The following is a 57,671-nucleotide window of genomic DNA, read 5'->3' as shown; positions in this document are numbered from 1 at the left end:
TCGCGGGTTGCGAGGCTCAGCTTGCGCTGCGCAAATCTGGCGACCGCTGGCTCGCCGAAGTCGACGGCCTTCTTTCGACAATGAGCTGGGACATCACCCAGGCTCGAATGGCCGCGCTGATCGACGAGGTCATCGCCAAGGACATCGCCGCGGACACGCGCCCCGCGATCGCCATGGCCCCCTCGGCAATTGGCCACATCGCCGCCACCCGCAAATATGACTATCTCATCGTCGGCTGCGGATTTGCCGGATCGGTCTTGGCCGAACGCCTCGCAAACCAGCATGGCGCGCGCATTCTGATGATCGACAAGCGCGATCATATCGCCGGCAATGCCTTCGACGAAAAGGACGCAGCTGGCATCCTCATGCACCGCTACGGCCCGCACATCTTCCACACCAACTCGGACGAGGTGTTCGCCTATCTCTCCAGCTTCACCAATTGGCGCGCTTACGAGCATCGCGTACTCGCCAGCGTCCGCGACAAGCTCGTTCCCATCCCGATCAACCGCACCACCCTCAACGAATTGTTCGACCTTGACCTCAAGACCGACGCCGAGGCCGCCGAATACCTCGCCTCGCGTGCCGAAACCGTCGACGAGATCCAGACCAGCGAGGACGTCGTCATCAACGCCGTCGGTCGCGAACTCTACGAATTATTCTTCCGCGGCTACACCCGCAAGCAGTGGGGCCTCGATCCGTCCGAACTCGACAAGCTGGTCACCGCCCGCATCCCGACGCGAACCAACACCGACGACCGTTATTTCACCGACAAGCATCAGGCGATGCCGGCCGACGGCTACACCGCCATGTTCAAGGCGATGCTCGACCATCCCAACATCGATATCGCGCTCGGTGCCGACTTCAACGACCTCAAGGACGAGGTCGAGGCGGACCACATCATCTATACGGGCCCGATTGACGAATATTTCGATTTCCGCTTCGGCAAGCTGCCGTACCGCAGCCTGAAATTCGAGCACAGGACCCTCGACCAAACCCAATATCAGTCGGTCGGGACGGTCAACTATCCGTCCGAGGACATCCCCTACACCCGTATCAGCGAATATAAGCACCTTACCGGCCAGTCGTCGGACAAGACCAGCATCACGCTGGAATATCCCTCGGCTGAGGGCGACCCCTATTACCCCATCCCCCGGCCCGAGAATCAGGCCCTGTTCAAGCGGTACGAAGCGCTCGCTGACGCGACCACCGGCGTCACCTTCGTCGGTCGTCTCGCCACCTATCGCTACTATAATATGGACCAGATCGTCGGACAGGCGCTCGCCACCTTCCGCCGCATTGACACTGCCCGCAAGGCGAAGCTGGGAGCCACCACGGCGCCGGCTTCATCGAGCGAGTATCGCATCGTGGCCTGAGGCCGCGCGCCCGTCACAGGGAGCCGATATGCCTTCCGCGATTGTCGAAGGTGCAGCATCGTCGCCGCTCCAGCTGTGGGGTGGCGTCGAATGCAGTGTCGTGCGTGTAGGTGACGAGGTCCGCGACGAACTTCGCGAAATGCGGCAGCTTGACCGGCTCGAGGATATCGACGCCATCGCTGCGCTCGGCATCAAGGCGATCCGTTTCCCGATATTGTGGGAGCATGTCGCCGCCACCGGCCCCAATTCGCTCGATTTCAGCTGGCACGACCCCCGCCTCGCTCGCCTGCGCAGTCACGGCATTCGCGTCGTCGCCGGGCTGGTTCACCACGGCTCGGGCCCGGCATGGTCGAACCCCGACGACCCCTTATGGCCGACCCAGCTCGCCGCCTATGCGGCCGCCGTCGCCCGCCGCTATTCGTGGATCGAGGATTGGGTGCCGGTCAACGAGCCTGTCACCACCGCACGCTTCACCAATCTTTACGGCCACTGGTACCCCCATCGCCGCCGCATGTCGGCAATGCTTCTTGCCCTCACTACCGAATGCGAAGCCATTGCCGCCGCGATGCGCGCCGTCCGCACGGTCAATCCCGCCGCTCGCCTGATCGTTACCGACGACTATGGCCATGTCTTCTCTACCGACATCATGGCCTACCAGGCCGCGCACGAGAACGAGCGTCGCTGGCTTGGACTCGATCTCCTCACCGGGCGCGTCCGCAAAGGTCACCCCTTCTGGGAATGGATGATCCAGGACGGGGTCGCTCAAGCCCGCCTCGAAGCCTTTCACGATGGAGCTGCCGCTCCCAACCTGATCGGTCTCGACCATTATCTCACCAGCGAACGCTTCCTCGACCACCGCACGTCGCTCTATCCAGACATCATCCCCGGCGATAACGGCCGCCACCGCTACGCCGACCTCGAAGCCGTCCGTATCCCCGAAATGGCGGACCAGCCGCTCGGCACCGCCGACCGCCTTGCCGAAATCTGGGCCCGTTACGGCATTCCGCTGGTCGTTGGCGAAGTCCACCACGGCTGCACCCGCGAAGAACAGGCGCGCTGGTTCGCGGAAGTCTGGCGCGAATGCCACAAAGCCCGCGCAGGCGGCGTCGACGTCCGCGCCGTCACCTTATGGGCGATGTTCGGCGCGATCGACTGGCGCTCGCTCCTCTTGCGCAAGGAAGGTCATTACGACGCCGGCGCCTTTGACCAGCGCGGCCCCGAACCCCGCCTGACGCTGGTCGGCGACATCGCTGCCCGCCTCGGGCGCGGCGAGCAGGTCGATCACCCGGTCCTCGCCCAGCCCGGCTGGTGGCACCGCCCCGCGCGCTTCCTGCTTCCCCCGCAAGGCCATGCGCTCAACGATCCGCTCCCCGGCCGCGAACTGCTGGTCACCGGCGCCACCGGCACGCTCGGCCACGCCTTCGCCCGCATCTGCCACCATCGCGGGCTTCCCGCCCGCCTCACGACTCGCGCCGAACTCGACGTGACCGATCCGACTTCGATCGCCGCCGCGCTCGAACGCCTGCGCCCGTGGGCCGTCATCAACACCGCTGGCTTCGTCCGCACCTGGGAAGCCGATGCCCGCGCCGACGAATGCTTCTCGATCAACAGCCTCGGCGCCGCACAGCTGGCAAAGGCCTGCCGCATCGCGGGCATTCCGTTCGTCACCTTCTCGAGCGATCTCGTCTTCGACGGACAATTGGGGCGCGCGTATGTCGAGGGCGACGCCACCTCCCCCCAGGGCGCCTATGGCCGCAGCAAGGCCGAGGCCGAGGCGCGGGTGCTCGCCGCCGACCCGGACGCCCTCATCATCCGCACCAGCGCCTTCTTCGGCCCATGGGATCGCCATAATTTCGCGTTCGACATCATCGCCCGGCTCAGGCGGGGTGACCCGATCGACAATGTCGCCGACGCCGCGGTCATCACCCCGACCTATGTCCCCGACCTCGTCCACGCCACGCTCGACCTGCTGCTCGACCGCGAAACCGGCATTCGCCACCTCGCCAACGAAGGCGCGCTCAGCTGGCACGAGCTCGCTCGCGAACTCGCCGCGCGCTCGGGCCATGATCCCCGCCGCATCAACGCGGCCCCCGCCGCGCCGTCGAACACCAGCCTCGACAGCCGCCACGGGGTCGCCCTTCGCCCCCTCGATTCGGCGCTCGACGATTTCGTCCGCCACTCGCGCCCGCTTGCCGAACTCGCCTGACGGAGCCAAGGAGAGCCGATGGAACGGCAGCATTGGCCCGCCCAGCTGTGGCTGGTGCGGCACGGACAAAGCCAGGGCAATCTCGCCCGTGACGAGGCGCATGAGGGCGGCAAGCTCGTCATCGACCTGAAATGGCGCGACGTCGATGTCCCCCTGTCCGACCTTGGTGAGCAACAGGCCGCCGCCGCCGGCCGCTGGTTCGCCAAGCGTCCCGAGGCCGAACGCCCACAAATCCTGCTCTCCTCGCCCTATGTCCGCGCCCGCCAGACCGCAGACGCCATCTGCAAGGCGGGCGGGCTCGCCGGGGGCGCCAAATCCACCGTCCTCGACGAGCGCCTGCGCGAACGCGAATTCGGCGTGTTCGACGGCCTCACCACCGCCGGCATCCGCGCCAGATATCCCGACGAGGCCGCGCACCGCGCCAAGATGGGCAAATTCTACCATCGCCCCCCCGGCGGCGAGAGCTGGGCCGACGTCATCCTGCGCCTCCGCTCGTCGCTCAACTCGATCGCCCTTCAATATGAAGGCAAGCGCGTGCTCATCGTCTGCCATCAGGTGGTCGTGCTGTGCATGCGCTATATCCTCGAGGAACTGACCGAGGCCCAGATCCTCGACATCGACCGGCAGGCCGAAATTCTCAATTGCGGGATCGCCGCCTACGACTTCTCCGCCGACCACAAGGGCCTGTGCGTCCCTCAATTGGCGCTATGGAACCACGGCGCCCCAATCGAGGCCGAAGGGGCGTCTCGGACCAGCGCGCCCGACATCATGGCCGGATCGCGCTAACGCTTTCCTCCGACAGATACCCTACTCGGACAGATAATTGTCCAACTCGTCCCCCGCCAGCCGGACGACATGAAGCACATTGGTCGATCCTGCGGTCTTGAACGGCACCCCGGCCAAAATCACCAGCCGCTCGGGTGCCTTCGCCAGCCCGTGGCGTAGCGCCATCCGCTTGGCTTTGGCGACCATCTCCTCGAAGCTCGCCACGTCGCGCGTGTGGACCGCGTAGACGCCCCACTGAAGCCCCAGCCGCCGCGCCACTTCCAGGCTCGCGGTCATTGCTAATATCTTCACCGGCGGGCGTTCGCGCGCAATCCGCCGCGCGGTCGATCCGCTCGACGTATAGCAAACCATCGGCCCGGTCTTAAGGTTGGTCGCGATCGTGCGCGATGCATCGGCCAGCGCATCGGCCGCGGTCTCCTCGGGGATAGTCTCGGTGAAATGGATCCGCGCCTCATAGACTGGGTCCAGTTCGACGTTGCGCGCGATGCGATCCATCATCGTCACCGCTTCGATCGGATATTGCCCGGCAGCGCTCTCCGCCGACAGCATGACCGCATCGGCACCGTCATAGATCGCCGTCGCCACGTCACTCACTTCGGCCCGCGTCGGGGTCGGCGAGACGATCATCGATTCCAGCATCTGGGTCGCGACTACCACCGGCTTGCCCATCTGGCGTGCCCGCGCGACGATCTTGTTCTGCAGCGGGGGGAGGCTCTCGGGCGGCAATTCCACTCCAAGATCGCCGCGCGCCACCATCACCGCGTCCGACAGCTTCAAAATCTCGTCGAGCCGCTCGATCGCCTGGGGCTTTTCGATCTTGGACAGGATCCCCGCCCGGTCGCCGATCAGGGCGCGCGCCTCGGCGACATCCTCGGGCCGCTGGACGAACGACAGCGCGATATAATCCGCCCCCATTTCCAGCGCGAACTGCAGGTCCGACCGGTCTTTTTCGGTCAGTGCCGGAATCGGCACCAGCACGTCGGGGACATTGACCCCCTTGTGATTCGACACCCGCCCGCCGACCTCGACCACCGCGCCGATCTTGCCCGGCTCGACAGCGGCAATCTTCAACCGCACCTTGCCGTCATCGATTAGCAACCGGTCGCCCTTGCGCGCCGCGGCGAACAGTTCGGGATGGGGCAATTCGACCCTGTTCTCGTCGCCCAGCGCAGGATTATCGTCGAGGACGAACATCGTGCCTTCGCGAAGCATCGCCGACCCGCCCTCGAAATCGCCGACGCGCAGCTTGGGCCCCTGAAGGTCGAACACGATCGTCGTCGCGCGCATGATCTTCTTCTCGAGCGCCCGAATCGCCTCGACCAACTTGACCTTGTCGGCTTGCTCGCCGTGGCTCATGTTGATGCGGAAGGCATCGGCCCCGGCGCGCATCAGCGCCTCGATCATCTCGGGGGTGTTGCTCGCCGGGCCCAGCGTCGCCAAAATCTTCACCTTGCGTTCGCGCGGCTGCATCATCTGGCTCACTGGTCGTTCCTTCGTCTGGGCGGCGCGGCAGCCATAGCCTGCCCGCGCGTCAGATCAACCGGCTTGAGCCCGGCCCGATGCTGGCCTAACGCGCCCCCGAAGCAACCCAGAAGCAACCCAATCGAGGACTGATCAGACATGAGTGACGGCAATGTCGCAGCCGAGCAGCTGCGGCTGTTCATCGAACGCATCGAGCGGCTCGAGGAAGAGAAAAAGGGCATGGCCGATGATGTGAAGGACGTCTACGCCGAGGCCAAGTCCAACGGCTATGACACCAAGACGATGCGCAAGATCGTCGCCCTGCGCCGGCTCGAAACGCATGTCCGCCAGGAAGCTGACGCGCTACTCGAAACCTATCGCACCGCGCTCGGCCTTGCCTGAGCTGATGGCCAGCTCCCCTGCCACTGCGGCCGAGCTGGCCAGCCAGCTGCTCGAACAGTCGGGCAGCGACCTCGGTATCGAGGAACGCCGCGTCCTTGAAAACATCGCCGCGGGCAACCTCACCAGCCGCGATGCCGCCGACGTTGCCGACGCCCAGGCCACCTTCGGCGAGCGACTGTCCGACCGGGTCGCCGCGGTCGGCGGCTCATGGGGCTTCATCATCGCCTTCTCGCTCGTCCTGCTCGGCTGGATGCTGCTCAACAGCGAGATACTCGGCAAATTTGGAAAGGCCTTCGACCCCTTTCCCTACATCTTTCTCAACCTGCTGCTGTCGACCGTTGCCGCGATCCAGGCCCCCGTCATCATGATGAGCCAGAATCGCCAGGCCTCGAAGGACCGCCTCGCCGCGCGGCTCGATTATGAAACCAACCTGCGCGCCGAGCTCGACATTCTCCGGCTCCATCAGAAGATCGATTCGCTCCTCGCCGGCCGGATCGATGCGCTTGGCGAAAAGCTCGATGAGATCGAACGCGAAGTTAGGCCCGATTAATCACATTCCGGCGATCGTCAGCCCCAAGAACAGCGCGTTGCTCAACCCATGCAGCGCGATATTAGCCCACATCCCGTAGCGCACCCGGGCAAAACCGAAGATTAGCCCGGCGGTCGCCTGCGGCAGCACGAACGGCAACAGCACCCACGGCCGGCTCATGTCGTAATTGCTGATATGCGCCAGCCCGAATAACAGCGCCGATGCGAAATAAAGCACCGGGAACACCCGTGCGAACCATAGCGGCGTGCTGCCCTTCGTCTTCCAGATCAGCACCGGCCCCACCACCAGCCACGCCAGCAGCAGCACCGCCATCGTCTTGAACGGCGCGGGCCCGACGGTCAGCCGCGCCATCGCCAGCGACGCGATGAACCCAACCAGCACCGCCACGGCCACCAGCATCCGCCGCCGCCCGCTCAGCCAGCCGCGAAACACGATCTCCTCGACGATCGGCAGCGCCAGCGCACCGACCAGCAGCGTCAACACCGGCCCGAATTTGCGCAATTCCTCAAAATCGGGCGTCTTCACGCCAAGCTTGGTCGACAGCCAGCTCAATCCCACCACCAGCGCAAAATCGAAAGCGATTACCAGCGCCAGCAGCTGCCCGACCTCTGCCATCGCCCGCCCGCCGAACGCCTCGCGCGCCGCCGGCAACCGTGGCCGCCGCACGAACCGCACCCACTCGATCCACATCTGCGGCACGAACCGCAAAACGCCGCCGGGCGCGGCCCCGCTTGTCGTTGCGCCATCCATCCGGTTAAGAGCCCCTTCTATTCCAAAGCACACGCAGGAGCCCCCGCCACCATGGCCGGCCATTCCAAGTTCAAGAATATCATGCACCGCAAGGGCGCGCAGGACAAGAAACGCTCGTCCATGTTCTCCAAGCTTTCCCGCGAAATCACCGTCGCGGCCAAGATGGGCCTGCCCGACGTCGACATGAACCCGCGCCTCCGCGCTGCGGTCAATGCCGCCAAGGCCCAGTCGCTGCCCAAGGACAATATCCAGCGGTCGATCGACAAGGCCGCGCGCGGCGACGCCGAAACCTATGAGGAAATCCGCTACGAAGGCTTCGGCCCCGGCGGCGTCAGTCTCATCATCGAGGCGCTGACCGACAACCGCAACCGCACCGCCACCAACGTCCGCACCGCAGTCTCGAAGAACGGCGGCAATCTCGGCGCCAGCGGCAGCGTCAGCCACGCCTTCGACCGCATGGGGCTGATCACCTACCCGGCCAAGGTCGGCGATCCCGACGCTGTATTCGAAGCCGCGCTCGATGCCGGCGCTCAGGACGTCTCCTCGTCCGACGACGGCCACGAGATCTGGACCGAAATCGCCGACCTTCACGAAGTCGCCAAGGCGCTCGAACCAAAGCTTGGCGAATATGAAGGCGCCAAACTCGCCTGGCGCCCGCAAGTCATGGTCGAGGTCAACGAGTCCGACGCCGGCACCCTGCTCAAACTGATCGACACGCTCGACGAAGACGATGACGTCCAGACCGTCTGGGGCAATTATGACGTCTCGGACGAGATCATGGAAAGACTGGCGTGAGCCATACCTCCTCTCCCCCTGGGAGAGGAAGGGGCCCATGCGCAGCATGGGAAGGTGAGGGTGACGACCGTTGCTCGGTCACCCTCACCCTTCCGCGGCTGCGCCACTCCCTCCCTCCCCCAAGGGGGGAGGTATCTTGATCATCCTCGGCCTCGACCCGTCGCTGTCGTGCACCGGCTACGGCCTCATTCGTGCCGAGGGTAATCGCCTGACCCACATCGCCAACGGCCAGCTCAAGACCGATCCCAAGGAATCCCTCCCCCAGCGCCTGTCCCACCTCGCGAGCCAACTCGAAGCCCTCCTCGCCGACCATCACCCCGCCACCGCCGCCGCCGAGGAAATCTTCCTCAACAAGAATCCCCAGTCGACCCTCAAGCTCGCCCAGGCGCGCGGGGTAGTCATCATGCTCGCCGCGCGCTCCGGCATCGACGTCGCCGAATATGCCGCGCGCCTGGTCAAGAAAGCCGTGGTCGGCACCGGCGCCGCTGAAAAAGTGCAGGTTCACGCCATGGTCCAGCGCCTCCTACCGGGCATCAGGATCGCCGGCCCTGACGCCGCCGACGCCCTGGCCGTCGCCATCACCCACGCCCATCATCTGGCGTCGGCGCGGCGGATCGCCTAGCCTCACCAGATGATCGCCCGCCTCACCGGTACTCTCGCCGAAACCACCGTCGACCATGCCGTCATCGACGTCGCAGGGGTCGGCTATGCCGTCCTCGCCAGCACCCGCACGCTCGACGCGATCGGCCCTGTTGGCGGCACGGTCCTGCTCCTCACCGAACTCCAGGTGCGCGAAGACAGCCTGACCCTGTTCGCCTTCGCCAACCCCGCCGAGCGCGAAAGCTTTCGCTATTTGACCAGCGTCCAGGGCGTCGGCGGTCGCGTCGCGCTCGCTATCCTGTCGGTGCTCGACCCGACCGATCTCGCCACCGCCGTCGCCCACGGCGACAAGGCGATGGTCGCCCGCGCGAACGGTGTCGGCCCCAAGCTTGCCCAGCGCATCGTCAACGAACTTGCCGGCAAGCTGGGAACCCCCGCCCTCGCCGCGGCCGCCGGATCACCTGCCCCTCGCGGCACCACCGCGCAGGACGCCCTTTCGGCCCTCGCTAACCTCGGCTTCAAACCCGCCGAAGCCACCGCCGCCGTCACCGCCGCCGCCACCGAACTCGGCGACGGCGCCACCCTCGACGCCCTCGTCCGGCTGGCGCTCCGCAAGGCCGCGAAGTAACGCTGTCCTACACCCGTCAGAGCTGGGCCCTGACGAGCACTGCCTGATATTCGAACCGCCGACTCATCACATTGGCGCTGCAGCTCCCCGGTCGGGTATACAAGCACACCCGATCTTCCCCCGCGCCGGCGCAGTCGCGGCGTGATCCAAAGCCGGCCGGAGGCGCTACGCCGTCATTGATCAGCATCGCGTTAAAGCCTTCCGCGGTCGCCCCCGGCTGGGACAGCGACGGCAGCGCTACCTTGGCCAGCAGGATGAGCGGGATCGGGCGGTGGACGAAGCCATAGCCGAAATCGATATTCTGTTCGCGATTGACCGCCAGCCCGCACACCCGCGCATCCCGCACCGCGCGCGCGGCCAGCCGCGACGGTCCCCCGTCCCTGCGCCATTCATGCCGAAAAAAAGGCCCCGCTGCGATCGCCATCGACGCCCCGCCGAACAGGGCCAGCAACACCCCGGTCGTCACCCATCCGCGCGGCCGCCTGAGCCGCTGCCCGAAAAGCGACATCCGCGTAAGGTTCACCGCCCCGATCGCCGCCAGGATCAACAAGATCTGGATCGACAACCACAGGAACCGCCATTCCTTGTGGCCGATCATCTGATGGACCAGAATATTGACCCACGCCGCGACCAGCAACGGCCAAAAACGCCTGCCCGCAAACAGCGACGCCGTCGCGATCAGCGCCGAGACGACGGGCAAATGCCTGCCCATCTCGGCCATATAAACCCACGGTCCCATACCCCCGAACCGCGCCATCCACCCCGAATCAATGTTCATCCGGTAATTGTTGAGGATCCATTGGTAAGGAACTTGCCCCATCACCAGGTCGATTGCACCGCCGACGATGATCACCGGGATCGCGCCGATCAGCAGCCCCTGCCACATCCGTCGGTCGCGCCCCGCGGTCAGCGCCGCAAACACCCCGATCGCGGGCACAAAGGGAAAGCGCAGCAGCCCGGCGAGCGCCAGCAACATTCCCGCCAGCACGATCGTCCGCATCCGCGCGCCTTGGCGAAGCGCGCCCGTCCGAAGCATCGCCGCCGCGGGCAGGAAACAGGCAACGGCCATGCTCTCGCTCAGCAGCTGGACCGAAAAATACACGCTCTCGACCCACAGCGCAGTTACCGCCATCGCCACGATCGCATGCTGCCGCGATACCCGCGCGCCCAGATACCAGGCCGCGATCACCGGGGAGAAATTCGCCATCGCGATGATCACCCGCGGAACGATCAGATAGCCCGCGCCGTGGGGATCGATCCACGCGCCAAGCTGCATCGGCCCGGCGACCAGCAACGGGATCAGCCAGCTTCGGATATCATAGCGAAATTCCCACGGCACTACGCCATAGCCGAACACCAGCCGGTGGGCCTGCTCGCCATATTGCAGTGCCTCGTCGGGATGATGCGTCGCATACAGATCGAAAGCTGCGATCCGAAGCCCCGCCGCCACCGCCAGCACCAACCAGAATGACGCCGGCAGCGCGCGCCATCCGCTCCCGATCTGCAAATGCGCGATCTGCCGATGCGGCACCTGCCCCATGCTGCCCGATGCTCCCCCGCCGGCCCCCCGCCGACGTGCGCCGGACATAATTCGTGTTTCCCGCAACTGCGACAAAAATCATCCCCGCGCTGATTATCTGTCTCACGGCAACGCCTTTCTGCATCGTCGCGGCGAAGTAACGCTGTCCTACACTGCCCCTTTTGTGCTTGAAGCAGTCCGCATCATGTTCCCGACCAGATCCCCTTCGCGATTGCAAAAAATCGGCTGCGCGAAAATGCGTCGTCAGCGCGAACATGTGTGAACATTCGCCGTCATGACCCCCGATCCCGCCCGCATCACTACCCCCGAACGCACCCCCGAGGATGCCGACGCTGCACTTCGCCCCAAATCGCTCGACGAGTTCATCGGTCAGCAGGGTGCCCGCGAGAATCTGCGCATTTTCGTCAACGCGGCCAAATCGCGCGGCGAAGCGCTCGACCATGTCCTGTTCTTTGGACCCCCGGGGCTCGGCAAGACCACCCTCGCCGCGATCCTCGCCCGCGAAATGGGGGTCGGTTTCCGCGCCACGTCGGGCCCGGTCATCGCCAAGTCGGGCGATCTTGCCGCACTGCTGACCAATCTCGAAGACGGCGACGTGCTGTTCATCGACGAGATCCACCGCCTGTCCCCCGCGGTCGAGGAAGTCCTTTATCCCGCCATGGAGGACCGCGCGCTCGATTTGATGATCGGCGAAGGTCCCTCGGCCCGCTCGGTCCGCATCGACCTGCCCCGCTTCACACTCGTCGGCGCGACCACCCGGCAGGGCTTGCTCACCACCCCACTGCGCGATCGTTTCGGCATCCCCATCCGCCTCAACTTCTACACCGTCGCCGAGCTTGAGCAGGTCGTCACCCGCGCCGCGCGGCTGCTCAACGCCCCCGTCACGGAAGACGGCGCTCACGAAGTCGCCCGTCGCAGCCGGGGCACCCCGCGGATCGCCGGCCGCCTGCTCCGCCGGGTGCGTGATTTCGCCCATGCCGCCGGTGCGACCAGCATCGACGCCCCCGCCGCCGACCGCGCCCTGACCCGGCTCGAGATCGACGGCCTCGGGCTCGACGCGATGGACCGCCGCTACCTGATCATGATCGCCGACCTCTACAATGGCGGCCCGGTCGGGATCGAGACCCTCGCGGCCGGCCTCAGCGAACCGCGCGACACGATCGAGGACGTGATCGAGCCTTATCTCATCCAGCTTGGCCTCATCGCCCGCACTGCTCGCGGTCGCTGCCTCAACGGGCGCGGCTGGACCCACCTCGGCCTCGCCCCGCCCCCCAGCGCGCAAAGCGGATTGTTCGACGCCAACCTGCCAGACGAAGGAAAGTAATGCGTATTTTGATACTTGCCGCCGTTGCGACGCTTGCGACGTCCGTCCCCGCTCAGGCCCAGACCCCCGCCTCCGTCGACTACACCAGCAACGCTAACTGGCTCTGCCTCCCCGGAGCCCGCGATATTTGCGCTGTCCCCCTCGCCACCACCGATCTTCCCGCGTCAGGCTACGCCGCGCGCTCCACCGCCTCCCCCGCCGCAGCCCCGCCGGTCGATTGCTTCTACGTCTATCCCACGGTCAGCCACGACCCCGGGCTCAACAGCGACCTCGTCGTATCCGACAGCGAAGAACGCCTCGCCGCGCAGAATCAGCTCGCCCGTTTCGCCAGCGTCTGCCGTCCGTTCGCGCCCATCTATCGCCAAATGACCGTCGGCGCGATCACCGCCGTCATGACCGGCGGCGACGTCTCTGCGGCGGCGAAAATCGCGTACGGCGACGTCTCTGCCGCGTGGCGCCAGTTCCTCAAGTCCCGCAACGCCGCCCGCCCGTTCGTCCTCATCGGCCACAGCCAGGGCTCGCTCCTCCTGCAGCAGCTCATCGCCAACGAGATCGAGGGCCGGCCCGTGGCAAAACGCATGCTTCTCGCCATCATCCCCGGCTACAACACGCTGGTCCCACAAGGAAAACTGGTTGGCGGCAGCTTCAAGTCGACCCCCCTGTGCAGCCGCCCCGCACAATCAGGCTGCGTCCTCGCCTGGTCGAGCTACCGCGAACACAATCCGCCGCCGGAAGGCGCGCTGTTCGGCTATGCCAGTGCTCCCGGAATGACCGTCGCCTGCACCAACCCCGCATCGCCCGGCGCCAGCAGCTGGACCAAATTCGACAGCTACTGGACCCGTAGCGGCTGGCCCTCGGTTCCCGGCGGCGCGATCAGCTGGTCGTCGCAAGGCCCGCCCCCAACCCCCTTCCTCCACACCAGCGACCTCGTCTCGGGCCGCTGCATCAACGACGGCCCGCGCGGCTACCTCTCGATCCGCACCAACGTCGTCCCCGGCGGCAGGCGCACCGACCGCATCGGCGGCGAAGTCGGCCTCATGGGCTTCTTCCTCCCCGGCTGGGGAATGCACCTCAACGACATCGCCGAAGTCCAGGGAGACCTGATCAAACGCATCAGAGAGGTCAGTCGCGCGGGGTTGCCGCGATGAGTCGCGGGCGGCTAAAGCCTGCGTCATGGCGTCACATCCCCTCGACCAGCCCTATCGCGGCGGCTTCATCGGGCCTGAGCACCACTTCGCGCTGACCGTCTATTTCGAGGATACCGACACCGCCGGGATCGTCTATTACGCCAATTATCTCAAATATATGGAGCGCGCCCGTTCCGACATGCTGCGCGCCGCAGGGATCGACCAGGCAGCCGCGCTTGACGCCGGGACCGGGGTCTATGCGGTCGCCGAGGCGACGATCAAATATCTCAGGCCCGCCCGGCTCGGCGATGATCTTCAGCTCGTCTCGACCCTCGCCCTCGTCCGCGCGGCCAGCGTCGACATTCATCAGACGGTCATGCGCCTGGGGCAAACCTTGGCCAAAGCCCGGATTACCGCCGCTTTCCTCACCCCCGAAGGTCGGCCGACCCGCCAGCCGCGGGAGTGGATCGACCGGTTCAACGCCATCATGACCCAAGGAAACTAATGCCACCCGTCATTGCCAGCACCGACCTCATGTCGCCCCTGTCGCTTTTCCTCCACGCCGACATCGTCGTGAAGCTGGTCATGCTCGGCCTCCTCGCCGCCAGCGTGTGGACCTGGGCGATCATCTTCACCCATTCGATCCGCCTGCGCCGACTGGGCCGCGCCGGCGCTGCCTTCGAACGGGACTTTTGGGCCAGCGACGACGTCGACGGGTTCGCCGCCAAACGCGGGTCCGACAAACTGCCCAACGCCGCCATCGTCACCGCCGGGCTGGACGAATGGCGCCGCTCGGCCCGCCTCCGCAACGCCGACCATGGCGGTACGCGCGAACGCCTGTCGGGCGCCATGAACAGCGCCATCGCGACCGAACTCGACCGCTTGTCCGACCGGCTCAACATCCTTGCCACGGTCGGGTCGGTCGCCCCGTTCGTCGGATTGTTCGGCACCGTGTGGGGGATCATGCGCAGTTTCACGGCCATTGCCGGCGCCAACAACACTTCGCTCGCGGTCGTTGCCCCCGGGATCGCCGAAGCCCTCTTCGCCACCGCCATCGGCCTGTTCGCCGCCATCCCCGCGGTCATCGCCTACAATCGCCTGACCCACGGCCTCGACCGATTGGAAGCTAGCCTTGGCCGCTTTGCCGACCGCTTCCACGCCACCCTGACCCGCGAGCTCGAGGCCGCCTGATGGCGATGGGAGTTCACAGCCGCCGCGGAAGAAGCGGGCGAAGGGCCCCGATGGCCGAGATCAACGTCACGCCGCTGGTCGACGTGATGCTCGTCCTCCTCATCATCTTCATGGTCACCGCCCCGCTGCTTGCGGCGGGCGTCCCCGTCGACCTGCCGCAGAACCGCGCCGCGCCGCTCGACCAGCAGGTCAAGCCTGTCCAGCTCTCCATCGACCGGCAAGGCGCGATCTTCATCGACGATGCCCCGGTCACTGCCGATGCCCTCCCCGCGAAACTCGCCGCCATCGCTGCCCAGCCCGCCCCGGCCGAGGGTCGCCGCATCTACCTGCGCGCCGACCGTGCCCTCGATTATGGCCGCGTGATGAAGGTCATGGGCGAACTCAACCACGCCGGGCTCAACCGCGTCGCGCTCGTCTCGGTCGGCGAAGATTCTCCTTCGGCAGCCCCCGCGCAATGACCGTCGACCGCGCCGAACTCGCCGGGACCGGCGCCGCGCTGACCTTCCATGCCGCGCTGATCGCCGCGCTGTCGTTCAGCCTGGCGCATGTTACCAATCCGCCCGAGCCCCCGCCGATGGAGGTCGAGATGGTCGACGAAGTCGGGCTTGCTCCCTCGGCCCCCGCCGCGACTCCCGCGCCGCCGCCCCAGGCCCAAGCGCCCGAGCTGGCGGAAACCCCGCCCCCGCCCCAGCCCGAGGCGGCGCCAACTCCAGTCGTCCAGCCGACCCCGCAGCCTCGGGTCGCACCCGCCAATACCCTCGCCGCGCAAGTCGCCCAGCTCCGCCCATCCCCGCCGCGCCCGCAACCCGCGAAGACAGCTACAGCCAAGCCCGCCCCCGCACGCCCCGCCCCGCCCCGCGCCTCGCGCATCGGCGCCGATTTCCTCAAGGGGATCGCCGACCCCGCTGCCCATGCCGCGACCGCCCCGGCCCGCGCTTCCGCGCCGACCGTCAGCGCCTCGGCCATGGCCGGGATCCAGCAGGCCATTGTTAGACAAGTGCAGCCTTGCGCCAATCGCCAGGTCAACCCCGGCCCGGGCGCCTCGCGCATCAAGGTAAAGCTGCATCTTCTGCTTGACCGGCAGGGCCGCCTCACTAGCCCCCCACAGGTGATCGGCACGAGTGGCGTCGACGACGACAATACGCGCTACGAGGAGCGGGTTAAAGACCTCGCTGTGACCATCATTTCAGGTTGCTCTCCCATCACTGGCCTACCCCAAGAACTATACAAAACCGCGAACGGCCAAGGTTGGGGCAACTTCATAATGAAATATAATCTGCCATGAGGAAGCTTATGACCAAGATCGCTCTCGTCCCACTCCGTCATTGCGAGCGCAGCGAAGCAACCCAGCGCGCTGGGTTGCGTCGTCGGCTGCGCCTGCTCGCGATGACGGCGTTGTTTTTTCCGGCCGTCGCGATCGCACAGGACGCCCCTCCGCTCGAGGTCAATGTCGTCGGCGGCACCAATGCCGTCACCGCCATCGCCGTCCCCGCGATGCCGACCGCCCCCGGAGTCCAGCCCGGCCTCGGTCGCCAGATTGCAGAGGTCATCGCCTCCGACCTTCGCTCGACCGGCCTGTTCACCCCGCTCGGCCCCGACGGCCTCGGCTCCTATTCGCAGGACGCCGCCTCCGCCCCCGCCTACGCCACCTGGCGCTCGGCCGGCGCGGCGCAGCTCGTGGCGGGCTATGTCGAGGCCAACGGCGCCGACCGCATCACCCTTGCCTGCTACATCCATGACGTCAGCGCCGCGCGCGAATTGACCCACCAGGGCTTCGTCGTCGCTGCTTCCGACTGGCGCCGCGCCGCGCACAAATGCGCCGACACCGTCTATTCGCGCCTCTCGGGTGAGACCGGCTTCCTCGACACCCGCATCGTCTACGTCGCCGAGACCGGGCCCAAGAACAACCGCACCAAGCGCCTCGCGATCATGGATTCTGACGGCTCCGACCACCGTTACCTGACGCTCGGCGACAGCACCGTCACCACCCCGCGCTTCTCTCCCACCGGGGACCGGCTGGTCTACATGACGACCATGGGCCGCCGCCCGCGCGTCATGCTCATGGACGTCGCTAGCGGCACGAAGCGAAGCCTGGTCCCCGGCCTCGTCCTGACCTTCGCGCCGCGCTTCTCCCCCGATGGCCGCAACGTCGTCTTCTCGATGGCGAAGAATGGCCGCACCGGCATTTATGTCGTGCCCGTCGCCGGTGGCCCGCCGCGCCGACTGACCGACAGTGTCGGCGCCGACACCTCGCCCAGCTACAGCCCCGACGGCAGCCGAATCGTGTTCGAAAGCGATCGCGGCGGCACGCAGCAACTCTATGTAATGAACGCCGATGGCACCGGCCAGAAGCGCATCAGCTTCGGCGGCGGTCGCTATGCCTCTCCGGTGTGGAGCCCGAGAGGCGACCACATAGCCTTCACCAAAATCGCCGGAAACTTCCGCATCGGCATCACGTCCCCCTCGGGCGGGGGCGAGAAGATCCTCACCGAAGCGTGGCAGGACGAGGAGCCGAGCTGGGCGCCCAATGGCCGCTTCGTCATGTTCAACCGCATCCGCCAAGGCAGCTCGGGCCAGACCAACCTCTACGCGGTCGACATCAACGGTGGCGATCCGCGCCGCCTTCCCACCCCCCAGGACGGCAGCGACCCCAGCTGGTCGCCGCTCCAGCGCTAACCCCAGGAGAATATCCCATGCGCCACACGCTCAACCTCGCCCTCATCGCCGCGCTGCTCGCGACCGGTGCTTGTGCCCGCCGCGAAAAAGCGGTCACCACCACGCCTCCGCCAGTGACGGCGACCACGCCCGTCGCCACCAACGAGGATGACGTCGGCCTCGTCGAACTACCCGGATCGCAGGCCGATCTCGTCGCCAAGGCCGGAACCGACACGATCCACTTCGGCACCGACAAGTCCGACATCGACCCCGAATCGCGCACCATCCTCACCGCTCAGGCGAAGTGGATGATGGCCAACCCCGCGGTCCGCGCCTCCCTTGAAGGTCATGCCGACGAACGCGGCACTCGCGAATATAATATGGCGCTGGGGGAGCGGCGGGCCAACGCCGCGCGCGACTATCTGGTATCGCTGGGCGTGCCCACGGCACGGCTGCTTGTCACCAGCTGGGGCAAGGAAAAGCCTGTTGCGACGGGCTCGGACGAGGCCGCCTGGGCCCAGAACCGCCGCGCGGTAACGGTCGTCGTCAAATAGGGCTCAGGCAGCCCGGCTATGCGTCGCGTTGACCCCAAGCCACGACCGCGCCTGGCGCTGGGCCTCGGCAATCTCGCGGGCACTCATTTCCTGGGCGATTTCGGCGCGGCACTGTTGCGACCGAGTGTCGCCCGACAGCGCGCCGAGGTTGAACCATTTATGCGCCTCGATCAGGTCGACATCGACCCCGCCGCGGCCGGTCGAAAAGCTTACGCCCAGTTCGAACAATGCCTCGATATCGCCCCGCTCGGCATCGGCCAAACGGCTGCGGAGGAGGAAGTCTGCGCTCTTCTGTGACATCGCGTTCATCGGTCGAACCCCTGTTCTGATGAACCCAGCTTCGGCCCCCAGTTGCGAACAAATGGTTAACGCGAAAATCACCCTGCTCGAACTAGTCCGGTCAAAGCGCGATATTGTCGATCAGCCTGGTCTTGCCCAGGCTCGCCGCCGCCGCCAGCCGCGCTTCACGGTCAAGCGTGTCGATCGGCTCCAGCGTCGCCGCGTCGACCAGCGCGACATAGTCGATCCGCTCAAACCCCGCCGCGACCAGCCGTGCACGCGCTGCCGCCAGGATCGTCGCCACCGGCTCGTGCCCCGTCCGGATCGCCGCGCGCGCTTCCTCCAGCGCCTGTGGCAAGGCCACCGCCCGGCGCCGCTCGTCGGCCGACAGATACGCATTGCGCGACGACAGCGCGAGCCCGTCGGCATCGCGCACGATTGGCACCCCGACCACCGCCACCGGCAGGCCCAGGTCGCGCACCAGTTGGCGGATCACCGCCAGCTGCTGGAAATCCTTTTCCCCGAACAGGGCAACCTCGGGCATTGTCGCGATCAGCAGCTTCAGCACCACCGTCGCGACGCCGTCGAAATGCCCCGGCCGCGCCGCTCCGTCCCACCGCTCGCTGATCCCGGCAACACTGACGTTGGTAGCAAATCCGCGCGGATAAAGCTGTGTCGCGGTCGGCATCCAGACCAGATCACATCCGCCCGCCGCCAGCATCGCCGCATCCTCCGCCTCGCGCCGCGGATAGCGATCGAGGTCCTCGCCGGCCGCGAACTGCAGCGGATTGACGAAGATCGTCGCCACCACCCGGTCCGCCCGGCGCCCGGCTTCCTCGATCAGCGCCATGTGCCCGGCATGAAGCGCGCCCATCGTCGGCACCAGCGCCACCGTCGCGCCCTGCCCGCGCAAAGCGATCCCACGCCCACGCAGCTCGGCCAGCGCCGGGCCCAATGCTTCCAACTCACGGATAGTTTGCAAGGATATACCCCCTCCGGTAGGACCTCGGCAGCGTGTAGTTTCAGGGGGCAGCCGCGGCAATGAGCCAAGTGCATTTCATCGTTTTCGCCAATGAAAAAGGCGGCACTGGCAAGTCGACGACCGCAGTCCACACCGCCATCGCGCTGGCCGCATCGGGCCACCGCGTCGGCGTGCTCGACCTCGACAGCCGCCAGCGCACGACCACCCGCTACCTCGAAAATCGCGACGCCACCATGGCCCGGCTCGCCGAACAGCTTCCCCAGGCCCGCTACGAAGTGCTCGACGACCAGACCGAAGCTGGCCTCACTGCTGCGATCGACCGCCTTTCGGCGACCAGCGACGTCATTGTCATCGACACCCCCGGCCGCGATGACCCCGTCGCCCGCGCTGCCATCCTGCGCGCCGATACGCTCGTCACCCCGATGAACGACAGCTTCGTCGACCTCGACCTGATCGGCCAGGTCCACCCCGACACGTTCAAGATCACCAAGCCCAGCTTCTATGCCGAGCTCATCTGGAACAGCCGCACCCAGCGCGCGAAAGTCACCGGCAAGTCGGTCGACTGGGTCGTCCTGCGCAACCGCCTCCAGCATATCCAGTCGCACAATCTCGCCCGCGTCGGCGCGGCGATGGACGAGCTTGCTCGCCGGGTCGGCTTCCGCGTCATCCCTGGTCTCGGCGAGCGCGTCATCTACCGCGAGCTGTTCCCCAAGGGCCTCACCCTGCTCGATCTCAAGCAGCTCGGCGAGGTCGGAATGGGGCATATTGCGGCGCGGCAGGAACTTCGTGAAATGGTCGCGGGTTTGTCGATTCCATCGATCATCGAACAGCCCGGGCAACTCGCCGCTGCGGGCTGACCATTTCAGGGGTTTTCATGTCTCACGAGTTTCACGCGTCGATCCTGCGCGAATATGACATGCGCGGCATCGTCGGCAAGACGCTCCACGCCGCGGACGCCAGCGCCCTTGGCCGCAGCTACGGCGCGCTCGCCGTCTCCGAAGGCGCGAAAACCATTGCCGTCGGCCGCGATGGCCGCACCCATTCGCTGGAGCTCGAGACCGCGCTGATCGACGGCCTGACCGCCTCGGGGCTCGACGTCGTCCGCATCGGCATGGGCCCCAGTCCGATGCTCTATTTCGCCGCCGCCACCCTTCCCGTTCAGGGCGGGATCCAGATCACCGGCAGCCATAATCCGGCCGATTACAATGGTTTCAAGATGCTGCTCAACGGCCGTTCGGTCTTTGGCGAAGAGATCCAGGCGCTCGGCCGCCGTGCCAAGGCCGCCGATTGGGTCGATGGCCACGGCCAGGTCAGCGACACCAATGTCGAAGACGCCTATGTCGATCGGCTGGTCGAAAACTTTGACGGCGGCGCCTTTCGCATCGGCTGGGACAATGGCAACGGCGCCGGCGGCCAAGTGCTTGAAAAGCTCGTCCGCAAACTCCCCGGCGAGCATCATCTGCTCTACACCGAGGTCGACGGCACCTTCCCCCACCACCACCCCGACCCGACGGTCGAGGCCAATCTTGCCGACCTCAAGCAACTCGTCGCCGACAAGAACCTCGACTTTGGCATTGCGTTCGACGGCGACGCCGATCGCATCGGCGCGGTCGATGGCCGGGGCCGGGTCATCTGGGGCGACCAACTGCTGATGATCCTGGCCGCGCCGGTGCTTGAAGCCCTTCCCGGCTCAACCATCATCGCCGACGTGAAGGCATCGCAGACCCTGTTCGACCGCATCACCGAAATGGGCGGGAAGCCCCTGATGTGGAAGACCGGGCACAGCCTGATCAAGTCGAAGATGAAGGAGACCGGCGCGCCGCTTGCGGGCGAAATGTCGGGCCATATCTTCTTCAAGCACGAGTGGTACGGCTTCGACGACGCGCTCTACGCCGCCGTCCGCCTGATCCGCGCCGCCACCTCGCTCGGCAAGTCGGTGACCCAACTGCGCTCGGAAATGCCGGTCTCGGTCGCCACCCCCGAACTGCGTTTCCAGGTCGACGAGACGCGCAAGTTCGCCGCCGTCACCGAAGTCGCCGCGCGCCTCGCCGCCGACGGCGCGACGGTGAATTCGACCGATGGCGTCCGCGTCAACACCCCCGATGGCTGGTGGCTGCTGCGCGCCTCGAACACGCAAGACGTCCTTGTCGCCCGCGCCGAAGCGAAAGACGAAGCCGGCCTCGCCCGCCTCACCGCCGCCATCGACGCCCAGCTTGCCGCATCAGGGATCGACCGGGTCGAGGCAGCGCATTAGCGCTCGCCTTAGCCCGCCAAAATCGCCGCCGCCGTCTGCTCGATCGTCCCCGCGACCAGGATTGCGTCGCTGCCGATCATGCCGATCTTGGTCTGGTCATTTTCATGCGCGCGCAGGTAGGCAATGTTCTGGGCAATCACCATATAATCGCCCCCGCGCGACTTCAACTTGACGAACTTCATGACGGTGGCTCCCTAAGCCCCCGCCATACCCCCGCCCCCTCTCCGTCCGGTTAACGCTTCGCGTGATCGCTCTCGACGACATTGTGGATATTGGTCAACTATGCGACGCTTCGCGAAGGAGGGCTGAAGATGACACTTGCCGCTGTCACCGCTTCGCTGCTGTTAGCCGCTTCACTGGCAGGTCATGCAACCGCATCCGCGAAGAACCCATTGGTCGGTACGTGGCAACTCGAGCAGTATGTGGACACTCCTGAGGGCGGCGTACCCGTATATGCTTTCGGAAGTCATCCAGTCGGGTTGTTTGTGTTCACTGCTGACAGTCACGTCTCTATCAGTTTGATGCGAAACCCACCGGCGGTTGGCACCGAAAGCAGCGACCCCGACCCGGATGCATGCATTCCTGCGTGGTATTGCTCGTACTTCGGGACCTACCGATACGATCCGGCAGGTCCAAGCTGGACGACGCATGTGACCGGTGGGAACATTCCAAACTACCTCGGGACGGACCAGCGGCGCACGTTCACGATTGAAGGCCCGATTCTTACCATATCTGAAACTTACTCGGCGGATGGGAAGACGATTCATGCAAGGCGCGTGCTACGCCGCATCCAACACTGACGTCCGCTTCCCGCCAAACTTCCCGCCTCACTCATCCTCATCCTCATACCCCACCAGATTCAGCTCCCGCGCCTTGATCTGGTGGAGCATGCACCAATGCTTCAGCGCATCCTCTCGCCCATGCGTGATCCACACCTCCTTCGGCGCGACGTCCTTCAGCGTCCGCGTCAACTCGTCCCAGTCGGCATGATCGGAAATGATCAGCGGCAGCTCGACATTTTTCTGCCGCGCGCGCTGCCGCACTCGCATCCAGCCCGATGCCATCGCCGTCACCGGGTCGGGCAGCCGCCGCGACCAGCGATCGTTGAGCGCCGACGGCGGGCAGATGATGATCCGCCCCACCAGCTCCTCCTTCTTCGCCCCCGCCACCGGCCTGAGCTCGCCCAGCGGCACCCCCAACTGCTCATACAGCGCGCACAGTCGCTCCATCGCCCCATGATAATAGATCGGCGCTTCATGCCCCCGCGCGCGCAATTCGGCGATCACCCGCTGCGCCTTCCCCAGCGCATAGACCCCGACCAGCACGCACCGCTCGGGCTCGGCGCGGAGCCGGTGGAGCAGCCGGTCGATCTCCGCCCCGGTATCGGGATGGCGAAACACCGGCAGCCCGAACGTCGCCTCGGTGATGAAGATGTCGCACGGCACCGGCACGAACGGCGCACAGGTCGGGTCGGGCCGCCGCTTGTAATCCCCCGACACCACCACCCGCTCGCCGGCATAATCGAGGATGATCTGCGCCGATCCCAGCACATGGCCCGCCGGGACAAAGCTCACCTCCACCTCACCCACCCGCACGCTCTCGCCATAGGCGACCGGATGCGCCGACTGCTGACCATAGCGAACGTCCATGATCGCCAGCGTCTCGGGCGTCGCCCACACCGCGCCATGCCCGCCGCGCGCGTGGTCGGCGTGGCCGTGCGTGACCAACGCCTTGTCCTTGGGCTGCGAGGGATCGACCCACGCATTGGCGGGTTTGACGAAGATGCCTTCCGGAAAAGGCTCGATCCAGGACCCGAGGCGCGCCATCATCCCCTATGACCGTTGAACGTCTCCCAAGTTCCGTCAAGCTGCCAGCGGTCATCACCGACTGGTTCCGCGCGAGGGACTGGGCTCCGCGCCGTCACCAGCTCGACATGGTCGACGCCGCCGCCGCCGGCAATCACGTCCTGTTGGTCGCCGCAACCGGGGCGGGCAAGACGCTGGCCGGGTTTCTGCCCACGCTGGCCGACCTCATCGATCATCCCCGCGACGGGCTTCAAACCCTCTACATTTCGCCGCTCAAAGCCTTGGGCGTCGACGTCCAGCGCAACCTGCTGGGGCCGATCGAGGAAATGGGCCTCGACATTCGCGTCGAGACCCGCAGCGGCGACACCCCGTCGGACCGCAAAGCTCGCCAGCGCGCCCGCCCGCCGCAGATCCTTCTTACCACCCCTGAATCGCTCAGCCTCCTGCTCAGCTACCCCGACAGCGACCTATTCTTCGCCACGCTCAAGACCGTCGTCATCGACGAGATTCACGCCTTTGCCCGCGAGAAGCGCGGTGATTTGCTCTCGCTCTCGCTTGCCCGGCTCCAAACCCTCGCCCCCGCGATGCGCCGCGTCGGCCTTTCCGCCACCATCGCCGATCCCGAAGCCTATCAGGGCTGGCTCGCCCCCGACGCCGACGCGTCGCTGGTTCGCCTCGTCATCGGTGATCCCGGTGCCGATCCTGATCTGTCGATCCTCATCCCCGACGGCCGCGTCCCCTGGTCGGGCCATTCGGGCCGCTATGCCGCCAAGCAGGTCATGGAGCTGATCGAGGCGCACCGGACCACGCTCGTCTTCTGCAACACCCGCAGCCTTGCCGAACTCATCTTCCAGGACCTGTGGAAGGTCAACGACCAGCAACTCCCCATCGGCATCCACCACGGCAGCCTCGGCCTCGAAGCCCGCCGCAAGGTCGAAGCGGCGATGGGCGACGGCCGCCTTCGCGCTCTCGTCGCCACCGCCAGCCTCGACCTCGGCATCGACTGGGGCGATGTCGACCTTGTCGTCCAGATGGGCGCCCCCAAGGGCTCGTCGCGCCTGCTGCAACGCATCGGCCGCGCCAACCACCGCCTCGACGAGCCGTCGAAGGGTATGATCGTACCGGGCAATCGCTTCGAATATCTTGAGGCCCGTGCTGCCCTCGACGCCATCGACGATCGGGAGCTCGACCCCGATATCTTCCGCCCCGGCACGCTCGACGTCCTCGCCCAGCACATCCTCGCCATCGCCTGCGCCGGGCCGTTCGACGAGGCCATGCTGCTCGCCGAAATAAACAGTGCCGCCCCCTATGCCGGCCTCACTCCGCAGACCTTCGCCACCGTCCTCGCCTACATCGCGACCGGAGGCTACGCGCTCAAAGCCTATGATAAATATCGCCGCCTGACCGCCGACGGTCCCGGCCGCTGGCGGATCACAACCCCCGCCGTCGCGGTCCAGCATCGCCTCAACGCCGGGATCATCGTCGACAATCCGATGATGGATGTCCGCTTCAAGAACGGCCGGATGCTGGGCAAGGTCGAGGAAGGCTTCGCCTCGACCCTCACCGTCGGCGACCATATTTTCTTCGCCGGCCTGTCGCTCGAAGTCGACCGGCTGAAAGACAGCGACATCATCGTCCACGCTTCGTCGAAGGCCGCCCGCCTCGTTACCTACGGCGGCCAGCGCATGTCGATGTCGACCCATCTCGCCGACCGCGTCCGCCGCTTCCTGGCCAGTCCCGACGACTGGCAGCGTTTCCCCGACGACGTCCGCGAATGGCTCGAGGTCCAGGCGCGGCGCTCGATCCTTCCCCAACCCGACCAGCTGCTCGTCGAAACCTTTCCCCACGAAGGCCGTCATTTCTTCGTAATGTACAGTTTCGAAGGCTGGAACGCGCACCAGTCGCTCGGCATGCTGATCACCCGCCGCATGGAATCCGCCGGGCTCAAGCCGCTCGGCTTCGTCGCCAACGACTATGCCCTCGCCTGCTACAGCCTCGAAGAAGTGATCGATCCCGTGCCCTTGCTCTCGCCCGACATCCTCGAACATGAATTCGTCGAATGGGTCGAACAGTCCAACCTCCTCAAACGCGCCTTTCGCGAAGTCGCGGTCATCGGCGGACTCGTCGAGCGCCAGCATCCCGGGAAACGAAAGACCGGGCGCCAGGTCAGCTTTTCGACCGACCTCATCTACGACGTCCTTCGCAAATATGACCCCGGCCATATGCTGCTCACCGCCGCATGGGACGACGCCCGCGCGCGAATGACCGAACTTGGCCGCCTCGCCCGCCTCGTCGAGCGCGCCGCCGACCAGATGATCCACGTCCGTGCAACCCGCGTGACGCCGATGGCGGTCCCGCTGATGGTCGTCATCGGCCGCGAGGCACTCCCCGCCAGATCGACCGCCGACGACAGCCTGCTGATCGAGGCCGAGGCACTCGCCGCCGAAGCGATGCGGGTGGACTGATCTGCGGTCGACTTGGGGTGCCCAAGCGGGCATGACACGCAAATGCGCGCGTATCCGCCAGTCTTGCTCGTCGCCCCGCTCCTCGCCGGCTGCGTCGCCGCCTCGGTTGCGCGGACCGCGGTCGACGTCGTCTCGGTCCCAGTGAAAGTCGTTGGCAAGGGCATCGACGCCGCCCTCCCCGGCCAGAAGCACGCCGACGAAAGGCGCGGCCGCATTCTGCGCCAGGAAGACGAACGCCGTGCCCGCGAGGAACGGCTCATGGCCAACCGCTGCGCCGCGAACCGCCCTCTCCCCGGCGACCTGTGCCCCGGGCAGGCGATTCCTCGCTGATGCGCTATTTCCTCGACACCGAATATAATGGCTTCGGCGGCGCGCTCCTGTCCCTCGCGCTGGTCGCCGAATTTGGCGATGAGGAGCTCTACTTCACCGTCCCCGCCCCGACCGAAATTCACCCGTGGGTCGAACGTCACGTCATGCCCTATATGAACCACGTCCCCGACATGCACCGCGCCCCTCCGCTCGACCGCGACACCGCCGCCCATGCCTTGGCAACCTTCCTCGCCAACGATCGCGATATCGAGATTATCGCCGACTGGCCCGAGGATATCGCGCAAATCTGCATGTTGCTGCTCACCGGCCCGGGCGAAATCGTCCGCACCCCACCCTTGCGCTTTCGCTTCTATGCTCTGCCCGGCTTCAGCACCGCGGGCGCCAGCAAGGTCCCCCACAACGCCCTCCACGACGCCCGCTCGCTGCGCGACCATATCCTGGGGCTGGAGGACTGAGGTCGATGCAAGAAGCCGTCATTGCGAGGAGCCGCAGGCGACGAAGCAACCTACCAGTCCCCGCGTTCCGACTGGCTTGCTTCGCTCCGCTCGCAATGACGAAATATTTCGAAACCACCTTCCCCAAGCGACTCCAGTGCGCCTAACAGGGCCCATGGTTCCCGCTTCGTTCGCCGGTCATGATTTCCTCGCCAGTGGCGATGGCGCGTTGTCCTGGCCGGCCCAGAACGCGCTGCTCGTCGCTGATCTGCATCTTGAAAAGGCCAGCTGGTTCGCTCGTCTCGGGCAATTCCTGCCGCCCTATGATTCGCTCGCCACGCTGACCATGCTGGCGCGCGACATCGACCACAGCGGGGCGACCACCCTCTATTGCCTCGGCGACAGCTTCCACGACCGCTTCGGGTGCGACCGCCTGCCGGACGATGCCCGTGCCTTGCTCACCGAACTCACCTCGAAGATCGACTGGGTCTGGATCACCGGCAATCACGACGCCGGTTTCGTCGATCATTGCGGCGGGCGGATCGAGGAGGAACTCACCGTCGACGGCATCGCACTCCGCCATGAAGCCGTGGTCGGCGACCCCACCCCCGAGATCTCGGGTCATTTCCACCCCAAGCTGCGCCTCCACATGAAGGGCCGCAACGTCTCGCGCCGCTGCTATGTCGCCAGCGAGACCAAGCTCATCCTCCCCGCCTACGGCGCGCTGACCGGCGGCCTCGACGCCCACCATCCCGAGATTTTGAAAAAAGTCGGCGCGGGCGCCTCGGCCCTGGTCCCCGCAGCCGGTCGCCTCCTGAGATTCCCCATCGCGGCCTGATCGTCATTGCGAGGAGCCACAGGCGACGAAGCAACCTATCAGGCGCCACGGTCATCTGGGTTGCTTCGCTTCGCTCGCAATGACGACCAACTAAACCAATCTCGCCGCCATCAACCCGCGCAAGATATTCCCGATATAAAACCCCCCCGCCAGATCCTCGGGCGTGAGCTCCGCCTCGACCGCGAGCCCCTCGTCGATCAGCTTCGCCCGCAAGATCCCCGGGATCAGCCCGCGCGCCGCCGGCGGGGTCAGAAATTGCCCTTCGCGCTCGACGAAAATGTTGGTGAAACTCCCCTCGGTCAGCCGCCCGTCGGGATCGACGAAGATCGTCTCGAACGAATCATTGGCGCGCCGCGGCTCGTCATAGAATCGCCGGTCGCTGGTCTTGTAGCGCCGCCGCACATCCTCCGCCGCCACCGGCATCGGCGCGATCGACACCGTCACCGCCTCCATGCTCGCCCGCTCCAGCCGCTTGACCTGGATCGCCATCGCCCCGCTCGGTGACAGCAGCAATCGCACCATCGCGGCATCCTTGCGCCCGAAGGTCGCCGCCTGAAGCTCGTTACGCGCACCGTGCCGGTCGAAGCGAAAGCCGAACCGCTCGGCGCCCCCGGCCATCCGATTGAGGTGTCGGTCGAGTTCGGTGATGCCCTGCTCGGGGTCAAAGCGCATCGTCTCGATCAGGTCGAAGGTCGGCCGGGCAGCGGTCACATATTTCCCTTTAAGCAGGCACTCGGCCCATTCCTGTTCCATCACGCTATCGACGACAAGCCCCGATCCCAACCCTGTGCGCGCCAATCCCGGCGTCGCGTCGTCCAGCATCAGCGTGCGGATCATCACGTTGAACGCCGCATCCCCGGGCGACCCGTCGGCGCGGTGCGGCTCGATCCAGCCCATCGACCCGGTATAGGCCCCGCGCGGCTCGGGCTCGAGCGCCCGCAGCGCTAGTATCGCCGCCACTTTGGGCGCCCCCGTCACCGATCCGCACGGAAAAATCGCCTCAATCACGTCAACCGCATCGAAACCTGCTCGCAACGTCGATGTGACGACCGAAATCATCTGGTGCACCGTCGGATAGGTCTCGATCGCAAACAGGCTCGGCACCGCCACCGTCCCGGTCTCCGACACCCGCGCCAAGTCGTTGCGGATCAGGTCGACGATCATCAGATTCTCGGCACGCTGCTTGGGATCACTCGCCAATTGCTCGGCCAGCGCCCGATCGCGTGCGGGATCGTCCGACCGCGCCGCCGTCCCCTTCATCGGCCGCGCCTCCAGCCGCCCGTTCTGCAACTTGAAAAACTGCTCGGGCGACAGCGATACCAGCGATCCCGTCGGATGGCGCACCACCCCGCCCCACCCCGCCCGCGACCCGGCCCTCAGCCGCGCAAACAAGGCCAGTGGCGATCCCCCCACCGCTAGGTCGCACGGGAAGGTCAAATTCGCCTGGTAATAATCCCCGGCGTATAAACTCTCGCGAACCTGCGCCGCCGCGCCAAGATAATCCGCTTGGCTGATCCGCGGCCGCAATTCGCCTGCAAAAGCCCCTGCTGGATCGGCCAATGCTCCGCTTTCAACCTCTTGATAACCCTCGAATAATCCAAACCAGACCAGCGGCCCGCCACCGTGTCCGACCGTCTCTCCAAGGGCAGCATGAAACGCCGCCCCCGCCTCATAGGCAAGATAACCCGCGGCATGCCGTCCCGACCCCAGCGCCTCCCGCAATCGCACCATCGCAGGACGCACCTCGTCGACCGTCCAGGCGACAATCTCCCCCACCGGCGATCGATACAGTCGCGCCGGACCCGCCCCTTCGCGGGCATCATCGAACAGGACGTATTTTTCCCCCATCGCCGCCAATTGCCCCGAGCCATGCCCCTGCGTAAACCCTTGCCTGTAATATAGGAGCGAAGCCCCCGTGAAACTGACCCTGTTCGCCGCCGCCCTGCTCGCCGCCACTTCTGCCCCCGCGCTCGCCGCGCCTGCCCCAATCGACCCCGCTACCCGCGCCCGCATCGACCGCATCCTCGCCGCCACCCCGCTGATCGACGGCCACAATGACATCGCGGAACAGCTTGCCGAATACCATGACTACACCGTCGCCGGCCTCGCCAGCGGCACTGGGGCCTGGCCCGATCATCACCTGATGACCGACATGGCCCGCCTCCACGCCGGCCGCGTCGGTGGCCAGTTCTGGTCGGTCTATATCGATGGCAAATATACCGGCGACGAAGCCATTCGCCGCACCCTTGAGCAGATCGACATCGTCGACCGGATGATCGCCGCCTATCCACGCGACCTCGAACGCGCATTGACCGCCGACGACATCGTCCGCATCCACCGTTCGGGTCGAGTCGCCTCGCTGATCGGGATTGAGGGCGGGCGCCAGATCGGCGGCAGCATGGCTGCACTCCGCCAATTCTACCGGCTCGGCGCGCGCTACATGACGCTGACCCACAACCAGACCACCGAATGGGGCGACAGCGCGACCGACGATCCCAAGTGGCATGGCCTGTCCCCGTTCGGCCTCAAAGTCGTCGGCGAGATGAACCGCCTCGGCATGCTCGTCGACCTCAGCCACGTCTCGCCCGAGGTCATGCGCCAGGCGATCGCCGCCAGCCGCGCGCCGGTCATCTTCTCTCACTCGTCGGCCCGCGCCGTGAACGACCACCCCCGCAACGTCCCCGACGACGTGCTGCGTCTGCTCCCCCGCAACGGCGGGGTTGTCATGGTCAACTGGGTCCCCGCTTTCCTGTCCCCTGCCCGTCTGCAATGGGAGGGCGCGAAAGCCGCGGAGGAAGCCCGCCTCAAGACCTTCAATCGCGCCAGCACCGACGCGGTCAAGGCTGGGTCAAATGCGTGGGTCGCCGCCAACCCCGCCCCCGCGGTGACCGTCAAGGACGTCGCCGACCATATCGATCATGTCGTCGCCATCGCCGGTCACGCCCATGTCGGCATCGGCGCCGACCTCGACGGGATCGACAACACTCCCGACGGGCTCGACGGGACCGACGCCTACCCCCTGCTGTTTGCCGAACTCATCCGCCGCGGCTGGTCCGACCCCGAGCTCGCCGCACTTGCCGGGGGCAATGCCCTGCGCACGCTGCGGGGTGCAGAAGCCACATCGCTCGCCATGCGCGGCGTCGCCCCGGCAATGGACAGGTTGCCCACCGCTCCCTAGTTCGGCGTCATGACCGAACCGCCCCTCCGCGCCGCTATCCTGCCCGTCACCCCGCTGCAGCAGAATTGCAGCCTGATCTGGTGCACCAAGACCATGCGCGGGGCGTTCGTCGATCCCGGCGGCGACCTGCCCAAGCTGCGCGAGGCGGTGCAGCGCGCCGGCGTGACGATCGAGAAGATCATCGTCACTCACGGCCATATCGACCATTGCGGGTCGGCCGGCATCTTCGCTCAGGAACTGGGCGTGCCGATCGAGGGCCCGCACGAGGACGACCGCTTCTGGATCGCCCGACTGGAGGATGACGGACGCAACTATGGCGTCACCGGCAAGCCGTTCGAGCCCGACCGCTGGCTGGTCGACGGCGACACGGTGACGCTCGGGGATCTCACCCTCGACGTCCGCCACTGCCCCGGCCACACCCCCGGCCACATCGTCCTCCACCACCCCGAATCGAGGCTGGCAATCGTCGGTGACGTGATTTTCGCCGGATCGATCGGCCGCACCGACTTCCCGCGCGGCAATCATCAGCAGTTGCTCGACGCCATTGTCCAGCGCCTGTGGCCGATGGGCGACGACACCAGCTTCATTCCCGGCCACGGCCCCATGTCGACCTTTGGACAGGAGCGGCTGACCAATCCGTTTGTGGGGGACGCCGTGTTGGCTGGGTAAGCACGCACCGTTCTTCGCAACGAAGACTCCCCCGCTTGCTTCCTCGCTCCTTTTCGCTATAGGCCACCCTCGTTCGCGACCATCCGGCCGCCGCCTCGGGCTCTGGCCCGAAAGGCTTGGCGAGGATGGTCCTTTTTGTTTGATTTAAGCCAAGGTGCCGCATGGCCGTTCCCAAAAGAAAAACGTCGCCCTCGAAGCGCAACATGCGTCGCAGCCATCACGCGCTGGCGGTGCCGAGCTTCCAGGAATGCTCGAACTGTGGCGAATTGAAGCGCCCGCACAATTTGTGCGCCGCCTGTGGCCACTATAACGGCCGCGAAATCCTCTCGACCGAGGCCTGATCTCGCGATGGCCGTGGCAATGACTGCCGGCCCGCGGATCGCGATCGACGCCATGGGAGGCGACATCGGCCCGGCGGTCATCGTCGCCGGGGTCGTTGCCGCGCGTCGCAAGGATCCCGCGCTCCTGTTCCACCTTTACGGTGACGAGGCGCTGATCAATCCCGAGCTGGCGCGCCACCAGGCGGTCGCCGGCGCGGTTACCGTGCACCACACGACCGAGGCGATCACCGCAAGCGAGAAGCCGAGCCAGGCGATCCGCCGGGCGCGCGGCACCTCGATGGGCATGGCGATTAACGCGGTGAAGGACGACCATGCCGACGCCGCGCTGTCGGCCGGCAACACCGGCGCACTGATGGCCATCGCCAAGCTCGCGCTGCGCACCATGCCCGGCATCGACCGCCCCGCGCTTGCCGCGCTGTTGCCCAGCCTGGGGGACAAGGATCTGGTCATGCTCGACCTTGGCGCCAACACCGAATGCGATGCGCAGAACCTTGTCCAGTTCGCCGTCATGGGCGCCGCTTATGCCCGCACCGTGCTCGATATCGACTCGCCCAGGGTCAAGCTGCTCAACATCGGCACCGAAGAATTGAAGGGCACCGACGAACTCAAGGAAGCCGCCGCGATGCTCCGCGAGGCTACCTATCTGCCGATGCGCTTCGATGGCTTTACCGAGGGCGACCAGCTGTCGCGCGGCGAAGTCGACGTCGTCGTCACCGACGGCTTCTCGGGCAATATAGCCCTGAAGACCGCCGAGGGCACCGCCCGCTTCGTCACCGACCTGCTGCGCCGCGCTTTCACCTCGTCGCTTCGCTCAAAGGCCGGCTTCGCCTTGTCGAAGCCCGCGCTGCACATGCTTAAGGTTCACCTCGACCCCAATAACCACAATGGCGCGGTGTTCCTCGGACTCAACGGGTTGGTCGTCAAAAGCCATGGCTCGGCCACGCCAAAGGGCGTCGCCAACGCAATCAAGGTTGCCGCCTCGATGGTCCGCAACGACATCACCCGCAAGATCGCGACCGACCTCGACGAGTTCCGCGCGCACACCTTCGCCGAGGATGCCGCAGCCGCAGCCGCAGCCATCACTGCCGGCAGCGACCCGGCCTGATGCCCCTTCTATCAACCCCCACCCGCGCCGAAATCGCCGGAGTCGGCTCGGCCCTCCCCCTGCGCCGAGTCGACAATGCCGAGCTTGCCGCACAGGTCGACACCTCCGACGAGTGGATCGTCGAACGCACCGGGATCCGCAGCCGCTATATCGCGGGTGACGGCGAAACCACCGCCACCCTTGCGACCGACGCTGCCCGCCGCGCGCTCGACCATGCCGGGATAGAGGCCAGCGACATCGACCTGATCGTGCTCGCCACCGCCACCCCGGACCAGACCTTCCCCGCCACTGCCACCAAGGTCCAGACCGCGCTCGGCATCCGCGATTGCGTCGCCTTCGACGTGGCTGCGGTCTGCTCGGGTTTCCTTTACGCGCTAACCGTCGCCGACGCGATGATCCGCAGCGGCGGCGCCACGACCGCGCTCGTCATCGGCGCGGAGACTTTCAGCCGCATCCTCGACTGGGAAGACCGCGCGACCTGCGTGCTGTTCGGCGACGGCGCCGGCGCGATGGTCCTGCGCGCTTCGGACGATCCCGACCGCGGCATCCTCGCAACCAAACTCCACGCCGACGGCCGCTACAACGACCTCCTTTATGTAGACGGCGGCCCCTCGACGACCCAGACCGTCGGCAAGCTGCGCATGAAGGGCCGCGAGGTGTTCCGCCACGCCGTGACCAATCTTGCTGCGGTGCTGGGCGAAGTGCTCGCCGCCGCCGGTCTCACTTCCGCCGATGTTGACTGGGTCGTTCCGCACCAGGCCAATGCCCGCATCCTTGACGCCACCGCGCGCAAGCTTGGCCTGTCCCCCGACAAGGTCGTCGTCACGGTCGATCGCCACGCCAACACTTCCGCCGCCTCGGTTCCACTAGCGTTCGACGTCGCGGTCAAGGACGGACGAATCAAGCGCGGCGACCTCGTCGTGCTTGAAGCCATGGGCGGCGGTTTCACTTGGGGTGCTGCCGCAGTCCGTTACTGATGAGACTGCCCTGTCCTGTTGATAATTAAGTTGTTATCATAAACATTGTCGGTTTCCCGACGGTAGCACATAGGTTATAGGGCGACTTGGACTCCGCGGGGGCGCGAGTTCCGAATCGACGGGCGGAGGGAAGTTTCATGGCGGATGCAGGCGTTGCACGAACCTACGACGGGGGGCTCCATTCGGGGACACTCACTCGCGCAGACCTCGCCGACACCGTCCACCGCCAGCTCGGCCTTTCCCGCGCCGAAGCCGCGAGCATGGTCGAGCGCCTGCTATTCCACATGTGCCATTCGCTGTCGGAAGGCGAGAATGTCAAAATCTCGGGCTTCGGCAGCTTCATCCTGCGCGACAAGGGCGAACGCGTCGGCCGTAATCCCAAGACCGGGGTCGAGGTGCCAATCGCCCCGCGCCGCGTGATGACCTTCCGTGCCAGCCATATGATGCGCGACAAGATCGTTAAGTAAGCAGTGCTATGATGGCCCTTGCCGACAAGGCCCCCGACGCCTTTCGGACGATTGGTGAATTGTCGCAGGAACTGGGCGTGCCCCAGCATATCCTGCGCTATTGGGAGTCCAAATTCCCTCAGCTTCGCCCCCTTCAGCGCGCCGGTAACCGCCGCTATTATCGCGCCGCAGACGTTGCCCTCGCCCGGCGTATCCACACTCTGCTAAACCAGGACGGCTACACCATCCGCGGCGTCCAGAAATTGCTTGCCGACAAGGCAGCGACGCCAGTCCCCGCCGAATCAGTCTCCGCCCAAACCGTCCCCGCGTCCGTGCGTGAAGCACCGCCAGCCGCTCCGTCACTCGACGTTGATCGCCTCATCCGCCTGCGCGACCGCCTGAGCGCCGCCCTCTCCGCCTAGCCGCCGCGCCACCCGCGCAATCGCGACATCGAGCGGCACGCGGCTGACCATGACGTCCTCGGGAAACGCGCTCAGCAACCGGCTCGGCATCGCCGCCGACAGGATTACAAACATTCCCCGGTCGCCCTGCCGCCGGATCAGCCGCCCGAACCCCTGGGCCAGCCGTGCGCGCACGATGCTGTCGTCATAGGCGCTCCCCCCGCCCGCCAGCCGCCGCGCCGCATGAAGCACCGTGGGGCGCGGCCATGGCACTCGCTCCATCACCACCAGCCGCAGCGACTCGCCGGGCACATCGACCCCATCGCGCAACGCGTCGGTGCCCAGCAGCGACGCGCGTGGATCATCCCTGAAAATATCGACCAGCGTGCCCGTGTCGATCGGATCGACATGCTGCGCCAGCAGCGGCAGCCCGGCGCGCGCCAGCCGGTCGGCAATCCGCGCATGGACTCCCCGCAGTCGCTGGATCGCGGTGAACAGCCCCAGCGTCCCCCCGCCCGCCGCCTCGATCAACCGCGCATAGGCCCCCGCCAGCGCCGCAAGGTCCCCGCGCGGCAGGTCGTTGACCACCAGCACTTCGGCCATCCGCCCATAGTCGAACGGGCTTGTCGCCTCGAACCGGGTCGCAGCGCGCGGCAGATGCAGCGCTCCCGTTCGCGCCTCGGCCTGCGCCCATCCGCCCGATCCGCGCAGCGTCGCTGATGTCACCAGCACGCCATGCGCCGGGCTCAACACTGCCGCTGCCAGCGGCCGCGTCGGGTCGAGCCAGCGGCGGTGTATCGCGACATCATATTCGCGCCCCTCGACCCGCTCGATCGCCAGCCAGTCGACGAAATCGCCATCTGCCGCCCCGCCGATCCGCGCCAGCAGTCGCACCCACGCGCCGATCGTCTCGCGCCGCCACGCCAGCCCCGTGATCGCACCCTCGACCCGCGCCCGCGCCGATGAGTCGAGCCAGTCGGGCGCATCCTCGATCACCGCCTCAAGCCGTCGGGTCAGCGCCGCCAGCGGCTGACCCAACGCCTCCAGTGCCTCCAGCGCTCCCGCCGCCGCCCCGACCAGCGCGCCATCGGGCTCGGCCAGCTCGGTCTCGAGCCCGTATCCCGCCTCCTGCGCCTTCGCCCGCGCGTACACCGTCCCCCTGACCTCGGCGAGCAGCGCCTCGATCGGCCCGAACGGCGCGCTTTCGCCCAGCCGCTGCAACCACCCGTCCGACGGCAGCGCCCGCGCCGCCTCGACCGCCGAATCGAGCGCCGTCGCCCCTTCCTCGTCGTACGAACACACGTCCATCAATCGCGCCGCCAGCCCGCGTCGCCGACCGCGCGACCGTCCCTCTGGCCCGACCAGCCAGCGCCGCATCTCGATCGCTTCCTGCCCACCCAGGACAACCGAAAAGGTCGAATCGGCGGCATCGAACAGATGATGCCCCTCGTCGAACACGATCCGCGTCGGCGCGTCGGGGCGCCCGCGCGCGGCATTGACCATCACCAGCGCATGGTTCGCAATCACCAGGTCGGCCTCGCGCCCTGCCCGCTCCGCCCGCTCGATGAAGCAGCGCCGGTAATGCGGACAGCCCGCATAGACGCATTCGCCCCGTCGGTCGGTCAGCGCGGTCGCCCCGGCTTTCCGGAACAGGCTCGGCAACCAGCCGGGCAAGTCCCCCCCGACCATGTCCCCGTCTTTGCTATACGCCGCCCACCGCCCGACCAGCTGCGCCAGCACCGCCGCCCGCCCGGTAAACGCGCCCTGCAGCGCATCTTCCAGGTTGAGCAGGCACAGATAATTCTCGCGCCCCTTGCGCACCACGATCCGCCGCTTGCGCTCCTCCGGGTCGGCGATCAGCCGCGCCCCTTCGGCATCGAGCTGCCGCTGCAGCGCCTTGGTAAAGGTCGATACCCACACCGTTCCCCCCGCGCGCTCGGCCCACAGCGAGGCCGGCGCCAGATAGGCCAATGTCTTGCCGATCCCGGTCCCCGCCTCGGCCAGCACGACATTGGGCGCACCAGCCGCCGACCTCGGCGCGAACATCGCGGCCACTTCCCCGGCCATCGCCTGCTGCCCGATCCGCGCTTCGGCCCCGCCCCCGGTCAGTGTCGCCAGCCGCTCGATTGCATCGCCCGCCGACACCGTCACCGTCCGCGCCGGGGGGCGCTCGGCGGCCTCGTCCCACTGCGGCAATCGCGAAAACAGCATCCGCTCCGACCGCTCGGGTTGCGCCAGCCGCGCCGCCACCAGTGGCGCCCAGCCCCATCCCAGCCGATGAAGGCTCGCGTTCGACGTCCACGCCCCCTCGCGCTCAGGCCAATCCTCAGCCCCCATCGCCGCCATCAGCCCGCCCGCAATTGCCCGCAGCGTCCCCGCCGCCGCGCCATCCTCGGTAGGGACCTGTATCCCCAGCGCGCGGCACAGTCCGCTGACCGTCGGCACCACGAAGCGCGCCGGAAACACGAACGCGAACAGCTCGAGCAGATCGAGCCCCGACAAATCGGGATAGCCCAGCCGCTGCCCGACGAGCGGCGCGTTGAGCAGGATATGCGGGGTCTCCGCCGCCTGCCTTATTGCCTCCCCCCGTGCCACGCCGCGCACGCCCGCACCCGCCCCGTCGGCAAGCCAGATGCCGGCATGGGTTGCGTGCAGGGCGGGAAGAGGCAAAAGGGCGGCCATCGCGTCCCCATCCTTGGGCAATGCGGAACGAAAGGGCAACAGTGGACTCGGGCATCCGCGCCGCAGCGACGATTTCGAAGGCCTGGCCCTACGAAGAAGCACGCAAGATCATCAAGCGCTGGCCCGATGGCAAGACAGCCAAAAACGGGACCGCCGAGCCGATCCTGTTCGAGACCGGCTATGGCCCCTCGGGCTTGCCCCACATCGGCACCTTCAACGAAGTCCTCCGCACCACCATGGTCCGCCGCGCCTATGAAGAACTGACTGGAAACTCGACGCGCCTGATCGCCTTCAGCGATGACATGGACGGGCTGCGCAAGGTCCCCGACAATATCCCCAATCCCGACCTGCTCGCCGCCAACCTCGGCAAGCCGCTCAGCCGTATCCCCGACCCGTTCGGCACCCACGACAGCTTCGCCGCGCACAATAATGCCACGCTGCGCAGCTTCCTCGACCGGTTCGGCTTCGATTATGAATTCGTCTCCTCGACCGACGTCTACATGGCAGGCGGGTTCGACGATGCGTTGAAGCAGGTCCTGCGCCATTGGGACGAGATCCTCGGCGTGATGCTGCCCACCCTGCGCGATGAACGCCGGCTCACCTACTCTCCCGTCCTCCCCGTCTCGCCCACCACCGGCCGGGTCCTGCAAGTCCCCGTCACCGTCGTCGACGCCAACGCCGGCACCATCGCCTTCACCGACGAGGACGGCACGCCCGTCACCCAGTCTGCGCTCGGCGGCAAGTCAAAGCTGCAATGGAAGGTCGACTGGGCAATGCGCTGGGTCGCGCTTGGGGTCGACTATGAAATGGCCGGCAAGGACCTCATCGATTCGACCATCCAGTCGGGCAAGATCGCGCGCATCCTCGGCGCCCGCCCACCCGAAGGCTTCAGCTACGAGATGTTCCTCGACGAAAAGGGCGAGAAAATCTCCAAATCGAAGGGCAATGGCCTGACGCTGGACCAGTGGCTCGACTATGGCAGCGAGGAAAGCCTTGCCTTTTTCGCCTATCGCGAACCGCGCAAGGCCAAGTCGCTCCACATCGGGGTCATCCCGCGCGCGGTTGACGACTACCTTCAATTCCGCGGCAATTATCACGCCCAGCCGATCGAGCAGCAGCTCGGCAATCCGGTCCATCACATCCACGGCGGCAAGGTTCCCGACAGCGTGCTTCCGCTGACCTATGGCCTGCTGCTCAACCTCGCCTCGCTTCCCGGGGTCGGGGACAAGGCTACGGCGTGGAAGTTCGTCCAGCGCTATGCTCCCGGCACCGCGCCGGACACCGACCCCGAACTCGACACGCTGATCGGCCTTGCGGTCAATTACGCGCGTGATTTCGTCGCCCCGACCCTCCAGCGCCGCGAGCCGACCGACACCGAGCGCGCCGCCTTGACCGAACTCGACGCCGAACTGGCAAAACTCGCCCCCGATACGCCCGGCGATATCATCCAGAACCTCGTCTTCGAAATCGGCAAACACCACGATTTCGAAAGCCTGCGCCACTGGTTCCAGGCGCTCTACGAAACGCTGCTGGGGTCAAGCCAGGGACCAAGAATGGGCAGCTTCATCGCCCTGTACGGCGTTGAAAACACACGCAAACTCATCGCCGAGGCACTGTCGTTGGCGGACGCTTAGCGACGCCGATCACGAATTAGCTGTCCTACAGACCCTGGCTTATGCCATAACCCATCTGGCTCTTTTTCACTTAGAATAAAACAACTTCTCCAAGTGGGGAAGCGGACATCGAAAACGTCGTCACGAGCGCGAACATTCGCGCTCGCGCGCCGTCCTCACCCCGCCTTCCTCGTGGCGATCCAGCGATCGATCTTCGCTTCCAATATCGCCAGTGGCAGCGCCCCCGTCATCAGCACCTGGGCATGGAAATCGCGGATGTTGAACTTCGGCCCGAGCTCGGTTTCGGCCTTTTTCCGCAATTTCTGGATGGTCAGCGCGCCGACCTTATACGCCGTCGCCTGGCTCGGGATGGCGATATAGCGTTCGACCTCGGCGATGGCGTCGGTCTTGCCCATCCCCGAATGGCTCAGCATGTAGGCAATCGACTGCTCGCGGGTCCAGCCTTTCGAATGGAGCCCGGTGTCAACCACCAGCCGCATCGCCCGCAACATCTCGTCGTTAAGCGTCCCAAAGCGCGCATAGGGATCCTTGTAGAACCCCATGTCATACCCCAGCGTCTCGGCATAAAGCGCCCAGCCTTCGACATAGGCCGTGTTCCCGCCAAACTTCATGAATGGCGGAAGAGCATCGTTTTCCTGCGCCAGGCTGACCTGGAAATGATGCCCCGGCTCACCCTCGTGAAGGAACAGCGTCGTCATTCCCCAAGTCTGGCGCTCGGGCAGGTTATACGCATTGAAGTAGAAGGTGCCGGGCCGCGATCCGTCGGGCGTTCCCTGCTCGTAGCTGCCGCCCGCCTGGAATTTCTCGATCGTCGGATCATAGGGCCGGATCGCCAGCTTCGCCTTGGGGACACTCGAGAAAAGACCGGGGATCCTGGCCTGGCCTTCTTTGCCGATGGCATAAAATCCATAGGTCAGCGCCTGCCGGCTCTTGGGCTGGAACCTCGCATTGGTCCGCATATAGTCGAAGAATTGAGGCAGGTTTCCCTGATACCCAATCTCGCCCTGGACCGCCTTGAACCCGCTCGTAATCCGCGCAACCTCGGACAGGCCGAGGGCATGGATCTGCTCGGGCGTCATGTCGGTCGTGGTCGTCGATTTGATCTGGTAGCGGTACAGCGCGTCCCCGCCCTTCATGTACATCTCGCCCGACCCGTCGCGGGCGCGGGGGAGATATTCGGTCGCCAGGAAATCGCGCAGCCGCTTGGTCGCCGGCATCAGCTGTCCGACGATCGCGGCGCGATACTGGGTCTTCAGCCGCGCCTGTTCGCCCGCCGGAATGCTGGCGGGGAACATCGTCACCGGGGTATAATATTGCGACGTCTCGGGCTTCTGAGCCAACTGGTTATCGAGCTGTTCGATGACATTGCGAATGGTCATCTTCGTCTCGACGACCCCTGCCGCCTCACCCTCGCGGAAGCGGCCAATCGCACGGTCGATCCAAGTGACGTAACCGGCGTGGCGCCTGAGGTTGTTTTCATAGTCCAGAAGCGTCGCAAACGGTGCCCCGCCCTTGCCACTGGCGAAGGTCGGATAAGCCGACTGGAAGCCATAGAAATGGTTGAGCGGGCGGACCCGCGTGAGCGGCAGGATGCGCGGCGACAGGCTCTCGATCAGGTCCTTTTCCTGAAAGTCGAACACGTCATACGCCACCTGGTCAGTCTCGTTCAGCCAAGCCCGGTCGATCTGGTGAAGCCGCGCCAGCGAGGCCTCGGCCTGCGCCCGCGTCGCGTCGTAATAGGCGTCGGTAATATAATCGCCGAACCGGTCAGCATAACGCAGATCGCCGCGATAAATGGCCGACATCGGATTGAGCTTCAGCGTCGCCTCGTCGTCATCCTTGAACAAGGCGAACAGGGCGTTGTGGGCATCGGCAGGATCCGTCGGGGTTAGCGTCAGTGCAACCTGCGGCGGCGCGGGCTGGATGCTCGCACAGCTACCAAGACCCATTGCGAGCACGGCAAGCGACACGGTCGCGGCAAACGAAAAACGCATGGAAATTCCTAGAGATATGGGGCGCGCGGGGATATGCTCCTGCCCGAATGCAAAGGGGCGCAGCGGAGGTTTCCGCAACGCCCCTTCGATCAACGGTCGTATCGCACCGCCGAACGTCGCTTCCTACCAGAAGAAATTGTCGATCACGTCGACCACTCGGCCTGAGTAAATGTCGACCAGCAGGGCATCGTCATAATAGCGCACCCAGCGATAAGGGCCGTAGACCGGCGGCAGGCGATACTGCCACGGGTCGTCGAGCCAGTAATCGGGCTGATAATAACCAGCATATAGAGTGATGCCGATGCTGGGGCGACGATAGCTCCAGCCGAACGGGTCGTAGTAGCTGCCGATGCGGAAGATCGACTGGTTGCGCGCACGGTACCGCTGCCAATCGTAGCGATGGTCGTTCCGCCACTGGCTCGACCAGCGTTGCCCGTCGTTATGACCCGCCCAGCGCTGGCCATTGGACTGGCCAGCCCGATGTTGGCCATCGCGCTGCTCTCCATCCCGGCGTGGCTGCTGCTGCCACTGGCCCACAGCTTGCGGGTCGCGCTGCTGGGGCTGCTGTTGCCAACCATCATGCTGATGGCGCTGTTGCCACTCGCCGCGTTGCTGGCGCTGCTGCTGCCACGCGCCTGACGGCGGGGCGTCGCGCTGCCCTTCCCAGCGACGGCGATCGCCGCCCTGCTCGCCGCGGCGAATCACGGTTACACCATCGGTCTGCACGACCGGGGCCTGAACCTGAACCTGGACCTGGGGAGCCGGCTGCGACCATCGCACCCTCGGCTGCTCGGGCCGTTCCCGCTGCTCAAGTCGTTCCCGCTGTTCCGGACGCGCCTGCTGTTCAGAACGGCGCCATTCCTGTGCGCGCTCCGCCCGCTGCGGTTCAACGCGCTGCTCCTGCTCCTGCTGCTGTTCGACGCGCGGCTGGCGCACTTCCTGCGGCCTCTGCTGGCGTGTTTCACCGCCCGGCGCTTCACTGCGTTGCTCGCGTTGTTGCTGGCGCTCGGCGCGGCGAGCGGCCCAAGCGTCCTGGTCCTGCGCCATTGCCGGCGCCGCCACCGTCACCAGCATCGCGGCCAAAATCATCTTACGCATCTCTCACGCTCCATGCTTCGACTGCCCGTCGATAGGCTTTTGGACGTCGGAGGATGAGCCGCTGCTGAACGTGGCGGGAGCTGAACCGAGCACGCTAAGTGCCGCACCCGCCATGTTTTCTGCGGCGCGGGCAATGGCTTTCCTGACCCTGGGATAATTGCCGCACGGGCAGTGATGGCGAAGTCCGGCCAGCGCCGCCTCGTCGGGTCGCGGATTGGTCCGCAGCAGCGCGGCGATGGCCATGATGAAGCCCGGGTCGCAAAAGCCGCACTGAGTCACTTGCTCAGCGACCCACGACTGCTGGACCGGGTGTGATCGGCCCTGCGACAGCCCCTCGATCGTCGTCACCTCGGCGCCCTCCAACGCGCCGATGGTGACCGAGCAACTGGTCACCGCGCGACCATCGACGATCACGGTGCACGCCCCGCAATCGCGACTGTCGCAACCCTGCTTAGCGCCCGTCAGGTTCGACGCATCACGCAATGCCGACAGCAGCGAGGTGTCGGGATCGAGCTTGTAGGCGATGGCCTCGCCGTTGACGGTCATACTGGTCATGCCAGCGGCGTAGCGCGGGTCGCGGCTTCACAAAAGCGGCGATGCTCGCCATCAGGACAAGCGATGGCCAAGCTTTCAACCAGTCTCGGGATAATCGGCGTCGACGAGCAGGGCTCAGACGGGGTGCCGCTGGTCTTCCTCCACGGCGTCGGGTCGGACCGGTCGGCGTGGGCACCGCAACTGGCGCACTTCGGAATGGCTCGACGGACGATCGCGTTCGACCATCCCGGCTATGGCGAAAGCGATCCGGCGCGACCATCGGACGAGGCGCCGCATGACCGCTTTGCAGCCGCGATCCTTGCCGCGCTCGATGCGCTGGAAATTGGGCAGGCGCACATCTGCGGATTATCACTGGGCGGCGTCGTGGCCATCGCGCTTGCCGCGCTGGCGCCCGGGCGAGTCGCGTCGCTGATCATCGCCGACAGTTTCCTCGCCCATCCCGATGGCCCGGCGATCGTCGAGCGGTCGGTGGCGGCCAGCTGTGACATGGCGGCGCTGGCACGCGCACGCGTACCCGTGCTGCTTGGCGCTGGGGCCGATCCGTCACTGGTCGCCGAGCTCGAGCAAGTGATGGCGCAGATCGACCCCGCTGCGTTTCGGCTGGCGAGCCGGGCGGTGTGGGCGGCGGACCAGCGCGAGCGGGCAACGGCGATCAGCGTGCCGACATTGGTCATCTGCGGAAGCGAGGATCGCGTGACCCCTCCAGCCTTGAGCGAGGCGGTCACTTCGGCGATCGATCGTGCGCGGCTGGTCATGATTCAAGCCGCCGGGCATCTCCCCAACCTTGAGCAAGCTGCGCTGTTCAATTTCGCGCTCGACCGGTTCCTGTCCGAACCGGCGCCAGATAGCACAGGGTTACCCGCCGCTTAACCAGTCCAAATAAGACTATGTTTCCCTTGCGCTGCGAAAAGCGGCGTCATGGAAAAGACTTCGCTCCGTTCCGCCCTCCGCGCCTTGACTGCCGGCCTCGCCCTGGCCGCGGCGCCGACCGTCGCCAATGCGCAAGATGCCGTTATGCAGGCCGCGAGCTTCTCGGTCAGCAAGGGTGCCGCGATCCTCGGGTCGATGAGCGCGCTCGACCGGCTGCTGGCGCAGCAAGGCGCAACCCCGGCCGCACCGACGCTGTTTCATACCGCGACAGTTGCTGCGAGCGATGTCTCCGCTCCGTCACTGATCATCCCCGCCGTCATCCGCGGCCAAGCCGCAGCCATTTCCAGCGATCGTCCCGACGTCTTCAACAGCGTCGCAATGCCGATCGGCTGGTCACCGCTTGAAGGCCGCTGGCAGCGAGTCGCCCATGGCGCGCCCGATGCCCCCGCCGCCCGCTTCGCCGCATCACTGACCAATCGTGACGCTTTCCATCGGCTCGAGGCGGTCAATCTCTACGTCAATCGCCGAGTCCATTTCGTCGATGACGCAAAGCAGTATGGCGTTGCCGATTATTGGGCTCCTGCCGCGCAGACGCTGGCCCGGGGGCGCGGCGACTGCGAGGATTATGCGATCGCCAAGCTCGCCCTGCTGCGCCGCGCCGGCTTTGCCGAACATGACCTCTACCTCGTCATCGCGCACGACCTCGTCCGCCGCCAGGACCATGCGGTCGCGGTTGCTCGGGTCGACGGCAAACTGTGGCTGCTCGACAGCGGCACCGACGAACTGCTCGATGCGTCGCAGGCGCACGATTATCGCCCGGTATTCAGCTTCTCGGGGGCACGCAGCTGGACTCACGGCTATCGCCGCGAACTTGCCCCGATGACGATTGCTGCCGCCCCGGTGACGGCAGTCCAGATGGCATCGCGCTGAGCGGACTCTAGCGCTCGCGCAGTGCTTCGCTGCGGGCTTTCAGCATTGGCTTGAGCAAATAGCTCAGCACGCTCTTACGCCCGGTGATGATCTGAGTGTCGGTCATCATTCCCGGGGTGATCGGCAGCATCCGGCCCTGGGACATGAGGTAGCTTCGGCCGGTTTCGACGATGACCGTGAAATAGGCTTCCTTTTCCTTGTCGTCATAGACCGAGTCGGCCGATACCTGGACCACTCGGCCATCGAGCCCGCCATAGGTCGAGAAGTCATAGGCAGTGACCTTGACCAGCGCCTTGTCGCCGACCTTGATGAAGGCGATGTCGCTTGGCTTGACGCGGGTCTCGACCAGCAATTTCTCGCCCATCGGAACGACTTCCATCACCTTTTGTCCGGCTTGGACGAAGCCGCCAATGGTCGTCACCTGGACGTCATTGACCACTCCGTCGACGGGTGAGCGAAGCTCGGTCCGGTCGAGCTTGCCGCGCGCGCCGCGCAGCGACTGTTCGTTGACCGCAATCTTCTGATTGACCTGGCTGGCCTCGTTGAGCGCGTCCTGGCGGAAGCTGAACCCCGCCTCCGCGGCCTGTGCCTGGGCCTCGCGGACGGCGGCCGCCGCGCGGCCCTGCTGCTCGCGCGCGGCGGCGATCCGGCCCTGGAGATCGTTGACCTCCTTGCGCTTGTCGAGCAGCTCGGTTTGCGGAACGATATTCTTGGCGGCGAGGGGTTCGAGCATGGCCACCTGGCGAAGCGCGATGGCGAGACCGCCCTGGAGCGAATTGATCGTCGCTTGCGCTTCGGAGCCGTCGCGACGGCGCTGGTCGGCGGTGGCATTGAGCGCGGCGACCTTGCTGCGCAGGGCCGACTGGCGGACCGACTTTAACGCCGCTTCGCTACCGCAATCAGTGCCTGCGCATGCTCCGCCAATCCCGGTGCCTTCGGACTCGAGCCGCGACGAGCGCGCCGCCAGCGATTCAGTCTCAGCCTGTATCTGGCCGAGCTGCGAGCTGCTTTCGGTATTGTCGAGCCGGGCGAGCAATTCACCGCGGTGAACCCGCTGGCCCGAACGGACCAGCAGTTCGCGAACGGTCGAGGGATCGGACGCCTGGATCAGCTGGAGCTTGCTCGACGGGATTACTTTGCCCTGCCCCTTGGTGACTTCGTCGACCTGCGCGATCATCGACCACAGCAGCAGGATCAGGAAGCCGATCGTGGTGACGACGATCACTCGGGTCGAGGATGACATTGGCGCGCGGCGGCGGCGCGACGACGAGCCTGTGCTGAACGGAAGACTGGCCATGGTCAGGTCCTTAACGCGACGCAACGAGGGATGAGGCAGCACTGGCGGCAACGGCCGTAAGGGACGGCGCAGACTTTGCCACTGGCCTGGCTTCCTGCGCCGCAATCAGCGCGGCGGCGCTGCCGCTGTCCGACGGCTTGGGAATGTCGAGCGTCCAGCCCTTGCTGGTGTCGAGCAGCCCGCCGACGTCATTGGCGGCACGAGCGATCGGCGGGCCGGCGGCGATCATCGGCAGTCCAATGTCACCGCTCGTACCGGCAACAGTCGCCGCGCGCGGCGCCGGGCGCAGGGCAAGCGGATCATTCGGCTCACCGATATAGCGGCCAGTAAAGGCGGCAGGCGTGCCCCAGGCGCCGGGCCAGCGGTAGAAGATGTGCGCCCCGAGCTTGGCAACCTTGGCCAGCATCGGCGCCCAGCGCGGAGAGACATAATCGGCGTGATAATGGGTTGCTTCGCCGACGGAGCGTTCGACATAGCCATCGAGAGCAGCCTCGGCGACGCGGGCTGATTCGGTCCATGCCCCCTGCGACGGGCGGCGATAAAGAGCGCCGTCGCAGACGAAGCTGAACTGGCAGACCGGGCCGGTCGACCCCTGATAGACGACGCCGCAGACTGACTTGGGGAAAGCCGGGTGGCGCATCCGGTTGAGCACTACCTGGGCGACCGCGCGGCGACCCTCGACGGGTTCGAAACCAGCTTCATAATAGACTGCCTGAGTCAGGCAAAGCAGCGCGCGGCGGTGATCGAGCGAGCTGTCGGCGACCGTGAAGGCGCTCGCGGCCTGGACCGGCGCGCCGCTGAACGGGAGCGAGGCGTTGATGAGTTGGGCGTCCTTGCCAACGGCCTGGGCTACGGCGGCCTGCGGACCGGTGGTGGCCGCGATAAGCGCCTCTGCCTGGCGCGGGGGAAGCATCGTGGCGACCGCTTCGGGGTGTGCATTACCGCTGGTCGGCGCAAGGCCAAGCAGCGCAGCAGCGCCAATCGACAGCGAACCGATGATCGCGAGGCTGGCCTTGGCGAGGCGGTTCACTGGGACTTCTCCTGCTGCGCAGCGGCGTTCAGCTTGGCAATGACTTCGTCGCGCGGTCCGTCGGCGAGAATCCGGCCGGCGTCGATGACGATCAGCCGGTCGACGATCGACAGCATCTGGTGGCGATGGGTCGACACGATCAGCGTCTGGTCGGGGCCGAGCGCCGATTTCAGATGGTCGATGAAATAGGCCTCGGTCTGGGTATCCATCGCGCCGGTCGGTTCATCGAGGAACAGCAGCTTCGATGGGGTGACAAGCGAGCGGGCAAGCAACAGCATCGCACGCTGGCCGCCCGACAGGCGCGACCCGCGCTCGCCGACAGGAAGGTCAAAACCGGCGGCATCACGCGAAAGGAAGAGGTCGGCACCCGAGCGGACGACGGCGTCGATCAGCTGCTGGTCGTCGGCATTGGCCGCCCCGAGCATGAGATTGTCGCGCACGCTGCCCGAAAACAGTTCGGCATCCTGTCCGACGAAGCGGAAGGCGTCGCGGATCTGGTGGGGGTGGAACTGGCGGCTGTCGAGACCGTCGATCGACATTTGACCGTCGGTCGGGGCGTACAGCCCGCACAGCATGCGCCCAAGAGTCGACTTGCCCGATGCGACGCGACCGATGATGCCGATGCGCTCGCCCGGCTTGATGCTGAGATTGACCTCGGACAGGCTGTCACGTGACGCTTGCGGATAGCGGAAGCCGGCGTGCGCCAGTTCGACCGAGCCCGAGCGAATTTCGGGGACAATGCTGCGCGAGGCAACCTGGCGCTCGTCGGCGGCTTCCATCATCCGCTGGAGCGAGGCAAGCGTCGTCAGTGACTGGCGGGCGCGCGTCACGAGGAAGGCGAACTGCCCGATCGGCGACAGCGCGCGTCCGGCCAGCATGACGATCGCAATGATCGCCCCCATCGTCATTTCACCGGCATTGAATTTGTAAAAGCCACCGATGAGCAGGCCGATGCTGATCAGCTGCTGCGCGCCCGAGGCAAGGTTGATAGCGACCGCAGTATGGCGGCGCATGCGCTCCTGCGTGCCTGCCGACATGGCGGCATAGCGCTTCCAGCGGCCGAGCATCTGGCCCTCGGCGCGCGCGGCTTTCAGCGTCTCGAGCCCACCGATCGATTCGACCAGCACCGAATGCTGGAGGCTGGAGTCGGCCTGCGCATCGAGCGCCGAGCGGCCCATCGAGCGCTGGAGCATGATCCCGGCAGTGAACATCGCGACGATGCCGACGATCGGCACCATCACCAGCCATCCGGCGAGGACGGCGATGAAGATCAGGAACAGGAACAAGAAGACGATGTCCACGACCAGCACGACGGTGGTCGATGCGAAGAAGTCCCGGACATTCTCATATTCGGAGACGCGCTTGGCCAGTGCCCCAGTGCTGCCGGATTTGTCGGCGAGCGGCAGGTTCATCACCTTCTCGAAAAGTTTCTGCGAGAATTTGGCGTCGAGCTTGCGTCCGACCTCGTCAACCAGACGCGACCGCGCGAGGCGCAGCGTGAAGTCGAATGCAAGTGCAATGACGACACCTATTGCAAGCACCCACAATGTCGGCACCGCCTTGTTCGGGATGACGCGGTCATAGACGTTCATCGTGAACAGCGGCATCGCAAAGGCGAGCAAGTTGACGATCAGCGCGGCGAGCATGACCGGCCAGAACTGGCCGCGCACCTTCCACACTTCGGACCAGAACCAGTGGGTGTGCTTGGCCTTGTCCCACGGCCGCTCGGCTAAACGCTCGCGTGACGGATCGGCTTCGACGATGACCGCATGGCCAGTGTAGATATGGTCGATCTCGTCGAGCGCAGTCCACATCGGCTCGGCGACGCCGGGCACATAGACCAGCCCCTGCCCTGCGTTGAGCTCGAGCAGGAGCACAGCGCGCTCCTCGTCGAGTTCAAGAATGGCAGGGAGATCGCGATCAGGCCAGCGCTTCAGCTTGCGGCTGACGGGCTGGCCACGCATCCCGACCTGGTCGAGCGCGGGCTCGACCTGATGGAACGGCAGCTTGCCCGTTTCAGACAGCGCCAGCCCGGCACGTAGCAGGACTGGCGATGATGGCCGATCGGCACGGCGGGCAAGGAAGGACAGGCAGTCGAGGACCGGATCAAGCTCACGCGCAGGCGCGGAATCCAAGCTGTTCATGATACTCAACGCCTGTCCTCAACTTCACTCAGCGACCCGTGTTCGGTGCGGGCGGACCCATCACCGGCATCGGCATGCTTTCCTCGCGCAAGTCGGCGGGCGGGATCGGGTTGATCCGATAATGCGCCCGCTCGGTGCCCCACGCCTCCATCGGCTTGATCACGCCAAGCGCCTCGATCAGGCGATTCTCGGCGGCAAGCACGCGATATTGGGCGTACAGCTTGCCGAGACGAGCGGTCTCGCGCTGGGCCTGAACATTGTAGCGCGTGTTCTGCGTATCGAGCACGTCGAGCAGCGAGCGGCGGCCGACGTTGAACTGCTCGCGGTAGGACAGGAGCAGGTCGTCGCTGACCCGTGCCTGCTGCTCAAGCTCGCCGGTCAGGCGAGTCTGGTTGGTCAGGCGGCTCCACGCGCTGCGGACGTCTTCCTCGGCCGAGCGAGTGACTTCGAACAGTCGGCCATGAGCCTCGTCCGAACGGCGCGCTTGCTCGCGGATGTTGGCTTCCTTGATGCCGCCGTTGAACACGTTCCACTTCATCACGAGGCGACCGAGCAGATCGCGCGTATGGCCGCGGAACCCATCAATGTCATTGCCATAACGCGCCTGACCCTGAAGGCTGACCTTGGGTCCGAGTTCGTTCTTGGCTTCCTGGGTGAACTCGCGCGCCGCCGTAAGATCGGCAATTGCTTCCTGGACGCGCGGATTGTTGATCCGGGCAGCGTTCTCGGCCTCGTCGAGAGTTGCGGGGAGATATTGCATGAGATCGGGCGGCATCGTGACCTGGTCGACCGGAATGCCGGTCAGGCGGCGGAAGGTGATTGCAGCGGTGTCGAGGTCTTCGTTCGACTCGGTCACGCGAGCGCGCGCCGCCTGAAGCCGCTCTTCAGCCTGCTGCTGGTCGGCAATCGAGATCGACCCCTTCGACACACCTTCGCGAAGGTCACCGGCAAGCTTCTCGTGGAAGGTCACATTATCACTGGCGATGGCCGACAGGCGCTGCTGGAGCAGATAGTCGATATAGGTCCGCGAGACGTTTAGCGCGACATATTGCGAGCGCTCGTCGACCCGGGCGGCTGCGCCATCGACGCGGGCGGCCTGGCGACGGATTTCGGCGCGGCGGCCACCGGTATCGAACAACAGCCAATCGAAATTGGCGTCACCTTCGACCGGATAGAGCGTCTGGCCCGAAATGCCGATCGCGCGCCGGGTCGGGTTGCGCAGGTTGCGCGCGCCGCCGGACAATTCGATGTCGACCTTCGGGTAATATTCGCCTTCGGCCTGGATGCGCTCTTCGCGGGTCGCGGCCTTGTTCGAGACCGCCTGGCGGATCTCCGGGTTGGAATTGAGCGCGGCCTGAACCGCGTCCTTGAGATCGATGGCGTTCGCCGGCGCTGCGCAAAGCAACAAGGCTCCCGGCACGATCATCGTCCAATGCTTCTTCGTCATGAAATCCCCCTTCTGGTCAGTACAGACGAGCGCGCCCGAGTCCACGCGGACGCGCTCGTCAATCATTTGGTTAGCCGGCGTGTGCCACCGGCTGAACCGCATCATGATGAAGCATCACCGCTTCAATCGTGTTTGCGTGGGCAGCGATCATCTGGAAAGCCGCCACATGGGCCGTGTCCCAACTCGATACGCCCTGAGCGACCAGGCTTGCGGCAATTGCCGTTCCCGGGCCGGCGCCATCGGCATGGCCGGGAAGCGCGTTGATCAGCGCATCGAGCTGGGCCTGGCCATGACCGTCGGTAAGCCCAGAAACAATCTCGCGGGCTACGTCGCCACTGTGCTGGACGCCGTTGCCGGTCAGCCCCGCCACCGCCATCGCCTGTGCCGACGGCATTGCGATCATCACCGGAGCGAAGGACGTTGCTGCCACGGCATGTGCCGGTGCATCGGTCCCGCCGAGCAAGGCCGAGGTGGCATGCGCGTCCTCGGTCGACGCAGCGAGTGGGTGCGTGTCATTGGCAGCCTCGACCGGTGCATGCGATGTGCTCGTCGCCGGTTGCGCGGTTTCGATCGCTTCGCGGGTTTCGCCGCTGATCGACTGATGCCCGGCATCGCTGGTCGTGGCGTCGAGGGCAACCTTGTCGACGACCTGGTTGACCGCCGCAACCGCCGTGTCGCCGGCGATCGGCGCCGGATGGGCAGCCGCCGCCTCGCTGGCGAGGCCCGCTGCGGCGAGTGCCGCCGCCAGCGTGACATTGCTGTTCGCCGCCGCCGCCAGCTTGATCTGGTCGGAGGAGGTGGTCGCAACGCCCGCCACCGCGGTCGTGCCGATCGCGAAGCTGGCATCGGCGAGCGAACCCGTCGTGCCGCTGGTCGTCGTGTAGCTGCCGGTACCGGCAACCTCGACCTGGCCATTGGCGGCGGTGTAGCTGACGCCGTCGCTCGACAGCGAGATGGAGGCAATCCCGGCTGCGGCAAGCGATTTCATCTCGCCGGCATCGACCACGCCATTGCTATTGGCATCCTGCCACACCGCAAAGCTGGCGAAATCGGCATCGGCTGCAGACAACTTGCCGTCATGGTTGGTGTCGTAGGCCTTGAGCCCGTCGAGATCGCTGCCGCTGGTGGCGAACATGATTTCGCTGGCGCTGGCTTTGCCGTCATGATTGGCGTCGTGAACCAGGATGCCGTCGTCCGGTGCTGCCCAGGCGGTGGCAACCTTGCCGCTGCCATAGTCGAACGTCACACCGGCTTCAGTGGACAGGAAGTGAACGCCGTCACCATTGAGGTCGAGCACCACCGGCGGGGCGCCTGAGACGATCGTCGCGCTGGCTGTCGTTCCCGGACCGGTGGAATACAGGATACTCGCGTTGACCCCGCCGCCCGTCAGATGAGCGATGGTGACATAGCTGTTTCCACCACCATCGAGATCGACTTGCAAGTCGCCGTTGACCAGCAAGCGGATGAACCCGGAAAGCGCGCCCGCTTGCGTCAATATCTGCGTGATGTCGATGACTTCTCCGGCGGTGTAGCCGGTGATGGTGTCGGCATTCGCTGTACCGTCAGTGATCACGTCGTTGCTGAGCACGAAGGTGTCGTTGCCCGCGCCGCCGTTCAACGTATCCGCCCCGGTTCCGCCGACGAGCGTGTCGTTGCCGCTTCCGCCGTTGAGCGTGTCGTTGCCAGCTCCGCCGTAAAGATAGTCGTTCCCCGATCCGCCAGTGATGACGTCGTTACCGGCGTTCCCCGCCAACACCACGGGATCCGTCGAAGCGCTCTGGTTTAGCGTGTCGGCACCCGCCGTGCCGATCGAACTTCCGGCGATGTTCGGGACAATAGTAGTCATGACCGTCGAACTGATCGGGTCTCCGTCTGCATCGGTCGCCACGATCGTGAAGTTTTGATTGATCGGACTTGCCGTCGCCGCCGCACCGATCGAGAAGATGCCCAAGTCGAAGATGCCGGTCGCGCTTTCGACCACAACCGCCGAGAAACTCGCCGTTGTCGTGATCGTGTAGCTGTCGCCTTCCTGAATTCCATGGAAAGTGACCGACCCGTCGGCATTCTTGGTCACTGTAATGCCGTAGGCGACAGCCGCGGTATTGCCGCTGGCCAGCCCGCTGATGTCCAGTGTCGTTGTCCCGCTCGTCAAATAGTCCTTGACCGTTACCGACGTGATCGGCGCCTTCGTCTCGCCGTTCGTCAGTGAAGCGGGAGTCGTATCGGGAGCGATCGCCGAGCTCGTGCTGCTGGAAATCGCCGTGACCTGGATATCAACCGTGTTGCTTTGCGAACCACCGACCTGAGGGACGAATTGCGTAAAGCTGGTCGTAGCGGCGTGGCTGCTGAAGCCATAGCCGCTGGCAGTTCCCGCCTGGGTTACCAGATTGTTCAGGAAGTCGATGCGTACCGCTTCGCCCGTGTCCATCGACTGATTGTTCACGCCGATTGCGGTGCTGTTCGTATTGACCGATCCGGCGGTCCCGCCCGTGTCGCCACGACCCGAGATCAGGGCATCGATGACTGTTGAAGCGTCATTCGCGCCGATCGCGGCGTAATTCACGTTGCCGGCGCTGGTGCTGGTAAGATTGGCGAAGTTGACCTGCGTACCGTTGGTGATGATGCCCGAGACGGTATCGAACGTGTACGTCCCGGTGACTGGGTCAAGGTGGACGATGAAGCCGACAGTACCATTGGTTGCACTGGTGCCCGTCGTCGCGGTCAGCGTGTCGGTGCCATCGCCATAAAGATAGAGCTGCAGTCCGCCGAGCTTGAGCAGATTGCCACTGCTGTCCCGAGCCATGACCTGTGCATCGACGCTGCCGAGCGTTCCGATGTCGAACTTCAGGCCACCAAGACCGTCCGCGCCCATGTGCAGGTTGAGGTTGCCGGTGACTGCGTTCCCAGCGAGATCGCCGTCCTTCGCGCCGACCGAGTCGGGTGTGAACGCGACCGGCGAGTCATCTTCGATGCTGACCGTAATCGTGGTCGCAGTGGTTGCCGTGCCGTCCGACACATTGACCGGGACGACCAAGTTGATCGCGTCCTCAATTGCGGTGTTGGGCTGGTCGACCGCATGGAGCAGCGTCACCGTGTAGCCACCGGTTGAGTTGATCGTGACCGTGATCACCGGAATCAAGCCGACACTGCCCGTAAGCGTTCCTGTGCCCATGCCACTCCAGGTGACAGCCACGCCACCAACGGTCAGCGCCGTCGTCGGCGTGCCGAGCGTGACGGCGAAGATTGAGCCCGTATCGACGTCGGAAATACCGATCGACCCTGACCGCACCGCAAGGTTGGTCGTGTCGGGTGTACCCAGACTATCGGGATTTGAACCGCTAAGCCCTTCTTCCGACACGCTGATCGTTGACGGGGTCAGCACCGGCGCGTCGTTGGTGCCGAACACGGTGATCGTCAGCGTCGACGGGGTCGAGGTCGTGCCGTCGCTCGCCGCATAGGGGAAGCTGTCGGTCACTGTGCCCCCCGCCGGAAGCGCGTTCACCACCGCGTTGCTCGCGTTGAGCGTGTAGGTGTAGCTGCCGTTGGCATTGAGCACGAGCGTCCCGTAGGTGCCAACATAAGTGCCTGCGTTGGAGACGACGAGGGTCGTGCCGGTATCGACGTCGCTGTCGGCAAGGTCACTGAAGCTGCCCGCCGGCGCACCCGTGTGGGCAATCGTCTGCAGCACATTGCCAGTCGTCGTCGGGTCCGCCCCCGAAGTCACGTCGAGCACCCAGTTGGTGTCCGCCTGAACCACCGGCACGTCGTTGGTGCCGAACACGGTGATCGTCAGCGTCGACGGGGTCGAGGTCGTGCCGTCGCTCGCCGCATAGGGGAAGCTGTCGGTCACCGTACCACCCGCCGGAAGCGCGTTCACCACCGCGTTGCTCGCGTTGAGCGTGTAGGTGTAGCTGCCGTTGGCATTGAGCACGAGCGTCCCGTAGGTGCCCACATAAGTGCCCGGATTGCCCACCGCCAGCACCGTGCCGGTATCGACGTCGCTGTCGGCAAGGTCGCTGAAGCTGCCCGCCGGCGCACCCGTGTGGGCAATCGTCTGCAGCACATTGCCAGTCGTCGTCGGGTTCGCCCCCGAAGTCACGTCGAGCACCCAGTTGGTGTCAGCCTGAACCACCGGCGCGTCGTTGGTGCCGCTGATCGAGATGTCGATGTTGGCCGGGCTCTTGTCGCCGTCGCCGTCGGTCAACTGGTAGGTGAAGACGTCGTGGACGGTCGCCGTCCCGGTCAGTGCCTGGACATTGGCCGCGGCGTTGTTGAGCGCATAGCTGTAGCTGCCATCGGCATGGATCGTCAGCGTGCCGTAGGTTCCAACGATGTTGGTCCCCGCGGCTGCCGTCGAAACCGCACCGAAGCTCGCGCCACCAACCAGCTTGATGCCGGTCACAGTCGCGCCGTCGGCGCCCTTGGTGTCGGCGTTGCCGTCGAAGGTGTTGATGTCCGTGCCGCCGACGCCGGTGATGACATTGCCGTCGGCGACCGTCGGGCCGTCTTCCTTGACGCTGTCGGTATCGTTAACCGCGGTCGGGACATCGTCCTGGACGCTGATAACGATCGTGTTGGTCGTGAAATTGCCGTTGGCGTCGGTCACCTTGTAAGTGAAGGTCTCGGTCCCGTCGATCGCCGTGCCGTCGTTGGCGGCGGGCGAGTTGGTGAAGGGCGAGGTAAGCGTATAGCTCCACACGCCGCCCGAAGTGATGCTGATCGTGCCGTGCGCGCCTGCTGACGAGCCGACCAGCGCATAGCTCAGGCCGCCGGCGCCGCTGCTGCCGGCAAGCGTTCCGCCCGTGGTTTCCGTGGTCAGCGACGGGTTGCTGCCGATCACGGCCAGCGCCGCCTCGTCGACTGTCCCAGTGGCACCGCCGGTCGTCAGATTGACGTCGGCAACGCTGATCTTGAGCGTCGTTGTCGACGTGTCGCCGTCACCGTCCTTGATGGTGTAGACGAAATTGTCGACCGCGCCCGCAGGCACGACTTGGTTGATGTTGGCATGATAGACATAGCTGCCGTTCGCCTGAAGCGTCAGCGTGCCATAAGTGCCGGTGATGACCGTGTTGACGCCCGTGCTGAGCGCCACCGCGGTATTCGTGCCCGTCGCAACGCCGACCACGCCGCCGCCAACCAGGCCATCGGCTCCCGGCGTGTCATTAGAAATTACGCCCGCCGCAGCAAGCACTGTAAGCGTGCCGCCTTCGAGGATGCTACCCGTGTCGAGGCGCGCAATCGGCACGTCGTCGACGACGGTGATGTCGACCGATCCGGTCGTCGAATTCCCGTTCGCATCGACCACCGTGTAGGTGAAATGCTGGACCGGAACTTCGTTATTGGTCGAATTGTCGGCCTGTGCACCGATGATCGGACTGGTCAGCGTGTAGCTGTAATGACCCTGCGCATCGAGCGTGAAGGTGCCATACGGAGTCGTCGTCGTCTGCGGCGTGTAGCCATTGGCCGCCGCAAAAGCGTTCGTAATGGTCCCGGTAACGAGTTCGCCGGTCGAACCCGGGTTCGACCCGGTCACGCTGCTGGCGGCAAATTCACCCGCATCCTTGACTGTATCGAGCGCTGCTTCGTACACCGAGCCGGTCACATTCTGCGCATTCAAGGTTACGTTTGTCACCGTGATGTCGAGCGTGGTGGTCGAGGTGTCCCCGTCGCCATCCTTGATCGTGTAGACGAAGTGATCAACTTGGTCGGCATTCACGGCATTGGCGTTGGCCTGATAGGTATAGTGACCATCGGCATAGAGTGTCAGCGTGCCATAGGTGCCGGCGATGGCCGTGGCCGTTCCGGTGTTCAGCGCGACTGCGGTATTGCTACCCGTCGCAACCCCGACGACACCGCCGCTAACGGCAAAGCCGTCCGCACCGGAAACATCGTTCGCGAGCACACCAGTAACGGGGACGCTCAGAAGCGCTCCCTCGGTCACGCTCCCGACGTCACCGTGCGCCATCGGCGCATCATCGACGATGTTGATTACCAGGTTCGAGGTTGCCGGGTCGCCATCGGAGTCGGTGACGCTGATCGGGAAGGTCACACTCGCCGGATCGGTCAGCGTGTTGTCGAGCAGCGTGTAGGTGTAGTTGAGATGGCCGATCCCGGTGACATCATCATAGGTGCCGCCGGTGATCACCAGCGTCCCGGTCGAGTTGCTCGAAACCGTCACCGGGAAGATCGTCGATCCAGTGAGCTGGACGCCGTTGACGAAGACATTCTCCAGGCCATCGGGCGAGGTCACGTCAATCGTCCCCGACACGACCGTCGTGTTCGGCGCGGTGCCCGACCCGGCCGGCTCGCCGCCACGCGCGGCAAGGCCGCTCTCATAGACCGTCGTGGTTGCCCCACCCGCCGCCGGAACTGTCAGCACCGGATGTGAATCCCCGATGTGGATGGTCAGCGAAGTCGGCGACGTATCACCGTCGCCGTCACGCAGGACGTAAAAGAATTTGTCGTCGACACCGCCCGCCGAGCCCGCGTCGCGGACATAGGTGTAAGTGCCGTCCGACCCAATCGTCAGCGAGCCATAAAGGCCATGGATCGTCGTCGATCCACCCGGGGCGATCGACGTAAACACGCCGCCCTGCGGAAGCGCGCCAAGTACCCGGCCGCCATCGGCGCCAAGCGTGTCGACGCCCGTACCCAATGTCCCGCCATCGGTGCCTGCGCCCGTGATGACATTGCCGCCCTCCGGCGCGAAGCTTCCCGCCGCAACCGTGTCAGTGTCGGCACGCGCGGTCGGCACGTCGTCGACGATAGCGATGGTCAGGTCGGCGGGCGCGGTCGCTTGGCCGTCCTTGTCGGTGACGATCACCGCGAAGTGATCGGCCGTGGTATTGCCGTTGGTGCTGACGTTCAGCGTGTAATGATAGGTGATCGTGCCGCTGGCGCTGTAGCTGTCGATGGTCAAAGTGCCATAGGTCCCGGCGAACGTCTGGTTCGCACCGGTCACGGCAACCCCGCCGATCGTCACCACCGCCGGACTATCGCCGGGCGTGAAGCTGATCGTGCCCGTGGTCGAGGTCTCGCTGGTGTCGCTGTTGTTACCCGGGATCCCGTCGGCAATCTCGCCCGAACCGGCCGGAAGCGTCGTGCTGCCGCCATAGGCCAGATGTGCGCCAAGGCCGACTTCGCTAACACTGGTGCCACCCTCACCCGCCGCAGGAATATGCACTGTCGGGGTCGCGTTGCCGATCGAGATCGTCAGGGTCGAGGGCGACTGGTCGCCGTCGCCGTCGGTCAGCGTGTAGCCGAACGTGTCGGTCACCCCGCCCGGCGAGCCCGCATCGCGGACATAGCTGTAGCTGCCGTCGGCCTTCATCGTCAGCGTGCCATAGGTGCCGTGAAGCACCAGGTTGCCCGCTTCATCGAAGCTCGTGTCGCTCGTCGCACCCGCGCTGATCGCGGTCACCGATGCACCATCGGCACCCTTGGTGTCGGCGCCAACCGCACCGCTGGTCGTGCCGGCGCCGGTGATGACATTGCCCGCCTCGGGACCATAGGCCCCCGCCGCCAGCGCATCCGTATCGGGACGA

General features: G+C 65.7%; 50 protein-coding genes (1 of these 50 only partly in view). 33 read left to right on the top strand and 17 right to left on the bottom strand.

The genetic code is table 11. The annotated features are described in order from the left end of the window. The 3 genes in view from glf to U1700_RS13870 are tightly spaced (at most 28 nt apart) and all read left to right on the top strand, a layout consistent with a single transcriptional unit that may run on beyond the window. Window positions 1-1,373 carry the 3' portion of a UDP-galactopyranose mutase gene (gene glf / locus U1700_RS13880; RefSeq protein WP_332753272.1) on the top strand. The gene continues 1,030 nt to the left of window position 1, outside the view, so only the last 1,373 of its 2,403 coding nucleotides appear in the window; its start codon lies off the left edge, out of view; the stop codon is at window positions 1,371-1,373. Between the two features lie 28 nt (window positions 1,374-1,401). Further along, window positions 1,402-3,579 carry a family 1 glycosylhydrolase gene (locus U1700_RS13875; RefSeq protein ID WP_332753271.1) on the top strand — a complete coding sequence of 726 codons (2,178 nt, stop codon included), beginning with the start codon at window positions 1,402-1,404 and terminating at the stop codon, window positions 3,577-3,579. 18 nt (window positions 3,580-3,597) lie between these two features. Beyond that, a complete protein-coding gene (locus U1700_RS13870) occupies window positions 3,598-4,365 on the top strand; it encodes a histidine phosphatase family protein (RefSeq protein WP_332753270.1) in 768 nt (255 codons plus the stop codon). Window positions 4,366-4,386: 21 nt separating this feature from the next. On the opposite strand, the gene pyk is transcribed toward U1700_RS13870, so the two are convergent. Beyond that, window positions 4,387-5,838, bottom strand: a complete 1,452-nt coding sequence (gene pyk, locus U1700_RS13865) for a pyruvate kinase (protein ID WP_332753346.1) — start codon at window positions 5,836-5,838, stop codon at window positions 4,387-4,389. Window positions 5,839-5,985: 147 nt separating this feature from the next. Here pyk and U1700_RS13860 point away from each other — a divergent pair, with 147 nt between their 5' ends. After that, window positions 5,986-6,228: a DUF2312 domain-containing protein gene (locus U1700_RS13860; RefSeq protein WP_332753269.1), complete on the top strand. Its 243-nt coding sequence runs from the start codon at window positions 5,986-5,988 to the stop codon at window positions 6,226-6,228. A 4-nt stretch (window positions 6,229-6,232) separates the two neighbouring features. Next, on the top strand, window positions 6,233-6,778 hold the full coding sequence (locus U1700_RS13855; protein WP_332753268.1) for a DUF1003 domain-containing protein: 546 nt from the start codon (window positions 6,233-6,235) through the stop codon (window positions 6,776-6,778). On the opposite strand, the gene U1700_RS13850 is transcribed toward U1700_RS13855, so the two are convergent. Then, the gene (locus tag U1700_RS13850) at window positions 6,779-7,528 is read right to left on the bottom strand and encodes a CPBP family glutamic-type intramembrane protease (RefSeq protein WP_332753267.1); all 750 of its coding nucleotides are present in this window, start codon (window positions 7,526-7,528) and stop codon (window positions 6,779-6,781) included. 51 nt (window positions 7,529-7,579) lie between these two features. On the opposite strand from U1700_RS13850, the gene U1700_RS13845 reads away from it, so the two are divergent. The 3 genes from U1700_RS13845 (at window position 7,580) to ruvA (ending at window position 9,551) form a co-directional block, all read left to right on the top strand. After that, complete coding sequence (locus U1700_RS13845; RefSeq protein ID WP_332753266.1) at window positions 7,580-8,323, top strand: YebC/PmpR family DNA-binding transcriptional regulator; 744 nt, start codon at window positions 7,580-7,582, stop codon at window positions 8,321-8,323. Between the two features lie 136 nt (window positions 8,324-8,459). Beyond that, complete coding sequence (ruvC, locus tag U1700_RS13840) at window positions 8,460-8,945, top strand: crossover junction endodeoxyribonuclease RuvC (protein ID WP_332753265.1); 486 nt, start codon at window positions 8,460-8,462, stop codon at window positions 8,943-8,945. A gap of 9 nt (window positions 8,946-8,954) precedes the next feature. Next, window positions 8,955-9,551, top strand: coding sequence for a Holliday junction branch migration protein RuvA (gene ruvA, locus U1700_RS13835; protein WP_332753264.1), 597 nt, complete (start codon window positions 8,955-8,957; stop codon window positions 9,549-9,551). A gap of 16 nt (window positions 9,552-9,567) precedes the next feature. On the opposite strand, the gene U1700_RS13830 is transcribed toward ruvA, so the two are convergent. Next, window positions 9,568-11,139 carry a hypothetical protein gene (locus U1700_RS13830; protein WP_332753263.1) on the bottom strand — a complete coding sequence of 524 codons (1,572 nt, stop codon included), beginning with the start codon at window positions 11,137-11,139 and terminating at the stop codon, window positions 9,568-9,570. Between the two features lie 226 nt (window positions 11,140-11,365). Between U1700_RS13830 and ruvB the strand changes: the two genes are divergently transcribed. The 8 genes from ruvB to pal all read left to right on the top strand — a co-directional run bounded on the left by ruvB (window position 11,366) and on the right by pal (window position 17,942). After that, on the top strand, window positions 11,366-12,415 hold the full coding sequence (gene ruvB, locus U1700_RS13825; RefSeq protein ID WP_332753262.1) for a Holliday junction branch migration DNA helicase RuvB: 1,050 nt from the start codon (window positions 11,366-11,368) through the stop codon (window positions 12,413-12,415). After that, window positions 12,415-13,563 (top strand): DUF3089 domain-containing protein, encoded by a 1,149-nt coding sequence (locus U1700_RS13820; protein ID WP_332753261.1) that lies wholly within the window; start codon window positions 12,415-12,417, stop codon window positions 13,561-13,563. The genes ruvB and U1700_RS13820 overlap by 1 nt, the downstream gene beginning before the upstream one ends. Before the next feature lie 25 nt (window positions 13,564-13,588). Beyond that, complete coding sequence (locus U1700_RS13815; protein ID WP_332753260.1) at window positions 13,589-14,047, top strand: YbgC/FadM family acyl-CoA thioesterase; 459 nt, start codon at window positions 13,589-13,591, stop codon at window positions 14,045-14,047. Continuing rightward, entirely contained in the window at window positions 14,047-14,733 is a 687-nt protein-coding gene (gene tolQ / locus U1700_RS13810) for a protein TolQ (RefSeq protein WP_332753259.1), read from the top strand. Before U1700_RS13815 ends, tolQ begins: the two co-directional genes overlap by 1 nt. Next, entirely contained in the window at window positions 14,733-15,191 is a 459-nt protein-coding gene (gene tolR / locus U1700_RS13805; RefSeq protein ID WP_332753258.1) for a protein TolR, read from the top strand. Before tolQ ends, tolR begins: the two co-directional genes overlap by 1 nt. Beyond that, window positions 15,188-16,018, top strand: coding sequence for a hypothetical protein (locus U1700_RS13800; RefSeq protein WP_332753257.1), 831 nt, complete (start codon window positions 15,188-15,190; stop codon window positions 16,016-16,018). The genes tolR and U1700_RS13800 overlap by 4 nt, the downstream gene beginning before the upstream one ends. A 74-nt stretch (window positions 16,019-16,092) precedes the next feature. Beyond that, window positions 16,093-17,409: a Tol-Pal system beta propeller repeat protein TolB gene (tolB, locus tag U1700_RS13795; protein ID WP_443025954.1), complete on the top strand. Its 1,317-nt coding sequence runs from the start codon at window positions 16,093-16,095 to the stop codon at window positions 17,407-17,409. A 17-nt stretch (window positions 17,410-17,426) separates the two neighbouring features. Next, a complete protein-coding gene (pal, locus tag U1700_RS13790; protein WP_332753255.1) occupies window positions 17,427-17,942 on the top strand; it encodes a peptidoglycan-associated lipoprotein Pal in 516 nt (171 codons plus the stop codon). Window positions 17,943-17,945: 3 nt separating this feature from the next. Here pal and U1700_RS13785 read toward each other — a convergent pair whose 3' ends face one another. Together U1700_RS13785 and panC are read right to left on the bottom strand one after the other, a co-directional pair. Beyond that, window positions 17,946-18,251 (bottom strand): hypothetical protein, encoded by a 306-nt coding sequence (locus tag U1700_RS13785; protein ID WP_332753254.1) that lies wholly within the window; start codon window positions 18,249-18,251, stop codon window positions 17,946-17,948. 91 nt (window positions 18,252-18,342) lie between these two features. Further along, window positions 18,343-19,203: a pantoate--beta-alanine ligase gene (gene panC, locus U1700_RS13780; RefSeq protein WP_332753253.1), complete on the bottom strand. Its 861-nt coding sequence runs from the start codon at window positions 19,201-19,203 to the stop codon at window positions 18,343-18,345. 59 nt (window positions 19,204-19,262) lie between these two features. Here panC and U1700_RS13775 point away from each other — a divergent pair, with 59 nt between their 5' ends. Both U1700_RS13775 and pgmG read left to right on the top strand, forming a co-directional pair. Then, window positions 19,263-20,060: a division plane positioning ATPase MipZ gene (locus tag U1700_RS13775; protein ID WP_332753252.1), complete on the top strand. Its 798-nt coding sequence runs from the start codon at window positions 19,263-19,265 to the stop codon at window positions 20,058-20,060. A 17-nt stretch (window positions 20,061-20,077) separates the two neighbouring features. Beyond that, window positions 20,078-21,457 (top strand): phosphoglucomutase/phosphomannomutase PgmG, encoded by a 1,380-nt coding sequence (pgmG, locus tag U1700_RS13770; protein WP_332753251.1) that lies wholly within the window; start codon window positions 20,078-20,080, stop codon window positions 21,455-21,457. Between the two features lie 8 nt (window positions 21,458-21,465). Here the strand turns inward: pgmG and U1700_RS13765 are convergent, their stop codons facing one another. Next, on the bottom strand, window positions 21,466-21,639 hold the full coding sequence (locus tag U1700_RS13765; RefSeq protein ID WP_332753250.1) for a hypothetical protein: 174 nt from the start codon (window positions 21,637-21,639) through the stop codon (window positions 21,466-21,468). A gap of 129 nt (window positions 21,640-21,768) precedes the next feature. On the opposite strand from U1700_RS13765, the gene U1700_RS13760 reads away from it, so the two are divergent. After that, complete coding sequence (locus U1700_RS13760) at window positions 21,769-22,257, top strand: lipocalin-like domain-containing protein (RefSeq protein ID WP_332753249.1); 489 nt, start codon at window positions 21,769-21,771, stop codon at window positions 22,255-22,257. Between the two features lie 27 nt (window positions 22,258-22,284). Here U1700_RS13760 and U1700_RS13755 read toward each other — a convergent pair whose 3' ends face one another. Next, window positions 22,285-23,283: a ligase-associated DNA damage response exonuclease gene (locus U1700_RS13755; RefSeq protein ID WP_332753345.1), complete on the bottom strand. Its 999-nt coding sequence runs from the start codon at window positions 23,281-23,283 to the stop codon at window positions 22,285-22,287. Window positions 23,284-23,291: 8 nt separating this feature from the next. Between U1700_RS13755 and U1700_RS13750 the strand changes: the two genes are divergently transcribed. The 4 genes from U1700_RS13750 (at window position 23,292) to pdeM (ending at window position 27,329) form a co-directional block, all read left to right on the top strand. After that, a complete protein-coding gene (locus U1700_RS13750) occupies window positions 23,292-25,727 on the top strand; it encodes a ligase-associated DNA damage response DEXH box helicase (protein ID WP_332753248.1) in 2,436 nt (811 codons plus the stop codon). A 42-nt stretch (window positions 25,728-25,769) separates the two neighbouring features. Beyond that, complete coding sequence (locus U1700_RS13745) at window positions 25,770-26,057, top strand: hypothetical protein (protein ID WP_332753247.1); 288 nt, start codon at window positions 25,770-25,772, stop codon at window positions 26,055-26,057. Next, window positions 26,057-26,512 (top strand): hypothetical protein, encoded by a 456-nt coding sequence (locus tag U1700_RS13740; protein WP_332753246.1) that lies wholly within the window; start codon window positions 26,057-26,059, stop codon window positions 26,510-26,512. The genes U1700_RS13745 and U1700_RS13740 overlap by 1 nt, the downstream gene beginning before the upstream one ends. A gap of 154 nt (window positions 26,513-26,666) precedes the next feature. Then, window positions 26,667-27,329, top strand: a complete 663-nt coding sequence (pdeM, locus tag U1700_RS13735) for a ligase-associated DNA damage response endonuclease PdeM (RefSeq protein WP_332753245.1) — start codon at window positions 26,667-26,669, stop codon at window positions 27,327-27,329. Window positions 27,330-27,419: 90 nt separating this feature from the next. Here the strand turns inward: pdeM and U1700_RS13730 are convergent, their stop codons facing one another. Next, window positions 27,420-29,177: a chorismate-binding protein gene (locus tag U1700_RS13730; RefSeq protein ID WP_332753244.1), complete on the bottom strand. Its 1,758-nt coding sequence runs from the start codon at window positions 29,175-29,177 to the stop codon at window positions 27,420-27,422. A 67-nt stretch (window positions 29,178-29,244) separates the two neighbouring features. On the opposite strand from U1700_RS13730, the gene U1700_RS13725 reads away from it, so the two are divergent. From U1700_RS13725 to U1700_RS13695, 7 genes are all read left to right on the top strand, one after another. Next, entirely contained in the window at window positions 29,245-30,507 is a 1,263-nt protein-coding gene (locus U1700_RS13725; protein WP_332753243.1) for a dipeptidase, read from the top strand. Between the two features lie 9 nt (window positions 30,508-30,516). Next, window positions 30,517-31,176 (top strand): MBL fold metallo-hydrolase, encoded by a 660-nt coding sequence (locus U1700_RS13720; protein ID WP_332753242.1) that lies wholly within the window; start codon window positions 30,517-30,519, stop codon window positions 31,174-31,176. A 161-nt stretch (window positions 31,177-31,337) separates the two neighbouring features. Continuing rightward, window positions 31,338-31,517 (top strand): 50S ribosomal protein L32, encoded by a 180-nt coding sequence (rpmF, locus tag U1700_RS13715; protein ID WP_332753241.1) that lies wholly within the window; start codon window positions 31,338-31,340, stop codon window positions 31,515-31,517. 19 nt (window positions 31,518-31,536) lie between these two features. Next, window positions 31,537-32,622: a phosphate acyltransferase PlsX gene (gene plsX / locus U1700_RS13710; RefSeq protein ID WP_332753344.1), complete on the top strand. Its 1,086-nt coding sequence runs from the start codon at window positions 31,537-31,539 to the stop codon at window positions 32,620-32,622. After that, window positions 32,622-33,599, top strand: coding sequence for a beta-ketoacyl-ACP synthase III (locus U1700_RS13705; RefSeq protein ID WP_332753240.1), 978 nt, complete (start codon window positions 32,622-32,624; stop codon window positions 33,597-33,599). Before plsX ends, U1700_RS13705 begins: the two co-directional genes overlap by 1 nt. 137 nt (window positions 33,600-33,736) lie before the next feature. Next, window positions 33,737-34,066 (top strand): integration host factor subunit alpha, encoded by a 330-nt coding sequence (locus U1700_RS13700; RefSeq protein ID WP_332753239.1) that lies wholly within the window; start codon window positions 33,737-33,739, stop codon window positions 34,064-34,066. Window positions 34,067-34,074: 8 nt separating this feature from the next. After that, window positions 34,075-34,467 carry a MerR family transcriptional regulator gene (locus U1700_RS13695; RefSeq protein ID WP_332753238.1) on the top strand — a complete coding sequence of 131 codons (393 nt, stop codon included), beginning with the start codon at window positions 34,075-34,077 and terminating at the stop codon, window positions 34,465-34,467. Here U1700_RS13695 and U1700_RS13690 read toward each other — a convergent pair. After that, complete coding sequence (locus U1700_RS13690; RefSeq protein WP_332753237.1) at window positions 34,405-37,128, bottom strand: ATP-dependent DNA helicase; 2,724 nt, start codon at window positions 37,126-37,128, stop codon at window positions 34,405-34,407. The genes U1700_RS13695 and U1700_RS13690 overlap by 63 nt on opposite strands. 20 nt (window positions 37,129-37,148) lie before the next feature. On the opposite strand from U1700_RS13690, the gene U1700_RS13685 reads away from it, so the two are divergent. Further along, window positions 37,149-38,762 carry a lysine--tRNA ligase gene (locus U1700_RS13685; RefSeq protein ID WP_332753236.1) on the top strand — a complete coding sequence of 538 codons (1,614 nt, stop codon included), beginning with the start codon at window positions 37,149-37,151 and terminating at the stop codon, window positions 38,760-38,762. 155 nt (window positions 38,763-38,917) lie between these two features. Here U1700_RS13685 and U1700_RS13680 read toward each other — a convergent pair whose 3' ends face one another. From U1700_RS13680 to U1700_RS13670, 3 genes are all read right to left on the bottom strand, one after another. After that, window positions 38,918-40,756, bottom strand: a complete 1,839-nt coding sequence (locus U1700_RS13680; RefSeq protein ID WP_332753235.1) for a DUF885 domain-containing protein — start codon at window positions 40,754-40,756, stop codon at window positions 38,918-38,920. Window positions 40,757-40,879: 123 nt separating this feature from the next. Beyond that, on the bottom strand, window positions 40,880-41,854 hold the full coding sequence (locus U1700_RS13675; protein WP_332753234.1) for an RcnB family protein: 975 nt from the start codon (window positions 41,852-41,854) through the stop codon (window positions 40,880-40,882). Window positions 41,855-41,857: 3 nt separating this feature from the next. Next, window positions 41,858-42,409, bottom strand: a complete 552-nt coding sequence (locus tag U1700_RS13670) for a (2Fe-2S)-binding protein (RefSeq protein WP_332753233.1) — start codon at window positions 42,407-42,409, stop codon at window positions 41,858-41,860. 63 nt (window positions 42,410-42,472) lie between these two features. On the opposite strand from U1700_RS13670, the gene U1700_RS13665 reads away from it, so the two are divergent. Then, window positions 42,473-43,279 carry an alpha/beta fold hydrolase gene (locus U1700_RS13665; protein WP_332753232.1) on the top strand — a complete coding sequence of 269 codons (807 nt, stop codon included), beginning with the start codon at window positions 42,473-42,475 and terminating at the stop codon, window positions 43,277-43,279. A 48-nt stretch (window positions 43,280-43,327) separates the two neighbouring features. Continuing rightward, window positions 43,328-44,209 carry a transglutaminase-like cysteine peptidase gene (locus U1700_RS13660; protein ID WP_332753231.1) on the top strand — a complete coding sequence of 294 codons (882 nt, stop codon included), beginning with the start codon at window positions 43,328-43,330 and terminating at the stop codon, window positions 44,207-44,209. Window positions 44,210-44,216: 7 nt separating this feature from the next. Here the strand turns inward: U1700_RS13660 and U1700_RS13655 are convergent, their stop codons facing one another. The 5 genes from U1700_RS13655 to U1700_RS13635 form a co-directional block, all read right to left on the bottom strand. Then, window positions 44,217-45,506 carry an HlyD family type I secretion periplasmic adaptor subunit gene (locus tag U1700_RS13655; protein WP_332753230.1) on the bottom strand — a complete coding sequence of 430 codons (1,290 nt, stop codon included), beginning with the start codon at window positions 45,504-45,506 and terminating at the stop codon, window positions 44,217-44,219. A gap of 10 nt (window positions 45,507-45,516) precedes the next feature. Next, complete coding sequence (locus U1700_RS13650) at window positions 45,517-46,536, bottom strand: cell wall hydrolase (protein WP_332753229.1); 1,020 nt, start codon at window positions 46,534-46,536, stop codon at window positions 45,517-45,519. Then, a complete protein-coding gene (locus U1700_RS13645) occupies window positions 46,533-48,680 on the bottom strand; it encodes a type I secretion system permease/ATPase (RefSeq protein WP_332753228.1) in 2,148 nt (715 codons plus the stop codon). The genes U1700_RS13650 and U1700_RS13645 overlap by 4 nt, the downstream gene beginning before the upstream one ends. A gap of 28 nt (window positions 48,681-48,708) precedes the next feature. Then, window positions 48,709-50,127: a TolC family protein gene (locus U1700_RS13640; RefSeq protein ID WP_332753227.1), complete on the bottom strand. Its 1,419-nt coding sequence runs from the start codon at window positions 50,125-50,127 to the stop codon at window positions 48,709-48,711. 70 nt (window positions 50,128-50,197) lie between these two features. Continuing rightward, a partial coding sequence (locus U1700_RS13635) for a VCBS domain-containing protein (RefSeq protein ID WP_332753226.1) occupies window positions 50,198-57,671 on the bottom strand: 7,474 nt, incomplete at its 5' end.

This window comes from Sphingomonas sp. RB1R13, from assembly GCF_036663775.1.
Lineage (GTDB): Bacteria > Pseudomonadota > Alphaproteobacteria > Sphingomonadales > Sphingomonadaceae > Sphingomicrobium.
The sequence above is the reverse complement of the archived record's forward strand: the minus strand, read 5'-3'. Positions and strand labels throughout refer to the sequence as shown.

What these genes read in the sequence shown, in the direction of transcription:
- U1700_RS13875 (WP_332753271.1), top strand. Translation starts at nt 1,402, where the DNA reads ATGCCTTCCGCGATTGTCGAAGGTGCAGCATCGTCGCCGCTCCAGCTG.
- U1700_RS13705 (WP_332753240.1), top strand. Translation starts at nt 32,622, where the DNA reads ATGCCCCTTCTATCAACCCCCACCCGCGCCGAAATCGCCGGAGTCGGC.
- U1700_RS13800 (WP_332753257.1), top strand. Translation starts at nt 15,188, where the DNA reads ATGACCGTCGACCGCGCCGAACTCGCCGGGACCGGCGCCGCGCTGACC.
- tolQ (WP_332753259.1), top strand. Translation starts at nt 14,047, where the DNA reads ATGCCACCCGTCATTGCCAGCACCGACCTCATGTCGCCCCTGTCGCTT.
- U1700_RS13675 (WP_332753234.1), bottom strand. Translation starts at nt 41,854, where the DNA reads ATGCGTAAGATGATTTTGGCCGCGATGCTGGTGACGGTGGCGGCGCCG.
- ruvA (WP_332753264.1), top strand. Translation starts at nt 8,955, where the DNA reads ATGATCGCCCGCCTCACCGGTACTCTCGCCGAAACCACCGTCGACCAT.
- U1700_RS13755 (WP_332753345.1), bottom strand. Translation starts at nt 23,283, where the DNA reads ATGGCGCGCCTCGGGTCCTGGATCGAGCCTTTTCCGGAAGGCATCTTC.
- pal (WP_332753255.1), top strand. Translation starts at nt 17,427, where the DNA reads ATGCGCCACACGCTCAACCTCGCCCTCATCGCCGCGCTGCTCGCGACC.
- U1700_RS13820 (WP_332753261.1), top strand. Translation starts at nt 12,415, where the DNA reads ATGCGTATTTTGATACTTGCCGCCGTTGCGACGCTTGCGACGTCCGTC.
- U1700_RS13695 (WP_332753238.1), top strand. Translation starts at nt 34,075, where the DNA reads ATGATGGCCCTTGCCGACAAGGCCCCCGACGCCTTTCGGACGATTGGT.
- pgmG (WP_332753251.1), top strand. Translation starts at nt 20,078, where the DNA reads ATGTCTCACGAGTTTCACGCGTCGATCCTGCGCGAATATGACATGCGC.
- U1700_RS13720 (WP_332753242.1), top strand. Translation starts at nt 30,517, where the DNA reads ATGACCGAACCGCCCCTCCGCGCCGCTATCCTGCCCGTCACCCCGCTG.
- U1700_RS13670 (WP_332753233.1), bottom strand. Translation starts at nt 42,409, where the DNA reads ATGACCAGTATGACCGTCAACGGCGAGGCCATCGCCTACAAGCTCGAT.
- U1700_RS13740 (WP_332753246.1), top strand. Translation starts at nt 26,057, where the DNA reads ATGCGCTATTTCCTCGACACCGAATATAATGGCTTCGGCGGCGCGCTC.
- U1700_RS13855 (WP_332753268.1), top strand. Translation starts at nt 6,233, where the DNA reads ATGGCCAGCTCCCCTGCCACTGCGGCCGAGCTGGCCAGCCAGCTGCTC.
- U1700_RS13765 (WP_332753250.1), bottom strand. Translation starts at nt 21,639, where the DNA reads ATGAAGTTCGTCAAGTTGAAGTCGCGCGGGGGCGATTATATGGTGATT.
- U1700_RS13745 (WP_332753247.1), top strand. Translation starts at nt 25,770, where the DNA reads ATGCGCGCGTATCCGCCAGTCTTGCTCGTCGCCCCGCTCCTCGCCGGC.
- U1700_RS13690 (WP_332753237.1), bottom strand. Translation starts at nt 37,128, where the DNA reads ATGGCCGCCCTTTTGCCTCTTCCCGCCCTGCACGCAACCCATGCCGGC.
- U1700_RS13730 (WP_332753244.1), bottom strand. Translation starts at nt 29,177, where the DNA reads ATGGGGGAAAAATACGTCCTGTTCGATGATGCCCGCGAAGGGGCGGGT.
- pyk (WP_332753346.1), bottom strand. Translation starts at nt 5,838, where the DNA reads ATGATGCAGCCGCGCGAACGCAAGGTGAAGATTTTGGCGACGCTGGGC.
- U1700_RS13750 (WP_332753248.1), top strand. Translation starts at nt 23,292, where the DNA reads ATGACCGTTGAACGTCTCCCAAGTTCCGTCAAGCTGCCAGCGGTCATC.
- U1700_RS13645 (WP_332753228.1), bottom strand. Translation starts at nt 48,680, where the DNA reads ATGAACAGCTTGGATTCCGCGCCTGCGCGTGAGCTTGATCCGGTCCTC.
- U1700_RS13830 (WP_332753263.1), bottom strand. Translation starts at nt 11,139, where the DNA reads ATGTCCGGCGCACGTCGGCGGGGGGCCGGCGGGGGAGCATCGGGCAGC.
- U1700_RS13860 (WP_332753269.1), top strand. Translation starts at nt 5,986, where the DNA reads ATGAGTGACGGCAATGTCGCAGCCGAGCAGCTGCGGCTGTTCATCGAA.
- U1700_RS13775 (WP_332753252.1), top strand. Translation starts at nt 19,263, where the DNA reads ATGAGCCAAGTGCATTTCATCGTTTTCGCCAATGAAAAAGGCGGCACT.
- U1700_RS13760 (WP_332753249.1), top strand. Translation starts at nt 21,769, where the DNA reads ATGACACTTGCCGCTGTCACCGCTTCGCTGCTGTTAGCCGCTTCACTG.
- ruvB (WP_332753262.1), top strand. Translation starts at nt 11,366, where the DNA reads ATGACCCCCGATCCCGCCCGCATCACTACCCCCGAACGCACCCCCGAG.
- U1700_RS13680 (WP_332753235.1), bottom strand. Translation starts at nt 40,756, where the DNA reads ATGCGTTTTTCGTTTGCCGCGACCGTGTCGCTTGCCGTGCTCGCAATG.
- U1700_RS13850 (WP_332753267.1), bottom strand. Translation starts at nt 7,528, where the DNA reads ATGGATGGCGCAACGACAAGCGGGGCCGCGCCCGGCGGCGTTTTGCGG.
- U1700_RS13815 (WP_332753260.1), top strand. Translation starts at nt 13,589, where the DNA reads ATGGCGTCACATCCCCTCGACCAGCCCTATCGCGGCGGCTTCATCGGG.
- U1700_RS13665 (WP_332753232.1), top strand. Translation starts at nt 42,473, where the DNA reads ATGGCCAAGCTTTCAACCAGTCTCGGGATAATCGGCGTCGACGAGCAG.
- U1700_RS13660 (WP_332753231.1), top strand. Translation starts at nt 43,328, where the DNA reads ATGGAAAAGACTTCGCTCCGTTCCGCCCTCCGCGCCTTGACTGCCGGC.
- U1700_RS13785 (WP_332753254.1), bottom strand. Translation starts at nt 18,251, where the DNA reads ATGAACGCGATGTCACAGAAGAGCGCAGACTTCCTCCTCCGCAGCCGT.
- pdeM (WP_332753245.1), top strand. Translation starts at nt 26,667, where the DNA reads ATGGTTCCCGCTTCGTTCGCCGGTCATGATTTCCTCGCCAGTGGCGAT.
- rpmF (WP_332753241.1), top strand. Translation starts at nt 31,338, where the DNA reads ATGGCCGTTCCCAAAAGAAAAACGTCGCCCTCGAAGCGCAACATGCGT.
- U1700_RS13845 (WP_332753266.1), top strand. Translation starts at nt 7,580, where the DNA reads ATGGCCGGCCATTCCAAGTTCAAGAATATCATGCACCGCAAGGGCGCG.
- U1700_RS13655 (WP_332753230.1), bottom strand. Translation starts at nt 45,506, where the DNA reads ATGGCCAGTCTTCCGTTCAGCACAGGCTCGTCGTCGCGCCGCCGCCGC.
- tolR (WP_332753258.1), top strand. Translation starts at nt 14,733, where the DNA reads ATGGCGATGGGAGTTCACAGCCGCCGCGGAAGAAGCGGGCGAAGGGCC.
- U1700_RS13700 (WP_332753239.1), top strand. Translation starts at nt 33,737, where the DNA reads ATGGCGGATGCAGGCGTTGCACGAACCTACGACGGGGGGCTCCATTCG.
- U1700_RS13640 (WP_332753227.1), bottom strand. Translation starts at nt 50,127, where the DNA reads ATGACGAAGAAGCATTGGACGATGATCGTGCCGGGAGCCTTGTTGCTT.
- U1700_RS13685 (WP_332753236.1), top strand. Translation starts at nt 37,149, where the DNA reads ATGCGGAACGAAAGGGCAACAGTGGACTCGGGCATCCGCGCCGCAGCG.
- plsX (WP_332753344.1), top strand. Translation starts at nt 31,537, where the DNA reads ATGACTGCCGGCCCGCGGATCGCGATCGACGCCATGGGAGGCGACATC.
- U1700_RS13870 (WP_332753270.1), top strand. Translation starts at nt 3,598, where the DNA reads ATGGAACGGCAGCATTGGCCCGCCCAGCTGTGGCTGGTGCGGCACGGA.